Origin of the sequence: uncultured Roseovarius sp. (assembly GCF_947489715.1) — a bacterium.
In the GTDB taxonomy this organism is placed as follows: Bacteria; Pseudomonadota; Alphaproteobacteria; order Rhodobacterales; family Rhodobacteraceae; genus Roseovarius.
Map to the genome: position 1 here is coordinate 57672 of NZ_CANLER010000010.1, position 57671 is coordinate 115342.

The window sequence follows — 57671 nt, forward strand, 5'->3', positions numbered from 1 at the left end:
CCTTTTAGCTTCATTGGCACGTAACGCATGCCCGCATAGATATTTGCTTCAAGCTTTTGCAACAAAAGCGCCGGTAGAGATAAATAACCGCTTTCGAGCGTTCTGGGTAGCGCTGTTCCGAAATCGTTCAGTTTCGCGTTGCGGCGGATTTCAAGCAACGTATCCAGATTGGCGTAGGCGACATTGCGCGTTGGGTTAACCGGAATGTCCCATTGGCGCTGTCGCTCGGGTTTGAAATTGTACATGAGCTGAAGGAAAACGATCTCGGGCGCGCCGCGGTGCTCCAGGTAGTTTTCGACGGGCGGACGCAGTTGCGTAATCCTAGGAAAGGTCATCGCAACGCGTTCGATCACGAGATCCTTCCCGGTCTCTTTCTTGATCTGTTGCCGCATATAACCGGGGTCAAAGCCACGACCATAACGGCTTGAGCCAATAAAAAGCACGTCAGCGGCCGGAGCATCGAGCTCAGCCAATTCGTAAGCACATCTGACCAGATCTGGACCATTGAAAGCTTTGCCCCGAGGGCCAAAAAAAGCAAGTGATGCTAACAGCAGGATTAGCGCAAATGGCGCGAAATTTAATCTGGCCATGACATCGCTTTCAGGGCTTTTCGATCAATTTTTCCGTTCATATTAGTTGGCATAGCATCAAGACACAAAAACCTGACTGGGTGCATATATTTTGGCAACGCATCATGCAGGCTTTCCATGTCAGAAAAAGGTTTTTCGGCCTCGTAAGCAATGGCGATCTGCCGATCGTCACCCTCGCCAAGCAGGACTGCGGCTGCAACCTTACATCCGAACACTTTTCGAAACGCTGCTTCGATGTCCCCCAGTTCAATTCGGTATCCGCGCAGCTTTATCTGGCCATCGTTTCGACCAAGGTATACAAGCTCACCCTCTCGTATGCAGACCAGATCGCCGCTGCGATAATAACGATCGCTATCACTTTCAATAAAAGGGCTCGAGCCGGTTTCAGGTTGATACCCTTCAAAAACTTGCGGCCCGGCTAGCAGCAATTCGCCTTCGTCGCCTTCTTTCGGGCTGGTCGTAACGCCGCCCTCTGTCTCAATTGCAATGCGATTGGAACCAAATGGCGCCCCAAGAGGTACGTTGGCAAGGATCGCGTCGTCCTGGGAAAATCGCTTGTATGTAAACGCGATTGTTGCCTCTGTGGGACCATAAAGATTGTAGAGCGGCGCGCCATCTACGAGGAAATTTTGGAATGCGGATGCACTGTCGGATGGAAGCGCTTCACCACAAAAAAGGGCCATTTCCAAGCTGTGGCCGACAGGTTTGTCTCCCTGTCCTTTCGCGACCTGCGACGCCAACATGGGTACGGAAAACCAGATATCTATTTTGTTTTTTGCCAGATACGAATGAGGCATCAGCAAATCCATTGGTCGGGCAGGGCAAATCGTACCTCCTGAATACAGCGCTAAGAAAATGTCATGCATTGCCAAGTCAAAGCTGAGGTCAAAGAGTTGGCTGAATCGTCGCCCGCTAGGGATGCCAAGCGCGTCAGTGACCTGCGTTATGTAATGTTCTAGGCATGCATAGTTGACTGGCACCCCCTTGGGATCTCCAGTCGAGCCTGAGGTGAACATGTGATAGGCGATTGCGTTTTCGTCAGGTATCGTCTGCATCTCAGGCAATCCTTCTGGCGGTAATGGTGCCAGGAAATCACCTAGATCAATTGATTGAACAGACAGGCTTGCGGCCAACTCCTTGGTGTCAGTGTCGTTGACAATAAGGTCGACGCTCGCGGATGTTAGAATTTTTTCGTGCCTGCTTATCGGTAAGGCAGGATTTAGCGGTACAAAACGGATGCTTGAGAAGAACGCAGCCAGCACTGCCACATAGGTCTCGATGCGCCTTGTGCTGAGAATTCCCAAAACGCCAACATTGCGATTTCCCAACTCGGCTTGCAGCGCACGGATACATCCACCAAAAGCTTGGTACGACAGTCCGCTGGCACGCTTGCCCTCAATCGCCAAGCTATCCTTGTTGGCTTCAAATTGCGCCAGGATGGATCGATGAAGCGTAGCCATTCGTTTAGAATATCATCTAGAAAGTCAAAGATAGCTCGGGTCGACTGGAAGTAGATCGCGTCATCATCTTCAAGATCTACATCAAAGCTTTCGCCGACAGCCATGAAAACTGAAACAAAACTCAGGGAATCCCATTCCCGCGGGTTTCCCATCGTAGATTCCATTGTCACCGGTTGTGACAATGTCTGAGATGATGAGGCCGATTTGAGCGCGGTTTCCACCACGTTGCAAACTGCTGCTTCATTGAAATCACCAGTCATATTTAAGTCCTCTATCGACAACGCGCTGCGCATTTATCAAAGCATCCTGCTCTTGCGGTGCCCATTCTTTCGAATTTGGAATTTGATAGCCAGATGGCTTCTGATTTTGTTTTGATTTATCAGCAGCTTTGGGCATTTTATCTGTGCTTGGAAGCTCAAGAAAACCCGCCATTTCAGACCAAAACTGGTCTGGCATAGCTTTGATTGTCTCGAACCGGCATATCCGAACGCGATCGGGAAACTCTGACTGAGCATCGGCTAGTAGCAAATTTGTTTCGCGCCACAACCAGATGTTCTTCTCAATAGCGCTCCAATCATCCCAGGCTGCTTTCTCATCAGATCCACGGCGCGGGCGTATCCTGCCCATAGCGATGAATTTCTCTCTGTCTGAAAGTTCTTTGGATGCGTCGGGCCACCCAACAGGCAGAGGATCTTCCCCCAGTATTGTGGTCGATGATCTGACGAACGCGCCACATTCGCGGACGATACCGATCATCCTGCTTTGTGGATTTTGATTCAGGATCTCGCTCGCGATCGTAGAATTATAGTAGGCCACATCGATTAGACGATTTACGTTTGGCAAAATGGCGAGTTCTGCAAATATTTTAGCATTGCGCTTCTGGGCAACAATATTTGCTGCCATTTTGGGTTTCCCATAGGCTTGCGCATTTTCAAGATTGATCAATGGCAGCAGAGGCTTTGCACCCTTTTCCGCGCCGATATACCCTTCGTGGCATGCTGCTATGCCGTCAACAGAATTAAGTGTCGCCGCGAGGAATGTCGTCGCGGTTCGCCCGGTACTAGCGATGAAATCAAATTGCATGACGACTAAAACAACCAACCTCGAGATGTCGCCCTTATACATTTAGAATTCTGTCAAAAACCAGAAGCATTTTAGCCATTTTTGGGAATATCAATCAGGCTATTTGCCCGGCTATCAAAGTATTGGACCATATGGTTGAATCTATCATCCGCTTGATAGCCTTCCACACCGCTAGACCAAGCGTAATCAAAGTAAAGCCCGGTCTTGCTCAGACCACCTCGCTCAAGAATGTCTAACCGGTACTTTCGATCGAAAATTACCCTTCGATTAGCTAGCAGCATTTGGTTTAGGGTAATCCCGAATTTGAAACGCGTTTGCCAAAGCCTTTTCTGGCAACTCCGGACGCCCATAGAAAAACCCTTGGGCCCGACGTGCCCCCAGGTCAAAGACAATTTCCGCCTGCAACTGCGTTTCAATACCTTCAACGACGATTTCAAGTTCGAGATTTTTTGCGATCTCGAAGACCGATGCCAACATGAGCTTCGCTTTCGAAGAAGTCTCTAGCTCTTCAACAAGAGAGCGATCCACCTTCAATTCGTCTGCGACCATCGCGCGCAGATAAGCCAAGGAGGAAAACCCTGTTCCAAAATCGTCGATCGAGATCTTGCAACCCAGCCTTTTGAGGCCAAGAATAATGATCTTGGCGTGCTCCCAGTCCCGCATTTCGGTGCTTTCGGTGATCTCGAGTGTCAGGAGATCGGGGCGAAGATCCGATCTCCACAAGGCGTGTTCTACGGTTTTGATAATTTTCCGCGAACTGAAATGAAGCGCCGATAAATTTACGCTGACTGCGAAGTCAGTGTTGTGCTGTTCATTCCAATCTGCAATTAGCCTCGCAGCTTGATTCAACACGAATGTGTCGACCCCAATGACAAGGCCGCTTTCTTCGGCCAACAAGATAAAGTCGCCAGGATTGACCAACTTTCCATTGCGTCGCCAGCGAACGAGGGCTTCGAAGCCGTAAGGTTCTCCGTTCGGTAAGAGCACTTTTGGTTGAAGATGCACTTCCAGATCGCCTGTTGAGATCGCTTTGGGTAGTTCTTCCAACATGGCGCGTCGCTCAAGAAAACGCTGTTCGAGTTCCAAGTCGTAAACCGTGAAGCAGTTTCGTCCGTTCGCCTTCGATGCGTAGAGGGCAAAATCCGTTACGCGTGAAAGATCATCCACAGATGCGGACATGGCCCCTTTGACTTGGGTTGTCGTGGCAAGCCCGATGCTGATGCTGAATTCGATTGTTTCGCCGTCAAAGATAAGTGGGGAAGCCACCTCTGAAATCAAGTGTTCGCAAAGAGTTTTGAGAACGCCGATGTCATCCGTCGGTGTAACGATGGCAAATTCATCGCCTCCAAGCCGTGCAGCAAATCCGCCGTTGTCGCGGGCTGATTTCCTCAATACATGCCCAACACGTTGCAAGACGGCATCTCCGGCTGCATGACCAAATGTGTCGTTAACAGTTTTGAACTCGTCTAGATCGATGGAAAGTAATGCGACTGGTGTACGATTCTTTTCAAGCATACGTTGAAGGCGTTCCTGAAACTGGACGCGGTTCGGGAGCTCCGTTAAGGGATCGAAAAAAGCCAGAAATTCGACACGTTTCTCGGCCCGTTCGCGCGCACGACGCCCCAGAACCTCAAGGCGCAGTAACACCAGCGCAATGCCGCCAACCATGGTCAGCCCAGCCAGAGATCCAAGCATGATTACTTGCTGTTTCTTGACAACCTTGGTTTGGATGTACATTACGTCGTCCGCATGTCGGCGCATTTCATCGAGCATTTGAACCAATTTGCTACGGGCGTTTTCAGACGCAAAAAGCAAATCGACAAAGAAGCCCGCAAGATCGGCATAGTCATTCGCAATCGCACCATCGGCGAGCTCAACTATCTCCTCTAGAGCCTCAAGAGATGCAGTGCCGTTTTCAAAGGCACGATCCTTTTTTAGAATACGCCTGAGATGGTCTGTGCGGACGTAGATGACATCTGCGGCCTCACGAAATGCCATGTCTAACTCTGGCGTCACATTATTCGCATTCAAGGCTCTTTGCGTGGCAAGTATCAGCCTTTGAATGTCACTGATAGCGACATAGCCGTTGCGAATCTGACGATCTTCGAAGACGGCGTGGGTCCTGCCGAGCTGAGTAACGACAGACTGCGTGTAGAGTCCGGCTCCCACACAAAGAACCATAAGAAATCCAATAGAGGCAAAAAAGCCGATGCTCGAAGACAGTGCATCGAGGATCTTTTGATGCCGGATATTTTTCCCAGCAAAGCTTGGCATTGGTGTATTAGTTGCCTGCTTCGATACGGGCCGCCATCCAAACAAAGTTCGATTCAGATGTCAGAGAAGATGTGGCGAATGTTTCCGCATCAATGACGAATTGTATAGGGCCACGGGCGCGTCGGCTGTGTGCCCGACCATCGACTCGGGTGGCAACAAGAATATCAACTGAATTGATGAGCTCTTGAGACATCGTCGTCTTGTAGTCGTTTTCTGCAGTTACGAGAATGGAGGCGGCGCGGTCCAGCCCGTGCGCGGACAGGATTTCAGACAATAGAACACCCTCAAACTTAGCGGGTTCCTCTCGCCAAGGAGTTTTTGTCGTGAGGCTGTAAGTGGCGAATTTTTCAAGCTCTGAAGGAGTGTAACTAGTTTCGCTACCATCGTGACTGACAATAATCAGTGTCGCCTTGGTATGATTGATTGGGTCGAGTTCCGCGGGGACGGGCGTGCCGGCCAGAGCAGGTTGCATCAGCATTGAAAGTGTCGCTATTGCTGCAATTATAGTTGAGCGCATGAGTAATTTCCTCATTGATGTCCAGGACAGTACTCAACGATACGAAACTGCTGTTAATCGTTGGTTTTAAGCGGGCAGATCTGATTCAGAAAAAACGCACAATTCGTCTAAACTGTGATGCGGCGCCGCAATGCAAAATGAGGTAACTTCAAATATACCGTTTTTCCGATCATGCTAACGCTTTTAGTGAGCTGTGTCTGACGTCTGCACGTGTTGGAGGAAATTGTGGGTTTAGCTGTCCGTCATCAAACGCTCGGATGTTGTCAGACAAATTCGAACTAATCTGACGGTGCCCGTTTTCCCTGTGGCGCCAAAGATGATGCAACCTTTGGGGGAAATTAAACGAAAAAGGAGCTCGCAAAGCTTACCCCACGCTTACCCACACAAAAAGGGCTGCGCAGCAGAAATCACCTAACTTATTGATTTCAGTGGTGAGCCGTGCAGGATTCGAACCTGCGACCCACTGATTAAAAGTACGTGTGGGAAGCGACTAACCGCTTGTTGGCCAAGCGTTAATCGCGGTGGCGCATTTGCGTTACAAGGATGTAACAAGGTTCGCTGGATGTGACGATGTTTGGTTGAACTGAGTAGTCGCCGGTTTGACCGACTTGGCATCGAATGCGCGCTTTCGTGCTGCGTTGCAGAGGTACGCTTGGAGTCCATAGCATCAGATGGCAAGCCCCAATGTGCCGTTTACGGACACTTGAGCGCAGATGTAAATGATTTCATTATCTAATGAATTGCGCGACCGTGCAGCCAGTGGCGCAGCTGTATTTTATTTGAGGTGAAAATGAATGTTAGTCTATAAATTCTACCCACCAGAATATGCACTGCAGTCCTTGTTAAAGCTTCGTTTCAAAGTGTCTCCAATAGATGAGTTAAATGACCCGTTTGAGTATCTATCATTGGACATGGGAGATAAAAGCGTGCGAGCTTGGGCGAAGAATTTCAGAAATATCGCTTCAAAAGGTAATGGAATAATTTCGTTTTCGAAAAGTTGGCGCGAACCCTTAATGTGGGCTCATTATGCAAAGTCTCATACTGGAATCGCCTTAGGTTTCGAGGTTCCAGATAGGTTACTCACTCATATAAATTACATAACCGAAAAAATAATTCCTCCTCTAGATGTTGATACCAATAAGGAGAGCATGAGCGAACTTGTGGATTTGCTGCTCAAATCGAAACACAAAAATTGGGAATACGAAGAAGAGGTGCGTCTCGTAAGGACGCTCCAAAATTGTGATGAGGAGGATGGACTTTACTTCGCTAAATGGAACCATGTTACTATGCTTAAGGAGGTAATTCTTGGAGATCGCTACCAGTCAAAAGACGATACAGGTATTCAAGGTGTTTTAGAAGATTCAGGAGTGAAATTTATTACCGCACGGCCCGAATTCAAAGGTTTCAAAATGACCCCGCAAAAGTACCAAAAGCTACATAAAAAATTATGAGCCGTGCATCCCCCAAAGCCGACTTTGAACTGACATTCATAGCGGGCTCTGCAATCGACCGCTTCGTCCCGCAACGCCGTCATTGGACCCATGGAAATGCTGCACAGTCCATGGATGACCACAATGCTTAAACTGCGCCGCAGCGGATTCTGAGTGAGTGGGTGTCTCATATACGCAGACACGAAAACTCGTTACAAAGATTTTACTAAGATCGCCGAATGTGGTGCCACAATAACGCCAAAGTTGTTGGGCAAAATGAGCATATGGCAGAGATGACATTAGAACCTCGTTTGAAGCGGACCGACCCAGAGGCATGGGAAGAGGTATTGCGCGTATGCAGGATCATCTCGTCGGTCGGCCATTCCCCAGCTGTTGCCGCAAGGCACTTGCGCCACCTCGGTGTCACCCACGCCAGCATGGTCAAATGGATTGATGCAGGGTTGATACCCGGCTACCCGCTGCGGTCACGCACCCCGGACCTCTCGCACCTGCTGTAAAGTGGTGCCGCACAAGGGACTCTAAACCCCGACACATTGCCTACGAAGCAATTGCTCTACCACCTGAGCTAGTGCGGGATGCAGGAGTGGTGATTTCTTAAACGACCAAGGTGGTTGATGCAAAAATAGCGTTTGGCCAACATCGGCATGCAACAACCGCATGGTAGCAGAACGGTCCAGAGCTGAACTTGATCCCAACACCTATCATCAGCAACTTCAAGCCAGAAGCAGACAATGTATCATAAATCCTATATGAAGCTGGCGATTGTTGACTTCCGCTCAAAACGTTCTCTGATATGAGTAATTGACGCTGGAGATTGCGCCTTATGCGTGCAAGGTTAACCAAAACAGTTTTTGAATTTGGGGCCAGTTTTGAGCAAAAATCTCGTGGAAATTGTCGCTGACTTTGGAGCGACCACCAAATCCAAGCTGAAGAACGCTGGCGTGACGGGAGCGCCGGAGGATCAACTTCGCGCGCCGCTCGAAACCCTTATTACGCAAATGTCTGAGTTGGCGGGTTTACCCGCTGGCTCTATTGTGCCGGTTGGCGAGACGTCCTTGGCAGAACTCAAAACCCGCCCTGATTATGCGGTTACGTTCAAATCTATGCTTGTCGGCTTCATCGAGGTTAAAGCACCAGGCAAGGGCGCTGACCCTCGCAGATTCACAGACAAGCACGATCAAGGACAGTGGGAAAAGCTCAGGACTCTACCAAACCTGATCTATACCGATGGCAACGCCTTTAGCCTTTGGCAAGACGGCGAGTTGGTGGGAAAAATTGTCCAACTCGAAGGCGATGTTGAGACGGCGGGCAACAAGTTGACAGCCCCCCCTGAACTTCTCACTCGGTTTTCTGACTTCTTCCAGTGGAACCCTCAGCCCCCAAGGACAGCGCTCGCGCTGGCCGAGATGACTGCACGCCTGTGCAGGTTGCTGCGCGAAGAGGTGACAGAACAGCTTGGCGAAGGATCTGGCCCCTTGACCAATCTGGCAACAGACTGGCGCAAGCTGTTGTTCCCCAATGCGACCGATGCTGCCTTTGCGGATGGCTACGCTCAGGCGGTAACGTTCGGCATGCTGATGGCGCGCGCGCGGAAAATACCGCTCAAGGATGGCCTTGATCGGGTGGCAAAGGAACTACGCCAGACCAATACACTGATCGGCACGGCACTTCGGTTGCTGACCGACGACGCGGAAAACCAGGCAACCCTGAAAACGTCACTGGCGACCCTGACCCGTGTTCTCGATGCCGTTGAATGGGACGTGATTAGCAAAGGCGACCCTGAGGCCTGGCTATATTTCTACGAGAAGTTTCTGAAGGCCTACGACGACGAACTGCGTCGCAAGACGGGATCTTACTACACGCCGCCTGAAGTCGTCATGTCTATGGTGCGCCTGGTGGACGAGGCGTTGCGATCAAGCGCCTATTTTGGGCTGACAGACGGCCTGGGAAACCAGAATGTGACAGTAGCGGACCCGGCCACCGGGACAGGAACGTATCTTCTGGGCATTTTGCGCAGGATCGCAGAGGCGACAGAAGAGGATCAAGGACCTGGCGCAGTGCCCGGTGTGATCCAAGCGGCGATCCCGCGTCTGATCGGGTTTGAGCTTCAGTTCGGCCCTTTCGCCGTTGCGCAACTACGCCTGTTGGCAGAACTGCGCGATCTGGCGGGCGAGGACTTTGCCGGTCAGGCCGACCCCATGCGTCTCTATGTGACAGACACATTGGGCAACCCTTACTTGGAAGACGAATATATCCCGCAAATCTTGATGCCTCTCGGGGAATCCCGCAGGCAGGCAAACGAGATCAAGAAACAAGAAAAGATCACGGTTGTCATTGGGAACCCCCCCTACAAGAACCAGGCGGCAGGGCTTGGGGGATGGGTGGAATCTGGCAGTGCGAACCGGCCAGGGCCGTTGATGGACTGGATGCCGCCAGCAGAGTGGAATGTCGGGACGCACACCAAGCATTTGCGAAATCTATATGTGTATTTCTGGCGATGGGCGACGTGGAAGGTTTTTGGCGACGGTGATCCTGCCGAGTTCGAAGGACAGCGGGAGCGCGACCAGACAGGGGTAATCAGCTTTATCACTGTGGCCGGATTCTTAAATGGCCCTGGATTTCAGAAAATGCGCGCTGATCTACGCGCACAAGCGGATGAAATCTGGGTGATCGACTGCACCCCAGAGGGCCATCAACCGCCTGTATCCAGCCGCATTTTTCAGGACGTACAGCAGCCTGTCTGTATCGTCATGGCGTTGCGCAAGACTAAAGCTTCAAAGGAACAACCCGCACGTGTGCGATATCGTGTCATTTGCTCAGGTGACAGAACGGACAAATTTGAGGATTTGAAGGCCATTTCGCTTGAGGGGCCAGCGTGGATGCAATGTTCGACGCAGCCTCGGGCGTCTTTCCTGCCAAGAAGCGACGGGGTCTGGGCCGATTTTGCTCCGCTTGAAGAACTGTTCACCTATGACGGATCGGGGGTTATGCCAGGTCGTGTTTGGGTAATCGCACCTGATAGAGAGACACTGGAACAGCGCTGGAATGCGCTTGTTTCCCAAAAAGATCCGAAACAGAAAGCCAACGATTTTCACCCGCATATGCGGAAAGGAAAGCCAGGGGACAAACACGTAGACAAGCCCCTCAAAAGTGGGCTGTTCGGCCATCCATTCCGGCCAAGTCCGGTTGCTGTTGATCAGAATACCTGCATCCCGCCCACACGTTACAGCTTTCGTTCATTTGATCGGCAATGGATCATCCCAGATGGCAGGCTGATTAATCAATCGAACCCAACTCTTTGGGAAAACTACTCAGATGACCAAGTTTTTCTAACAGCACTGCATCGATCTGCACCTATTAATGGTCCCGCGCTGACTTTTGCTGGATCGGTTTGTGACCTTGACCACTATAAAGGATCTTTTGGCGGACGAATTTTTCCCCTTTGGGCACACGCAAAGGCGGTGGAGCCGAATATCAAGCCAATGTTTATGCATGCAGTACAGGAAGCGACAGGTGAAATTGTGACTGGACCAGCTATCATGTCTTACCTTGCGGCAGTTGCTGCGCATCCAGCCTACACCGCGCGCTTCAAGGATGACCTTGTTCAACCTGGGTTGCGCATTCCGATCACATCTGATGGGGATATGTTCCTCGAGGCCGTCGAGATTGGCGAAGAAGTCATCTGGCTCCATACCTTTGGAGAGCGTTTTGCTGATCCTTCTAAAGACCGCTGCTCCAGCCCGCCGCGCCTTCCCAAGGGGCACGGGCCGATGATTCCCAAGGATGGGGCGATCCCGACCCATCCCGATCAAATGCCGAACGAAATTTCACACGACCCTGTCAAGCTGCGGCTGCATGTCGGTGACGGCTTCATCGACAACGTGCCTAGGGCGGTTTGGGAATACGAGGTTTCGGGAAAGCAGGTGCTTGTCCATTGGTTTAGCTATCGCAAGAAAGACCGCACCCGCACGACCATTGGTGAGCGTCGCCAACCATCCCCGCTTGAAAGCATCCACCCAGACCGCTGGCTGGCCGAATACACGTCTGAGCTCTTAAACGTGTTGCATGTCCTGGGCCGGTTGGTTGCACTGGAGGCTCAGCAGGCCGATCTGCTTCAGCGCATCTGCGATGGCCCTATGATTACAGTTGATGCCCTACAGGCTGCTGGGGCTTTTGATGTTAAGGGGTCAGGTAAGGGCGGTAAGGCAGACGACCGACAGGATTCCCTGATTTAAGTTCTGATCTATCCACTGTGCGGTACCGATAGAAACTGCGGCATGGTCAACTGAAATAACGAACACGCCTTTCGTACAAGCTGCAACGAAAGTTCGTCCGCCCAAGCCATCGTGGGCAGCAAATAGCCGGGAACCATCATGCCCGAAATCCCAAAACACCGATCACCGCCGCGTAAAACCGGGTCGCTCGTCAAACTCAATCGCCGACTGTTGGCGAGCTAAACGCCCGTGTCGGGCTGGACGCATGGGTCGTATCGGTGAAGATGCGCCGGGTGCCGTACCATGCGCGTCAGAGACAGGCGATTGCCGCTGAATAGGCATCAACACCGGGCATGTGGGCGGTGATGACGCCTGCTTGCCCGCTGCCACACCACAAGAGCCTTCAAGGCAATTGAGGTGGCAATCTGAATTATCGGTTGGGTCGCGAGTGAGCACTGCATATCAATCATTGTAGGAACGGAGACTGCAATGGAAGATGAAGACCTTTTTTCTGGCCCCGACCGTGAGAACCCAGATCGCATCTGGGAAGCCATGATGCGAGTTCGCGGAGGAAGCGCGGCGCGCGCCAACTTCGTCCTTCATTGGATTGAAGAAGTCGGCGCAGCCGCTGCATTTTGGCCTATCGTGAGCCGCGCTTGGTCAGGTTTCGACCGCATTCCGCATGAAGAGTTTGCCTACTGGTTTCACGTCTACCGCCGCTCGGTTCCAAAGGTAGAAGGGCTGCCGAGACGCATGACGGTCTATCGCGGGCAAGACGCCAGCGCACCGCTTGGGTTGTCGTGGACCCGTAGTCGCACGGTGGCAGAGGCATTTGCCCGAGGGCATCGCATATATTTCAACCCGAACCCCATCGTACATGAACGAGTAATCACACCAGGAAAAGTTGCGTTCACCTGTGACGACTGCGAAGAGTCAGAAATCGTCCTCATAGCAATCCCAGATTGAGCGCGTCTCTGACGCGTTCGCCTATGGTTAGTCGGTCTTTACTCGCCAACCCAAGAGCTGATCAAAAAATGCGGGTCGCTCGTCGATCTCAAGGCACTTCGACCCGGGTGATTGTAGCGAGCACAATGAGAGCGCAGGTTAAAATGGGGCTTTGCTAGTATCTTCGCGTGGTGTCGGTGGGTTCGGTTCGGGTATGGTCGACAACCCGTAATGCTGCGCCAAGTCCTCCGGGATGTATTCGTGCAGGCCGAGCGCGAAGGCTTTCATGATCGTGTTTTGATCTTTCTTGAACTGCGTTGCCTGCTTGGTCTTCGATTTGGTGGGTGCCACTGTGCTGCCAATACCCGAGAACAAATCCACCTGCTGCCCACCGGTCGAGAATTTCTTTTGAATCTGCTTGATGCGATTGATCGCCGCGATTTTGCGTCGGCGGTCTTCTTCAGCATCACCTGTCAAGCCAGACGTGGGCCATTGTCTTCTGTCTTGTTCCATCCCGCCTGTATCGCAAACGACTGAGGCAGGAGTATGGCGTCACGCCCAGCCGCGCAGCCGGTGTTCTCCGCCCTGATACGTGTCCAGATGGGTGGCGCTGAGGTAGGCCAAGGCTGTGGCAATCGCACGGTCGGCGTGATGCCCCTTGCCGCCGCCTTGCAGGACAAGGTTTCCAGCCGACGTTGACGCCAGTTCGAAACTCGCGATCTCGTTGAGCAGGTCTTGTTTGCCGTCGAGATCATGCGCGACCGTGAGAACGCCTGTTTCGAGGCCGACCGCCATGTTCTCGAGCAGGAGCGTTTTTGCGCATGTTACGTCTTTGCCTTTGCGAGACAGAGACGTGCCAGCGGTCATGACGACAGCGAAATGTTCGATCCCTGCATTGTCCAAGGTCGATGAGAACGGCGCGCCAAGTCCCGATGCATCGATGGCGAGTGACCAATTCGGGATTTGACCGAGGCGGCGCACGAGGAAGTCGGCAAGGTCAGTGTAGGAATAAAGTTGAACTGTTTCTTGGAATACGACGGTGCATTTGCGCTCTCCCAATTCCTGTTCGAACCCGCGCCCGGTGAACTGCGGAAAGCATTCGTCGCGAATGACAACGATAGCGGATGGATCATTACGCCCGAGGTCCATGCCGACGTGGTGACGGACCCAGCCGTGGACGACGGTTCCGAATGCTGCGGGGTCAGCGTTTGAAGGCAACACAACGCGACCGTCTGGGAGATGTTGATACTCGGTCATGTGAGCTCCAATGCTTTGACGTTCTGGTTGGAGGACCGTTCCAATGTCTCCCACGAGATCAGAGGCGTGCCGCTGCCGACAAATTCGCAAAGGTGTTCGCGCCGGAATGTAGTGTCAGACATCGTGGCCTTGTCGAACGCAACCTGTGATGCCCGCCGTGGTATGTCGATGGATCGGGCCGTGATGCGTTTTACCTGTTTGTTGCTCGTCCACGTCTCGTAAAAATATCCCTGACGCAGGTTCGGTGTGGACAGCAGGAATATGCGTCCCGTCTCCTTCCGCATGGGGAAGAAAGCGGTCAGCGCATCGTCGTCGAGGAAGCACGCCTCGTCGGCAATGATCGTGTCGGCGGTCATACCGCGCGCCTGATCGGTTGCCGGGACAACGATGATCCGTCCGCCGTGACTGGGGTGTGCCTCAAGCTCTGTTTGCGTCTGCCGCACGATAGGCGGGCAGAATGGATCGGTGTTTTTGAATTCCAGAATGCGCCGGAATAACTCAGTTGATTGCCGGAGGCTAGGCGCGGTCAGGATCACCGTCTTGCCGACAGAGAAATCGTCATACCCAAGACCGCCCGCAGACGTCGACTTTCCGGACTGCCGCCCGCACAGCGCAAGGACCATTCGGTCTGCCTCGTTTAAACGGGGGTCCGTTTGCAGGAGTGTCCTTTGCCACGGATCAGGCTCACCAATGGCCAGACGAAACCGTTCGACCGGGTCAAGGCTGACAGTCAGCCCTTGCAGGAAGGATCGCAGGTGCGGGTCGTGCATCATGCCCGCGCGTCAATCACCTGAAGGACTTTCATCTCCTCAAGGAAGTCAACTTTGGCGTCTGGGTGTCGATCCAAAACGGTCAGGATGATCTGGCGCAGTTTAATGAATTGCGGGCTCTCATTCAAGTTCAGATGGATGTCCATCTTCTTGTTCAATTTGCCGTGCAGGTCGGCCAGCGCCATCAGCGACTGGCGCAGCTCTTTCAATGCGCCCAACTGCATCATGCGGTCCTCGTCACCTTTCGCGCCTTCGAGCAGGCTCTTGAGCTCGCGCAAAACCCATTTGAGGTCTTTGTCTGTGTCCTCACCAAACTCGTCGACGATAGCTGCATGCTGCATCGCCGTTTTGACTTTGGCGTCGTGCATGGCGGTGGCTAGGACGGCCAATTTTTCGTCTTCCGGGATCGACGAAATATACCGCGCCACTGACGTGTCGGACATGTCGAGGTCTTTGCCCGCCTGAAACATCGAAATGCGCCCAAGCAGGATTTCCCGCGTGTAATGCTCCCGTTTCACATCCGGGAGCATTGCCATTTTGTGGGGGCGTTTTTTCGGGGTCATTGATCGGCGACAATCTCGAGCGGCACGCCTTCTTTCTCAGCCAAGGCTTTAGCGTCACGGTATGCCGCGACATTGCGCGCGTCCGACTTCTTGAGCTTGATGGAGTCGCCTTTCTGACGACCTTGGTACACGCCGGAACCATCGAGGCGCGATTGAAGTTGCGAATCCGCGGCCTCAAGCAGTGCTTTGGTCTTCTTTACGAGTTCATTCGTCGCATTGCCGTGCTCGGCAATTTCCGCGTCTTTCTTCATGTTCGCGAGCTTGTCCAAAAGCTCATCGTTCTTTGAGACGACGCCTTTGATCTGCGTTTCGACTTGTTGGGTCAGTTGGGGAATGATCGCCTCTGCGATCTTAGGTGCCAAGGCTGCAATGAGAGCTTGGGCTTGGGTATCATTTTCGGCCATTTCGGAGTCCTTGTGATTGGGAGCGGATCATGCCCAACCCGCCCCCGTTTTCATTCACAAGGAAACAAGATGAGCCTAACCCACTGTTTATGGATTGATAATCGGGCCTATCCGGTTGCCGCTGCAACCGCAGTTTGAGGTACTGAGGCAAGGACATAAGTAGCGCTTTCCGGCTTGATTACGTCGCCCTTTTCAATGCCGATGCGCAGGACATCCCGGATCGTGGAGTCGGACACGTCACCGTTGGTCGCCGTTATCAGGTCTTTGAATGCGCGAGGCCGATCCAGAAGTTTAAAGATAATCGGGCGCACCTCCGAATACTTGGTGATGGTGTTTCGTGGGGGCTTTGTGCTGGTCGAGGTCGAGACGTTTCGGCGGTAGCGTTTCGCTTCTATGGTTGCCTCGCGGGCGCGTTCAATTGCGCCTTTCTCGTGTACCCAAAGCGCACGCGCCTCGGCAACATGGGTCAGCGCACCGCGCGTCTCATAGGTTTCGAGGGCCAATGTGTCACCCTCCAAGACGCGGACGACGCGGGCGCGCATATCGTCACCGTCAATGCCGATGGCGTCACAAAGCTCATTGCGCCGTTTCGCCCAACCACCGGTCCTTTGGGTCAAGAATATGAGCGCCTCTTGTCTTGCCGTTTTCGCTTCGTCCGCATCGGCCGTCAGGCCGACGCTGCCGAATAGATCGAGGATTGCTCGGGACAGGATGGAAAAGACCAACAATTCTTCCGGCGGTGTTCGGGCGGCGTGCTGGCCATAGTCGGGATCGGTAAGCATTAAGCACCGCCGCCCCTGATTAATGTCAGGCCGATATCGCCACCGTCTTGTTCGATCATGTCCCGCTCGTCATCCAGAGCGCGATTGGCATCTACCATTTCGCCTTTTTTGAGGTTCATCAGGAGCGTGTCATGCGAGATTGCACCAGACTGCCACGCCTTGATCAATGCGGTCAGGACGGCGGGGTCCATCTGGGCTGTTACGAAGTCGCGATGCAGGACAAGTTTAACATCATCAGCGGAGTTCACGGCTGTCCATTCAGCGGCAAGGCGCAGGAGTTTGAGGAGTCCCGCCTCCGCCATATTCACGCTGCTGTGGAGCAGAGACAATTCGGAACGATGGCGCAGTTTGGCCGTGTCGGTTGTCTCATTGCGCCCCTTGCCGTCATAGACCATGCGCGCGCCCAATGTTGCCATCTGGGCGGTCAGATCGTCGAGGGCGGTCTTCTGTGCGGCGATGCCTGCGCCGGTAAATTCTAGCATACCTGCGATCGCCCCCTGCGGCAAAACCCAGAACGCGCCGCTGCCGATTTGCGTTGGTTTATTCTTCTCGTTGATTGACCCCGAAACCCAAGGTGTGGGCTGGCTGGTCAGATAGAGCGACCAGAAATAATCGGCGCTGTTGCGCCAGTGCGCGAGGTTGACGTTGACGAGATCAAGAAACGGGGGTTTCTCAACGTCCGCTTTCAAATTGTACGGGGACACGACGACCGCCGGAATATCAAACAGAGGCGCGCCGTTGATGGTGGGCAGAATAGGTTCGCCGATCATGACTTCTTCAACCGACTGTGTGACCGGGCCGTTGCGCTTCGTCGAGACGTGGAAACGTTTCACCGTATAGGCGGGTTCAAGTGTCAGGACGAGGTGTTGCTCGACGCCGGTGTCTACCAAATCGTCATTGTCTTCGTGCAGGCGCAGGTAAGTCAGTTTCTGGCGACCGCCAACCAGCTCTTCTTTCCAATCCAGAATAGACTCTGCGTTGAATGTGGAAATGAACGGGGCCGTCGCAGGCGCTGCACCATCTGTCGGGTAGTCGAGCAACATTGCGATGCGCCCAATGGACAGAACTTCGCGCAATGTGTCCTCTAGGAGAACGTCAAAACTGTTACCCTCAAACGTCGCCGCCTGCCGCATAGCTTCAATGCGCGGAGGCAATTCCAAGATCGGTGTGTTGCGCGTTACTGAGCCGACCATGCCGCGCAAGGTACGTTCCGCAACGGCATAGAAGGACGCGCCGGTCAGGTAGCGATTGTATTGAGCGGTTGTCATGCCTTCAGGCTGCGGCAGGTAGATTGAGCCTTGCGCCTTCAGCCGGTCTTCGCCCGCAATCACGTCGCGGATTTTATCATAGGCTTGGCGTTGCTCTTGGTAGGTGCGGTGATTGATCCGGGTCATTTGCGTTGAATGCCCCGCGCGATAACTGGCCAAGGAATGTCGAAGTGGGATGTCTTGGCGACGACATGGACGCGCACGCCATTGGGGGTGCGATCAGCGAGGACACCACCGAGTTCAGCGCGCAGGTGTGTGTCTTCGGTTTTCGTCGCGGCGATAATCAAAGTGTAGAGGTCGTCGGGCGGGATCGGGATGTCCAGGTGATGTGCGGTGTGGATGTCTTCGCCGATCAGGCGGGAGCCATGTGTGGTCGATTGGATGGTGACAGATTGCAGGGGCATTCGATTTCTTTCTTTGTTTGCTGGCGGGCTCTGGTCGGGCAAGAAAGGTAAAAATCCCGGTGCGGCGAACCCGCCAACAATATGGATGCGCGCACAGATGAAACATAACGAGAACACACGATGGGCGTTACCGGAGAATAAGGTGGCGGTTGGGTGAATGCGGGATGCGTCTGTCTTGCGCAGAGACGGGCGTTTGGGATGGTCGGGGGTGAGTGGGCGGCGGATGTGGGAACACGCAGCGTTGACCCGATACGCTGAGGCTCGCTGCATGTTTGCAGGGGCATGGGGCGTGGTGAGTATTCGTGGAATTGTAATCTTCTGAATTGGCCCGGGGGCGGGGGTGATCGCTCTCAGAAAGGGGGTGGTCGGGCGCAAATCCGCGTTAACCTTGTGATATGTGGTGCGTTACAAGGATCGTGGTCGGTATTGTGCTGCAAGATCAAAGCGTTGATGCGCTTGCCCAAGTGATATCGTATCAGTTGGTGTGGGAGAACGCAGTCGGAGGACGGATTTCCGCCGGGAGACAGGGACGACACCCTGCACGAAATGCAAAAACATCTTTACGCGTACGCACGCACGCGAAGCAAAAACATCAAAATCCACTGATCTTACCAGAAAGAAGCGGCAACCCTGAAAACCGTGCAGGGTAAAAGTTCACTGATAACCCATTGATATTACACAACTTGGAATTCATCCTGCAAATCGCAGAAATCCAGATGCAGGGTAAAAGTTAGGTGTTAACCACCTGATAATAAAGATACTTCCTACTGCACCCTGCATACCCTGCACCCTGCATGGGGGTCCCTCACACCACCGCACGTCAATTCTCTTACGCGTATATGTGGTGCAGGGTGTGCATGGCCCAAGTCACTTACCTACTGCCCGTTTCACAACCATCCGTGTTGCTCCCGGCATAACACACCTCAACTCACCGTCCTGCGCTGTCAGCCGCGCGGCTTTGGAACACGCTTCCCGGACGTTATCGAACTTGATAACCCGATTGGTCTCAACAACCCGATACTGCGAACCCACCAGTCTGAGATAGTGCAGCCGACCGGTCTCCTCGATCACATCTGCCAGCGCGTTGAACCGCTGCCTCCACAAATGTTGTCTCGGCGATACTTCAGGCGGCGTGGGCCGAACACACTCGACGCAGCGCTCATTGTGGGCAAACCGACGCGCAATGTGACCAAACTCACATGCTCTGCCTGTAAACACATATGTCTTCTTGGCACGACGTGCCTCCGCGACCGTCTCAGGCAGCGCCACCCATTCTGGATGCCCAGCCTCGACGGCAGCAAGGCCGCGCTTCCCTTGGGCAATTCGCCTTGCCTCTTCGCGACGTCTTTTAAGTTCGTCCTCAGTCGCCATTGATCTTCACACAATCGGCCTGCGTGCCATCATCTGGCTGTGACGGGTCGCGAACAGGGATCGCCCACCATCCATCATCTTTCAGGATCGGTACATGTGCGACACCAGTTCTAAGAGTCACGTCGAAAGCCTTCAGATACGCGGCACGCATCCGTTCAACGTACACCTTATCTCTCGGCATAGTCTGACATTCGACGCACTGCCTACTGACCGTCCAGCGGGGAGCGTTATGCCCATTCTTGCAGGGCGTGACAGTTTGGTAGGTGTCATGCCCCAGCTTCTTCGCTTCACCCTTGGTGCGCGCAATCAATTCACCCATCACTGATGCTCCTTCATCCACTCAACAAGGTCCGCGTGCAGGTATCGCACTACCCGAGAATTTGGCTGAGAATATGACGGCCCGACGCCATCCTTGCGCCACCGGAACATCGTTTCGTCCGTGACAGACAGAAATTGTGCCGCCTCGCGGCTTGTCATGACTTGGGGAGGATTCGACCGTATCAGGTCGTTGTGCAGAGTTTTTAGCTGCTCTGACAGCTGTTCAATAGTCATATCGGTATCCTTGTGATGGATGCCAAATGACTGCCGCGTTTCCTGCTCCTGACGTTGCCGTCGCTCACGCGGTCAGCCTCATGTCTCGGTCAGGTCATTAAGCCCGGGCATGGAGGCGTATGTCAGTGAATCTAAGCGTACTGACGTTTCAGTTCAATAACGGATGAAGGTGGCGCGCCCAACTGCACGTTAATCGCCGATGCAATCGCATTGGCCGACCGTTTTTGTTCCTCATGGCTGGGCTGGCCGTAATGCCCGAGCATGCGCAAGTCGTCGTCAGTCATTGTCTGCTGCGCCAACCACCTGTGGACGTGACGCGGTGCAACTTCGCGCGCCGTTGACATCCACAGATGCCGCAGATCGCCTGCGCGTGTCAGGGGCAGCCGGTCCAAAACGTCCAAATGCCCGCGATTGCCTTTGACCACACGCCTGCTCGGGAACACCCAGTCGCAATCGTCAAACCTGATCTCCCAGAGCCGTTCGAACAACCTGACCACATCGTCAGCGATCACAATCTCCCGCGCATCTTCCTGCTTCTTCAATCTGCCGAATGTGACAGTGCCAGCGTCCAGATCGACTTGATCCCATGTCAAAGGCCGCAAGCTGTCCTCATGGCGAAAGCCGGTGTACCAAGTCACCATCCACGCCAGCCGCTTGTGTTCGTTCTTGACCGCTTGAATTTCGTCCCAACGATCCGACCATGGCACCGACATGTCGAGTTTGCCTGTCTGGACGCGCGACCGAATTTTGGTGTTATCGAGCAGTGACGGAATCGGAAGAGCGAGGGCGCATAGCTTGTTGATGAACCGCACGACGGCCCCTGCGACAGAGCTTGCATGGTTAGCCGCGTGCGCCTTCTCAAGCTGCAAATTGTTCAGGTGTTGATTGATTTCGAGAATTGGCAATTCATCCACTGGCACATCGGCCCAGCGCGCCAGATGATTGGAGAATGAGTTGCGGTAATCGTAGGCCGTACCTGGCTTCATCTGTGCCTTCCCAGATGCACGTGGCTGCGTGCGGTGTTCTATGTATTGTTCCAGTGCATCGCCAAACGTGGGGATGCCCATTGCAGCCTGTTCTGCGCTGTGCTCATCGCGCGTCTGCACATTGCCTGTGGTTATGTCATGCGCGACTTTTCCAAGCTGATCCTTCGCCCAGCGGCAATGTGTGACTTTGGTCGCCCATTGGGCCAATTTGACCGACCGTGTCTTCTGCGACGTCGGGTCCCACTTGTTGACGTACCAAGTTTTGACACCGCCTTTCGTCACGCAGAGGCGTAATCCTTTGACCGTTGGGTCCGTGAACCACGTTGTTTTGGTGGCTGACAACTTCTTGAGTGTCGAGTCTGTGAATTTGATATGGGGCATATCGGTGATCCTTGTAATGACCGTCTCGTTACAAGGTTCATGTTACGTTCTAACACCAGTCAAACCCAACCACAGATTGCGCAAGCACCTGATTTAGTTGAATATAACTGACTTGATGTCTTTGAAAACTAAGCGTTTCAGTGGTGAGCCGTGCAGGATTCGAACCTGCGACCCACTGATTAAAAGTCAGTTGCTCTACCAACTGAGCTAACGGCCCACTAGGCGGCCTATCTAGAAAGACGCGACCCGGGGGTCAAGCCCGAAAATCCATGTAAATCAAATGCAGTGCTGGATTCATCAATTCGGCGGGTTTATACGCGCCGATATGAGCGCCCAAGACGATATCACGTTGCCCTTTATGAAAATGCACGGGCTTGGAAACGACTTTGTCGTGCTGGATGCGCGCGTAAGCCCGATCGTGGTAACCTCGGCGCTGGCTGTAGCAGTCGGTGACAGGCGATTTGGAGTGGGGTTTGATCAACTGGCGGTGATCACACAGGGTACTGCGGACGCGCATCTGACTTTTTACAACTCGGATGGCAGCGTATCAGGTGCCTGTGGGAACGCGACGCGCTGCATCGCGCGGTTTTTGATGAATGAAACCGGGTGTGATGGTTTGCACCTGACCACTGCGCGTGGCGATATTTTTGTGCGCGATGCTGGTCGTGGCCTGACATCCGTAAATATGGGTCAGCCGCAGCTTGAGTGGTCGGACATACCGCTAGCTGATGCGATGGAGACATTGGAATTGCCCATCGAGGGTGGTCCGACAGCGACTGGCATGGGCAATCCGCACTGCACGTTTTTTGTGGATAATGCAGAAACCGTCGATCTGGAGCGATTTGGGCCGCAATATGAACATCATACGCTCTATCCCGAACGCACGAATGTTCAGGTTGCCAGCATCATTGGCCCCGACCATATTCGCATGCGCGTTTGGGAGCGGGGGGTTGGGGTCACGCTGGCGTCGGGCTCATCCTCCTGTGCTACAGCCGTTGCGGCCGCACGTCGGGGGCTGACCGGGCGGAGTGTTCGGATCGACCTTGACGGCGGAAGTCTCGATGTTGACTGGCGGGACGAAGGTGTCTGGATGACTGGCCCCACAATGCATGTTTGCGATGGTGTTTTGACGGCTGAGTTCCTGAGTTCTGTGAGATGACCCAACCCACGACCTTCACCACACTTGGATGTCGCCTGAACGCCTACGAGACTGAGGCGATGAAGGAGCTGTCGGCGGCGGCTGGGCTGGACAATGCGATCGTGGTAAATACCTGTGCGGTCACTTCTGAAGCGGTGCGTAAAGCGCGGCAGGAAATTCGCAAGCTGCGCCGCGACAATCCGGATGCCCGTCTGATCGTGACAGGCTGTGCGGCGCAGACCGAACCTGAAACTTTCGTGGCAATGGCCGAAGTTGACGTTGTGATCGGCAACACTGAAAAGATGCAGCCTAACACCTGGAAGGGCTTGGCCGCTGATTTCATTGGGAAAACTGAGGCGGTTCAGGTGGATGACATCATGTCCGTTACGGAAACTGCGGGACATCTGATTGATGGTTTCGGTACGCGGTCGCGGGCCTACGTTCAGGTGCAGAACGGTTGCGATCATCGCTGTACGTTCTGCATCATCCCCTATGGGCGCGGCAACTCTCGATCGGTGCCGGCTGGTGTTGTGGTTGATCAGATCAAACGCCTTGTGGACCGTGGTTATAACGAGGTCGTTCTGACCGGTGTCGACCTGACCAGTTGGGGCGCGGGCTTGCCTGCTGAGCCAAAATTGGGCGATCTGGTGATGCGGATCCTGAAACTGGTTCCCGATTTACCGCGCCTGCGTATCTCGTCGATTGATTCGATTGAGGTGGATGAGAACCTGATGCAGGCGATCGCTTCGGAGCCCCGGCTAATGCCGCATCTGCACCTTAGTTTGCAACACGGGGATGATCTGATCCTCAAGCGAATGAAGCGGCGGCATCTACGGGATGATGCAATCCGGTTTGCCGAAGAGGCACGGAAGCTGCGGCCTGAAATGACTTTTGGCGCGGATATCATTGCAGGCTTTCCGACCGAGACAGAGGCGCATTTCGAAAATTCGCTACGCCTGGTTGAGGAGTGCGATCTGACCTGGCTGCATGTGTTCCCCTATTCCCCCAGACCCGGTACGCCAGCGGCGCGGATGCCACAGGTAAATGGACGTGCAATCAAGGAGCGCGCGGCCCGATTGCGGTCAGTTGGAGAGCGGCAGGTTGTGCGACATCTTGAGGGGCAGGTCGGTCATAAGCATAAGATATTGATGGAAAATCCCCGGATGGGACGGACCGAGCAATTCACCGAGGTGGATTTCACGTCTGATCAGGTTGAGGGTCAGATCGTAGCCGCCACGATCCGTGAGCATAACGGGCAGCGGTTGGTGGCCTGAAACGATGGCCCTGCCGATCCTGTGGTCCTTTCGCCGATGCCCCTACGCGATGCGGGCACGATTGGCGATCGCGTCGGCGGGGGCACGGGTTGAGTTGCGGGAGGTGGTGTTGCGCGACAAGACGGAGGCTTTTCTGGGCACCTCACTCAGTGCGACGGTGCCGTGCCTTGATACCGGCTCCGGGGTGTTCGACGAAAGCCTTGATGTCATGATAGCGATGTTGCGCGCGAATGACCCGGAGGGCTGGTTAGAGAAGGAAGATCAATCACTTAGCCTGATAGAAGAAAACGACGGATGGTTTAAGACAGCGCTGGATCGCTATAAATATGCCTCGCGTCATGTTGATGTGGACAGCGAGGATGAACGGCGCAAGGCGGGCCTGTTTCTATACCATCTGAACCAGAGATTGGCGCATCGGGATTGGCTGTGCGGGACTGCCCCGGCCCTTGCTGATATGGCAATTTTGCCCTTTGTCCGGCAATTCGCGCATGTCGATCTGGTGTGGTTCAACGCGCAGCCCTGGCCACATGTGATCCGCTGGCTGGAGGTGTTCAAAACGTCGGACCGTTTTGCCGCGATCATGAAAAAATACCCGCAATGGAAGCCGGGCGACGCGCCCATTCTGTTCCCCTGAAGCATCGGCAAAGAGGGCTGAAAACCCATGTCGGTATAACGTCGGTATTTTGTCGGTATTACGTCGGTAAAAAAACCGACGTTGCAAAATGCCGGTAAGGGCGACTTGCAAACATCGCTTCAATCTCCATGATGCGCCAATCCATCAAGAAGGCCCGCAAGATGCACCCCAATCCCGCCTTTCGAAAAGAGACCCGCGCGCAGCATATTACCTTTGCGCGTGAGCAGGGTTTCGGGATGTTGGCGGTCGCGTCGTCCGGTGCGCCCCTGATCAGCCATATTCCGTTCCTTCTGTCCGAGGATGGCACGCTGGCCGAATTTCATCTGGTGAGGTCGAATCCGATTGTGCGGGCGCTGGCGTCACCGCTTGCGGCGCGTCTGGCGGTGCAGGGCGGGCATTCCTATGTGTCGCCAGACTGGTACGATGTCGACGATCAGGTGCCGACATGGAATTACATGGCCGCGCATCTGGTGGGCGAGGTCGAGAAACGCCCGGCGGAGGAGTTGCGCGACCTGCTTGACCGTCAATCGGCTGTCTATGAAACGCGCCTGATGCCCAAGGCCCCCTGGACCACGGGCAAGATGACGCCAGACGTTCTGGAAAAAATGATGCGGCAGATCGTGCCCTGTCGGATGCGAGTGGATCAGATCGACGGCACATGGAAGCTGAGCCAGAACAAGCCCGACGCCGTGCGCCTTAATGCAGCGAATCACATGGACGCTTATGGGTTCGGCAATGAAGTCCGGGTGCTGGCCGCGTTGATGCGCGGTGTCGCGCCCGGCGATTGACGACCGCTATCGCCAACCGGTCGCGAAGGGCCTATCGTAACCGAGCCAAACTCAGGAGCATGCGCCATGAAACTCGTATCCGCCGATGCCTCGCCCTTTGCCCGAAAAATCCGTGTTTTGCTGCATGAGGCCGATCTGACGGCTGACGTCTCGGTATTGTCTGCCGCGACCACCCCGCTGAATACCGATCCGACCGTGGCGGCCGCCAATCCGATGGGCAAGATCCCGACACTGATTCGCGATGATGGCCCGGCGATTTATGACAGCCGGGTGATCAGCCGTTTTCTGAATGATCACGCCGATGCGGGCCTCTACCCCGACAGCCGGTTGTGGGAAACCTTGACGCTTGAGGCAACAGCAGACGGGATCATGGATGCTGCCGTGCTGATGACCTATGAAAAACGCCTGCGCCCGCCCGAGCACCAATCCGAGGATTGGCTGGAGGCGCAGTGGAAGAAGGTGGCGGGCGCGGTCGGCGTGCTGGAGAACCGCTGGATGAGCCATCTGACAGGCCCGTTTGACATGAGCCATATCGCGGTGGGCTGCGCGCTGGCCTATCTGGATTTTCGTCACGGCGACCGGAACTGGCGCAAGGGCAATGACGCATTGGATGATTGGTTTGCCGTCTTCGCCGAGCGTGACAGCATGAAAGCCACCGTGCCCGCGTAGAGACCCCGCGCAAAGAAAAATCCGAAAGCCGGGTGTTGGCTTTCGGATTCTATCTTTCTTTGACCTGACGGTCTGAAATTTGGGTCAGAAGCTGTAGCTGACGCCGAAATTCACCGCATGGGTCAGGATTTCCGTGTTGATTTTACCGGGCAGTTGGCCGGGGACAAGCGGATCCGCGTCAATCGTGATGTCATTGTCGGACCAAGTGAACTGATATTCGCTGAACAATGCCCAGCGTTCGTTCAGATCATATTTGATGCCGGCAATCCCACGCAGGGCGGGGCCGGTGGTTTCATAGCCAAAGGTGCGGTTTGACGCGCCAAGCACGGTGACGTCCACATGCGGGATCGCGACACCGGCACCCGCACCCACATAGGGTGTGAAGCTTTTGTTGGCAAAAATACCGGGCCAGCGTTTCATGATATTGGCGGTGATGATGTTGTGACCGTCCGACAGTTCAAAGCTGCTGGCGCCGATGGCGGCCAGATCTGCTGCCGAGGCATATGCCTTGGTGTGCGTGCCTTCGATCCCGAAACCCAGGTTGCTTTGGGTCCACCACATCGCCCGGCCACCGTAGTAATACGGGTTCTCAAGCGGTTTTCCTTCCCAATCGAAGCTGCGGCTGACGGGAACACCGCCGGGGAACGTGCCCGATCCGGTGCTTTCCTGAACGCTTTGGACGCCCAGATAAAGGCTAAGTTCCATTTCGGCGGCGACAGGCGTGGCGGCGAACGCAATGGCGACCGAAGCCCATTTCAGCTGTTTCATCATGTCGGGAGACCCTTCGGATTAAAAGTCGGATTCCGGGTCTGCTTACACCCGAAAAACGCCCCGCTCAAGCGCGACACAAGCGCACCCTGATCAATTCCGCGGCATTGTGCTCTGGACTGGCCCGAAAAGCACAGTTAAACATCGCGATGGAAAGGTTGCAGGATTCCCGCGACCCCAGATTGCATGAGCCGCATTCGGCACCAGAATGGAGTATACCTCGTGTCCCACGCAGACGATCACGAAGGCACCCGCAGGGATTTCCTTTATTACGCTACCGCAGGCACTGGCGCTGTCGCCACCGCCGCCGCTGTTTGGCCGCTGGTCGATCAGATGAACCCCTCCGCTGACGTACAGGCGCTCAGCTCGATCCGCGTTGATGTCGCGGATGTGGCACCGGGGACACAGCTGACGGTGAAATGGCTGGGCAAGCCGGTCTTTATTCGCCGCCGGACCCCGGAAGAGATCGAAGAGGCGCGCGCCGTGGATCTGGCTGATCTGCCGGATGGCGATGCCCGTAACGAAAATATCGACGAAGGGTCGCCGGCCACGGATGAGAACCGGTCGATGGACGAAACCGGTGAATGGCTGGTTCAGATGGGTGTGTGCACCCACCTGGGCTGTGTTCCGCTGGGCGATGCCGGTGATTTCGGAGGCTGGTTCTGCCCCTGTCACGGATCGCATTACGATACCTCTGGCCGTATCCGCAAAGGACCGGCACCCGAAAACCTGCCGGTGCCGGTAGCAGAATTCGTCGATGAAACGACGATCAAACTGGGATAAGGAAGCGCGCATATGTCCGGAATTCCGCACGATCATTACGAACCAAAGACCGGCGCTGAAAAGTGGCTTCACAGCCGCCTTCCTGTTGTTGGTCTGATGTATGACACCATCATGATCCCCACGCCCAAGAACCTGAACTGGATGTGGATCTGGGGCATCGTCCTGACATTCTGTCTGGTGCTGCAAATCGTCACCGGTATCATTCTGGTGATGCATTACACGCCGCATGTCGATCTGGCCTTTGCGTCGATCGAGCACATCATGCGCAACGTGAATGGTGGCCATTTTATCCGCTATCTGCACATGAATGGCGCGTCGCTGTTCTTCTTTGCGGTCTATCTGCACATCTTCCGCGGTCTTTATTACGGCTCCTACAAGGCCCCGCGTGAGATTACGTGGATCATCGGCATGCTGATCTATCTTTGCATGATGGGAACCGCGTTCATGGGCTATGTTCTGCCCTGGGGGCAGATGTCGTTCTGGGGGGCTACGGTGATTACCGGCCTCTTTGGTGCGATCCCGTTCATCGGTGAAGGCATCCAGACCTGGCTGCTGGGCGGACCGGCGGTGGATAATGCCACGCTGAACCGCTTCTTCTCGCTTCATTACCTGCTGCCCTTCGTGATCGCCGCGCTGGTGGCGGTGCATATCTGGGCGTTCCACACCACGGGGAACAATAACCCCACCGGTGTCGATGTCCGTCGCGCATCGAAAGCCGAGGCCGAGAAAGACACCCTGCCATTCTGGCCCTATTTCGTGATCAAAGACCTGTTCGCGCTGGCCGTGATCATGGTGATCTTCTTCGCTGTTGTGGGCTTCATGCCGAACTACCTGGGCCACCCCGATAACTATATCGAGGCTAACGCCCTGGCCACGCCTGCGCATATCGTGCCGGAATGGTACTTCCTGCCCTTCTACGCCATCCTGCGCGCCTTTACCGGCGAGGTCTGGGTTGTGCAGCTGGCAAGCTGGATCACCGGCGGCATCGTTGACGCCAAGTTCTTTGGCGTGTTGGCAATGTTCGGTGCGATCGCCGTCATGGCGCTGGTACCGTGGCTGGACACATCCAGTGTTCGTTCGGGCCGCTATCGCCCGATGTTCAAGTGGTGGTTCGCGCTGCTTTGCATCGACTTCGTCGTGCTGATGTGGCTGGGGGCCCGCCCCGCGGAAGAGCCTTATGCAACATACTCGCTGATCGCTTCGGCCTACTGGTTCGCCTACTTCCTGGTGATCCTGCCGCTTCTGGGCGTGATCGAAAAGCCGACGGCGCAACCTGAAACCATCGAAGATGATTTCAAGGCGCATTACGGCAAAGCCGAAACACCGGCTGAATAAGAGAGGACTGGGGACAATGATGAAGAAACTCAGCATCGCCGCTGTAACCGCCCTGACCCTTTCGGCAGGGGGTGCGCTGGCCGCCGGGGCAGAGGGTCACGTGCATGACGTGGACTTCTCGTTCGAGGGGCCGTTTGGCAAGTTCGATCAGAACCAGCTGCAACGCGGGCTGCAAATCTACACCGAGGTCTGCTCGGCCTGTCACGGGCTGCGCTACGTGCCATTGCGCACCTTGTCGGACGAGGGTGGACCGCATCTGCCGGACGACCAGATGCGCGCCTATGCCGAACAGAATTTCGAGGTGTTTGACCCCGAGCTGGACGATACCCGCCCGGCACGACCCACGGACCATTTTCCGATGTCGAACCTTGAGAACGCGCCCGACCTGAGCCTGATGGCGAAGGCAAGGGCCGGCTTTCACGGACCCGAAGGCACTGGCCTGAACCAGCTTTTCAAAGGTATGGGCGGCCCGGAATACATCGTCTCGCTTCTGACCGGCTATACCGGAGAAGAGAAGGAAGAGGCGGGTGTCACGTTATATGAAAACACTGCCTTCCCGGGGGGCTGGATTTCGATGGCGCCGCCGCTGGTGGGTGAAGATGTCGAATTTGCCGATGGTCACAGCAACGAGCTGCACCACGAATCCGAAGATGTCGCAGCCTTCCTGATGTGGACGGCAGAACCCAAGTTGATGGCGCGCAAACACGCGGGTCTGACCGGTGTTCTGTTCCTGACCCTGTTGTCTGTGCTACTGTATCTGACCAACAAGCGGATCTGGGCCCCGGTCAAGGGCAAAGGTCACAAGGCCGGCTAAATCAGGCCAGCGTAACCATTCAAAGCCCCGCCCTTTGGTTGGCGGGGCTTTTTTTGTGGGGCTTTGCGCTGGTTGGCGCAATCCTGCGTTTTTCGTGGCAGCGTAAGGATTTCCTGACTTTCGGCGCATGGACGAGGCTGATACCCTGTAACAACTTGCAATACAGATCCCGTCGCATATGCGGGTTATCATATGCACCTCCCTGTTGGACTGACCCCGGCATCGTCCGGGGTCTTTTTTTACCCGAAGGTGAGCCGCCAACGCGCAACGTTAGCCATGCCGTCCAAAATGGCCAGCGCGGCATCTTGCACGTGGGTCATTGCCGTCAATTCGGGGGAGTCGTCATGAGCGGGAATTGGGGATCGGAGGCCAGTGAAAGACATTGCAGATCCACCTGCCATTCCGGCGCCTAGGCCCGCGTGGAACGCGGGGTGTATCCTTGGCCAGAGACGGCTGGCATCGACAGACTGCGTTGACCCGCAATGAAGGATGCCGCGATTGATTTGGGATCGAACTCCATGCGCGCCAGTAAATCTCGTATTTGACTGACGAGGTCTTCGTTGGTTTGATTTGCGGGCAAGCTCGAGGCGTTTGCCTTTGGGGGGAGCTTTGCCGCATTGCCGGAGAAGCCCAGTGCGCGCAAGAGATGCGTTGCGCCCGTTTCCGTTGTGACCTCTTCCAGAGAGGCTTCTACAAAATTGAGGATGCCCTTGTATTTTTCCAGGTAATAGGCTTGCCGGGTCTCCATTTCCAACGCGTACCAGAGCGCCCGCCCGACCTGGCCAAGTTTGAGAAACTCGTCCGGATGCACCATGGCGTTGGGATAGGTCGGGCTGAGATACCATTGCCAGTCGATGGTGACATTCTGGAAATCGCCGCGCGTGATGTAGCTTGCACATTGCCGCGCAAGATCGCGGCGCAAGACGATTATCGTCGTGCGGTCGGCAAGGTGACTTTGGGCAATCGATTCAATCAACCCGCATTTGGCCAACGTGTGGTTCGTCTCGGCGTAGGGGGCAGTCAGACCCGCCAGTTTGCGGGACCAGAAATCACGAACATTCCGGTCCAGCCCGAAGGTATTGAAACTTCGCATGATCCGAATATCCGGCATTTCGACGCCGAACTGATCAATGCCAAGGGGTTCGTGGATGGCATTGATTTCCAGGTTTTGCCCAAGAAGTTTTGCCAGCCAGGCCGATCCGGTGCGCCCTGCGGTAAGGGTAAAGAGGAAATCTGTTGGGATGGGGGCTTTCCTTGGGGTTTCGGCGGGCACGGATTGAATCGGTCGCCGATAGCCAAAATGGGCGATTTCTCCCGCGCATTCTTTGGCCACAACATCGGCTGCCGCAGGATATTTCGCATAAACGGACCCCGCTGTCTGAGATTTGGGCCGAAATCCGGATTTGCTGGTGATGGTGTTGAAACGCTGCCAAAGCCCGTGGATGCCCAACGCGTTGATATCTTCCTCGAAATGCGCATACCGCAGGAAATGATCCATTTTCAGAGGGCCGGTAAATGGTGCAATCTCTTCGTTTTCGGTGGCAAATGCGCGGTACCGAGTCACAAAATGTTCAAAATTCTGACCAAGCTGTTCTCCGCCTTCCCAATAGTAACGAGACACCATGACATCGAAAGGATCGCGGGTAATTGCCACTTTCCTGTAGGTCGGCCAAATGTTTTCGGGGATACGGCGCGCGGCCTCTGCTGCGGTCATATGGTTATAAAAGACGTGATCCGTGGTGCTGCCATCGGGCCAGGTCTGGTAGGCGAAATTCTGGGCGCCGCGCCCGGTCCGTTTCTGGCGGGTTTCTTCGTCAACGGGTGTGATGGGCGTGATCACGCAGTCCGGGCCGCATTCCGCAGCAAGTGCTGTCTCAAAGGACGTGCCCGCCACTTTTTTTGACTTGAAGAAGATAAGCTTGTGAGGATGGCAGATGATCAAGATGAATTCTCCGCTGGGTCGCCCATCGACTGGTCAGGACGCATTGACGTAAATATCACTGAGGGGTTCACCGGCCTGACAGGCCTCAACCACGGCGCGGAAACCGGTCTCAAGATCGCGGGTGTACCGGGTCGTATCAAAGAGAGGCGTGGTTTTCCGGTTTCTTTCCGTTTTCTCGTGCAGGGCACACCGCGCCGAACTATCCTTGGCCAGCGTCAGGATCAGGTCCTCATAGGCGGCCGCATCATGCGTGATCAGTTCCGGCAGGTGCATCGCATTCAGCAGGCTTGCCGCCACACGTGCTGCAAATTGCCGTCCGGCAAGGGTGACGACGGGCACCCCGACCCATAGCGCGTCGCTGGCGGTGGTGTGGGCATTGCAGTTGAACGTGTCGACGAAAAGATCGGCGTGGCGGTATCTGGCCAGATGCTCGGCCAGCGGCAGGTTGGCGCCAAATACGAGCCTGCCTGGGTCAACGCCGCGGCTTTCTGCCTCGGACCGCAGGTTGGCTTGCCCCTCTTCCCCCGGATCAAGCAGCCAGAGCACCGCATCATCCGTCTGCTTCAGAACGCGCATCCAGATATCGAACTCTGCGGGCGCAAGCTTGTAGCAACTGTTGAAACAGCACAGAACAATTGCTTTCTCGGGCAAGCCATGATCCGCGCGCGTGTCATTCGTCTGTGCGATCTCACGATGCTCGTCAGTTGGTTGATAGCTGTGGGGCATATGGATGATCTGTTCGGAATAATGCTCTCGTTCCTTTTCGGGAACCACCACCGGATCGGCGATCAGATAGTCCATGCACGGGCTGCCCATCGTGCCCGGATAACCCAGATAGTTTATCTGGATCGGCGCCAGGCCATCAAAGAACAGGCCCGTACGCGCCCCTCTGGTGTATCCTTTCAGATCAACCGCGATGTCGAGCTTGTCGTTCCGGGCGATCTCTACAATCTCCTGATCGGTCAGGTCGTGGACATCGCGAAACACAGTTGCACAAGCTTTGGCACGGTCCGCGACGGCGCTTTCGCGGGGGATGTTCAGACTATAGAGGTAAATGTCGAATTCGGAGGTGTCGTGCTGTTCCAGAACGCCGGTTATCAGGTGCATCGTCGCGTGATCGTAAAAATCAGACGTAAAATATCCGACCCGAATGCGGGCGTTTTGCATGATGGGAAAGTCCCTGGGCCGGGCCTGCCAGTACCGTGCGTAGTTTCTTGATCGCAAGTGCTGGCGCGCGGGATCGTCTTCGAATTTGAGCACGCCCCAGGGCATGACAGGCTCACCGGTTATACCGAGCTGAGATGCGATACCGTCGAACGCCTCATAGGCCGTCCAGTCGCACAGCTTGGTTTGTAAATGCAACTTCTGGGCATGCGCCGCGTGCTTCGTTTCATCGAGAGCGACAGCCTTGCCGAACGCCGCGATCGCCTGGCTGTTTTGCTCCAGAGTGCAGCATTGGTTGCCAAGATTGAGATGGGCCACCGAATTTTCGGGATCAAGAGACGTGGCCTTTTCAGATACTTTTACTGCCGCCTCCAATTCGCCTGCGTGTTCATATGCCGTGCTGAGATTGGACTGATACGCGCTGTTCATGGGTGCCAGTTGCGCGGCCCTTTTGTACGCATCAACCGCCTTGGCCGGCTGGCCCGCCCGCATCCAGGCGCCGCCAAGCAATGTCCACATCTTCTCGTCGGAGTGAACTTTGGCGAGATATTTTTCAAGTGTCACCGTGGCCGCTAAGAAATCCGCGGCATTGAATTCTGCAACTCCGCATCGCTTGAGGTAATCCAAATTGCCGGGGTCAGCCAGGCATGCCTGACGCGACCATCGGACGGCTTCGGCGGGTTGACCCGCAGCCTCATAAGCCAAGGCCAGGTTCAGGCAGTTGAGGCCGGATTTATAGATTTCCGCGGCCCGCAGAAAAGCGGGCAAAGCCACGTCCGGGTGCCCCATCTTCTGCGCCGCAAGACCGGCAAACTGCCAGAGTTTTTCCGATGAGGGATATTGGGAAACCAGTTGGTGGCAGCGCGTTAACGTCCCTGCCCAATCCCCAGATGCAAAAAACGCGGATACGGCGCCTAATTCCTTGTCTGAAGGGTTCCGCACTTTCGCGTCGAGTTTGGCCCTGGCGCGTTGCGCCCGACGGTTCTGCGGAAAATTCGACAGTATTTCGTCATATGCGGTCAGTGCCGCCAGCATATCACCCCGCCGTTCAAGGCTGCTTGCCGATTGCAGAGCTTTTTGCACGCTGAAAGCCATTCTGTGCCCTCGCATTATTTACTGGCCTGGCACGCTGTTCCCGCACCGCTGCCGTGGCACTAGCACGGTCGGCCTTAACATGCGGTGAAAAGGCGTTGTTCAGCGGTTCTCGTGACGAACCAAAGCTCAAATCTTGGGTCCACCCTTAGCAATGCCAGCCTGTTTGGCCCTATTCCCTGAGCACGAAAATCTTAGCGAAAATGCCCCGCACCGTGGTCCGAACTCATCGGATACAGCGACTGCTCACGATTTGCAGACGGTATTGCAGGGGGCAGAAAAACGGCATGAACGGGTTTTCACCGGGGTGTTCGATCGCGCGAAAGCTTAGCCACACGGCGATGGCCGCAAAAAGGATGCCGCCAACAGCCTGACCGACCAATACGCCCGGAGCACCCATCCACCCTGCGAACAGGATCACGAACGGCCAGGTGCCCAGCGTGTGACGCCCCCAATTGATCCAGCTGGAATAGGCCGGATGGCCCAGATTGTTGAAGGAGGCGTTGGAGACATAGATCGCGCCGTTGAAGAAGTTGGCCAGTGCCAGTGGTCCGCAGAACCAGAAGAGCAGCACCCGCGCATCGCCTTGTGCATCAAACATATCCGCCAGTGGAACGCGCACGAAATACAAAAGAAGGGCCGCAAGGCACACATAGGCGGTCAGGAACTTCAGCCCGTCGATATAACTTTCGCGTACCCGGTCCAGTCGGGACGCGCCGAAATTCTGTCCGATGATTGGGCCGATCGCGCCGGACAGCGCCAGAACGACAGAAAAGACCACGGGCACCAGACGACCGATTACAGCCATGCCAGCCACGGCCTCGGTGCCATATTTGGCCATCTCCCGCGTCACAATGGCGCTGCCCAAGGGGGTTGCGACATTTGTCAGGACTGCCGGTATCGCGATCCCCGTGACCTTGGGCAGATCACGCCAGACTGTTTTGGGGTTGAAGGACGCAAAGGCGTTGTATTCCCTGATCGCCGGATAGAGCGCAAATCCCATTGTAGCGATCCGTGCCAGCACTGTCGCCCAAGCCGCACCTTCAAGACCCAGCCCCAGTGTGAAGATGAAGATGGGATCAAGGACAGCGTTCACGCCACCTCCCAGAAGAGACGGGTACATCGCGCGTCTGGCGTCGCCATAGGCCCGCAACACGGCGACGGTGACCATTGCCATGCCGGAAAACATCGTCGTGGGCAGAATGATGTTGAGATATGATTTGGCTTTTTCCGCGATTTCTCCGGTCGCGCCGACAAGGCCCAACAGGAAATCCGCGTACATAAGCATGACGATGGGAACGAGAATGCCGACCGCGATTGTAAACACAGCAACGCTGGTGGCATATCCCCTGGCTTCGTCGTTTTGATGCGCCCCGATTGCACGCGAAACCAGCGCCGCCGCGGCAATCGACAGCCCGATATTAACGGCGCTGGCAAAGAACATCAGCGTACTGGCGTAGCCTGCCGACGCGGCAAGCTCATCAACGCCCAGCAACGAGATGAAAAAGATGTCGATCAGATCGACGGCAAAGATCGCCATGAGGCCGATGCTGGCCGTCAGGGACATCGTTGATACATGACGCATCAGGTTGCCTTGGGTGAATTTCGCATCTGCTGTGTGGGCCATGGCCGTCTCTTTTCCGGTCGTTGAGCCAAGCTTAAACTACGCCACCCGGATGATCACGCGGCTTATGAATTCATTCAGGTCTGCAAGAAGCGCATGCAAAATCAGACGGGGGTGCAGATTGCGCGGCATTTTCATTCGAGAATGTGCCGGTCAACCGGGTGACGTCGTGTCTAGGAAGCTTTGCGTGTTCTGGAGGCCCTGTTGCATGTGATCCTCAAGATGACGAAGCATTTCGTCCAGATTATCCCCTTTTGCAAGACGGATATATTCGTCGTGGGATTCTCGGAGCGGGCCTGCACGGTCATGTGCCTTCTGGTGCATGGCGAAATAGAACTGAAGGTTGGGCTTGAGCCGCTCCCAGCTTTGCAACAGTAAACTGTGGCCGGACAGTTCATAGCACCAATCATGTAGGTGCAATTCTGCCATGATGGCGCCAAACGCATCGTTATCGGAAATCGTTTGGCACAACCGCTCGTTTCTCATCTGCAGGTCGGCAAGGCTGATCAGATCTCGTTTGTCCCAGCCGAACTGAAACGCCATCTTTTCCAGCCCGGTGCGAAAGGAATAGATTTCCTGCAAATCCACGCGATCAAGTTTGCGAATGTAAGTGCCGCGAAACGGAAGGTTCACCAGCAGCCCTATCTCGCTCAGGCGGATCATGGCTTCGCGCAATGTTGCACGGCTGACGTCAAGTCTTGCGGCAACCTGGGTTTCGAGAAGCTTGGAGCCCGGGACAAGATCACCCGTCAGGATGAGTTCCTGCAATCTTTCATGCGTGCGATCTTTCAGCGTATCGGTTGAGGGTGTTTGGTTTTGCGACTTCATCTCAATCTCTTAATAGCGGCAACGCGACCGGATTGCATAGCTTCCAAAGAATGCGGCGATATTCCCTGCCAGGTTTCACGGCTTTGGAAGGACCACGGCCGGTCCGTTTTCATATTGCGGTATGAGATCAATATTGTCGACAATATTATTAATTGTCGACAATTAAGTGAGTTTTTAGTACTGTCACTTTCATTGAGATTCGATAATTCCGCACTGTTCGGCCATGCGCCTAAATCTGTTCCGGCTGAAGCCAATTACCCTTCAACCGGATTCAGATCGGTGCGGTACCAAAAACGAAAAGGGAGACAGTTATGCGCGCGTCTATCAAATTTGGAATGCGGCTGCGCTCAGGCGTTGCCGTGCTTGCGGCAGCGGCCCTGATGGGTGGCGGAACCATCGCCAAGGCAGAAGAGTTCCTGACGATCGGAACCGGTGGCGTGACCGGTATTTACTATGCTGTCGGCGGGGGAATTTGTAGGCTGGTCAATCAGGGGCGTAAGGAACATGGCATCCGCTGTTCGGTCGAAAGCACAGGTGGTTCAGTCTATAATCTGCGTACCATGCGCCAGGGGGAACTGGAGATGGGAATCGTCCAGTCCGACTGGCAATACCATGCGCTGAACGGTACCAGCCTGTTCGAAGAAAACGGCCCGGACGAGGAGCTGCGCAGCCTGTTCTCGCTTCACCCGGACACGGTCATCATCGCGGCGCGCACCGACGCTGGCATCACGTCGCTGGATGACCTTGGTGGCAAATCCATCAATTTGGGCAACCCGGGGTCGGGCACGCGCGGCACGGCCGAAGTGCTTGTCGATGCCCTGGGTTGGGACATGGATCATTTTGGACTGGTGACGGAATTGAAATCGGCCGAGCAGTCCTCGGCGCTTTGCGACAATACCATTGACGCCTTCCTGATGGTTGCGGGCAACCCAGTTGCGAACGTGCTGGAGGCTGCCACGACCTGCGACATCAACATTATCGCGGTTGAGGGTAAGAAGGTCGATCAGCTGATTGATAGCAAGCCCTATTATGGGAAAGTAACCATTCCGGGTGGGCTCTATCGAGGTGTGGACGAAGAGGTGCCGTCTTTTGGTCTGCCCTCGACATTTGTCACCTCGACAAAGGTGCCCGAAGAGACCGTGTATGTGATGGTCAAGGCGGTTTTTGACAATTTCGACACGTTCAAGACCTTCCATCCCGCCTTTGCCAATCTGAAGAAAGAGGAAATGGTCGTGAACGGGCTCTCTGCCCCGATGCACCCTGGTGCCGAACGGTATTTCCGCGAGGTTGGCCTGCTGCAATGAGGCGCCTTCCCGAGAGGCGGTGGGATTGCCTGCCGTCTCTTCCTTTTTGACATACACATTAATCAGGAACGCAGACCTATGACCAACAAGACCGATGGCCATTCAACCCATGATGCCGAGGAGGACCTGCGTAATCAGGACATCAAGATCTTCCTGAACGGCAAGATCGTACCACGTGCCGAAGCAGTCGTTTCAGTCTACGATTCCGGCTTCATGCTGGGGGATGGCATGTGGGAGGGGCTGCGGCTTTATGACGGGCAGTGGGCGTTTTTTGACGAACACATGGACCGGTTGTTCAATTCCTGCAAATCTGTGTCGTTGGATATCGGGATGACCAAGGAAGAAATCCTGGCGGCACTCAACGCCACGGCTGTGGCCAATGGTATGACGTCGGACGCGCATTGCCGACTGATGATTACCCGCGGCCCAAAGGTCAAGCCGTTCCAGCATCCCGGTCTCAGCCGGTCAGGGCCAACGGTAGTGGCTATCCTGGAGCATTCAAAACCTGTCGACAGCCTACAAAAGAAAGGTATCCGCCTGGCCACGGTGCCGCAGGTGCGCGGCCTGCCGATGAGCCAGGATGCGAAATATAACAGCCACTCAAAGCTCAATTGCGTGATTGCCTGTCTTCAGGCCGAGCAGGCGGGAGCGGATGAGGCGCTGATGCTGGATCCGCACGGGTTTGTGAACACAACCAACGCCTGCAACTTCTTCATCGTCCGCCGGGGGGAGGTTTGGACCTCGACCGGTGACTATTGCATGAACGGGGTCACGCGGCAGAAGGTGATCGATCTGTGCCGGGCCAATGGCATTCCGGTCCTTGAGAAGAACTATTCGCTTTACGAGGCGATTGGTGCCGATGAGGCGTTTCTAACCGGTACATTCGGTGCGCAAACCCCGGTGGCCGAGATCGACGGAAAGCGCATTGGTGAGCATGATGGCGCGGGCCCTATGACCCGGCGCATCCGCGCGTTTTACAAGGAACTGGTGGCGCAGAATGTCGCTGAACAGCGGATCGCGAGAGGTTGACCAAATGGGGTCAGGCAACGCCGTGTTGGACAGGTTTCTTGATGTCCTTTTGCGACCAAGCGCCAAGGACCGCGACGAAAGGTGCTGCCATCTATCAGGCAGGTGATCAGCGCATAGCGCTTTCTCTAAAATCTCAAAAAAGACATCGGCCGACAATCCAGTTCGGTGATGTCCAAATCGGGCACAGTCAGATTGTGGCTTGTGGGTGGTACCTGCCAAGCGTCGCTACCGCCGTTTCAACGTTTGCCCAAAACTGACGGTTGGCTCCAACACGATCCGTTTCGGGCCGGTCTGCCCGCCTACGCGGTCAACGATGACCTGCGCGGCTTGTCTGCCAATTTCGAGGCGGCAGGCGTCCATTGTCGCAAGTTCCTTTGGCAGTCCCTTCAACAGATTCACCCCGTTGAATCCCGCAAGCCCAATCTGACCGGGCACATCGATGCCCTGATCCAGAAGATAGAGCAAACCACCCGCGCCGATGATGTCGTTTGAATAATAGAGAAAATCGATGTCTTCATTGCGTTCAAGGATTTCCTGGGTCATCTCGCGGCCTTTCACAAGCGCAGAGCCGCCGGTGTAGAATTCCTTGTCGACGATCTCGACACCGGCCTTGGCCAGTGTTTCGGTGAACCCTTCAAAGCGTTTGCGGGCGCGGTGATCCAGCGACATCTTTGTACCCAGAAATCCGATCTGGCTATATCCGGCCTTGAGGATCGCCTTGGCCATCTTTTGCCCGGCAAGACGATGCGAAATACCTACGACCGAATCCACCGGTGTGCCGTCGACATCCATGATCTCGACCACCGGAATGCCCGAGGCGGCCAGCATCGCGCGCGCGGCTTCGGAATGTTCCAGCCCGGCGATGATCACGCCCGAAGGGCGCCATGACAGCATTTCGTAGAGGACTTTCTCCTCCTTCTCACGCTGGTAGCCCGTGATGCCCACAACTGGTTGCAGGTCGGTGTCATCAAGGATCTGGCTGATGCCCGTCATCACTTCGGGAAAGACCATGTTTGACATCGACGGAATGACAACCGCCACCAGGTTGACGCGCTGGCTGGCAAGCGCGCCAGCGATCTTGTTTGGGACGTATCCAAGGTCCTTGGCGGCCGCCAGCACCCGCTTTCGGGTGGCGTCCGACACATCGCCCCGGTTGCGCAGAACCCGGCTGACCGTCATCTCCGAGACACCCGAGGCATCGGACACGTCACGAAGGGTCAGCGGGCGATTGTCGTTATCTGTCACTGGGGCATCTTCCTGTTTGATGTTTCGAGGATGTTACCGCGAACAGTCTTGCCGGATCAAGCGGCTAGCGCGACCCGAGGGGTGTCGTTTTCTGTAAATCAAGCGATGACAAACCGATATCTGCCGGATATGAAAATGGCTGGACGGCCCCGTGGCTCAACTGGATAGAGCAGCCCCCTCCTAAGGGGCAGGTTGCAGGTTCGAATCCTGCCGGGGTCGCCATCTTCGCTTAATACCGGTCGCGTCTAGTGGGGATGTGGGTTCAGCGCTTTGTTGTAGGGTTTCCAGTTTGAAATCTCGGGATAGTACATTTGCCGCCAGCGGCGCACCCGAGGGTTCATCACCCGGCGCCAGAGTGGGGGCACCATCGCCGCCATCGTCATCATCGGATAGCCGAACGGCAGTTGCGGTGCGTCACCACTGGCATAGGTTTGAAGCAGTGGAAAGCGTCTGTCTGGTTTATAGTGATGATCGGAATGGCGTTGCAGGTTAATCAGCAGCCAGTTCGACGCCTTCTGGCTGGCGTTCCAGCTGTGTTGTGGTTTGACATGTTCGTATTTTCCGCCGCCCAGATGTTTGCGCGTCAGCCCGTAATGTTCGATGTAGTTGACCAGCTCTAACTGCCAGATTGCAATGAACGCCTGCCAGATGAACAGCATCACTCCGATCCAACCGCCCAGAAGAAACGCAAGCAAGAGCATCGTTCCTTGCAGTCCCCAATAGCGGAAGAACGGGTTGGTGAGATGAAACCAGGGCAGGCTTTTGCGTGCAAGCATATCTTTTTCGGCGCGGAATGCTGACTTGAGTGAGCTTTGAAGGACCCGGGGAAAGAACCGGTAAAACCCCTCGTTATAGCGGGCGGTTACCGGGTCACGAGGCGTGCCGACATGGCGGTGATGCACCAGCAGGTGTTCCGACCGGAAATGCGAATAAAGCACCATTGCCAGCAGAAGGTCGCCCAAAAAACGTTCTTTTCTGTTCTTTTGGTGCATGAGTTCGTGGCTGTAATTGATGCCAACGGTCCCGGTGACGACACCGACACCAAAGAAGAGCGCGATTGTTTCAATCGGGGACAGATGCGCATCACCGGGGCCGTTGGCGTACCAGATCATCCAGAACAGCAGCGCGAACTGAAGCGGTGCCCAGATCAGGGTGATGGCGCGATACCATTTCAGGTGCTCGTCCGAGGTTTCGGGATCTACATTGTCGAGTTCAAGGCCGAAAAACGCATCCAGAATCGAAAAAAGAATCCACGTGACTGCCGGCAAAAGTGCGATGGTCCAGCCGCCTTGCGTTGCGCTGATCAGGGCGATCGGTATCAGCACAAGGGATACCCAGAAAGGCACAGCGCGTTGAATGCGGGCAACCTGATTGCTGGTGATCATTTAGGGCGCTCCGTCGGCGGGAATGGCATCACCTAATACTTAGTCTATTTTGTCGAATGCGCCATGTGCCAGATCGAATACTTTGCGCATGACGGTGGGTAATTCTGAGGGTTTGAAGCGATGATGCGGCACGAAATCGCCAGTTTCCGGGTTGATGGTGCAGTCGACCTGGGCCACGGCAACTTGCAGGCGCAGATGAAAATGCGTGAAAGTGTGGCGTGCCTCTTCTGGTAAAGTGATCCAGTTTGCAGCCAACGGTGGCGCGGGTTGCGGCGCCTCGGACCAGTCGCTGCCGGGCCAGCCCAGCATGCCGCCCAGAAGGCCTTTGTCGGGTCGACGCTCCAGCAACCATGCGCCATCCTGGCGCTGAACCACATAGGCGATGCCATGCCGTGTCGGTTTTGCCTGCTTTGGCAGTTTGCGTGGCAAATCTGCCTGCGTTCCGGCGATGCGGGCGCGGCAAGGATTTCGCCAGGGGCAAATGCCGCAAGCAGGCGACTTTGGCGTGCAGATAGTAGCCCCCAGGTCCATGACTGCCTGCGCGTAGTCACCGGGGCGTTTCCTGGGTGTCAGCGTGGCGGCGGCCTGGGTCAATTCGGGCTTTGCGGTGGGCAGAGGGGTGTGGATGTCGTGTAATCTGGCCATGACCCGTTCGACATTGCCATCAACAACGGTTTCGATCCGGTCGAAGGCGATGGCTGATATGGCGGCGGCGGTGTAAGGGCCGATGCCGGGTAGTTCCAGCAATGCCGCGCGCGTGTTGGGGAACGCGCCGTTGTGCTGATCCGCTACCACGCGGGCGCATTTCAGCAGATTGCGGGCACGTGCATAATACCCCAGACCTGCCCATTCTCCCATTACGTCGCCATCTTGGGCAGCGGCCAGCGCGGTGACATCCGGCCAGCGGCTGATGAAGCGCTCGAAATATGATTTGACGGTGGCAACTGTGGTCTGTTGCAGCATCACTTCGGACAGCCAAACACGGTAGGGATCAGGCCATATGCCTGCCGCGCGCTGGTCAGGCCCCACACGCCAGGGCATCGACCGGGCATGTCTGTCATACCATTGCAACAGGTCATCAGGTCTGGCAGCTTCACACATTCGTTATCCCGGCGCGATTTTAGGGGCTGGTATGCCCCGACACATGCCTTAAATTAGAGGATGAGTACAGGAGGTTACCGATGACACAGCGCAAGGCCACGGCGCGCGGGTTCACCCGCACCTCGTCGTTGCTTCAAAAGCGCATCAGGCGTGCGTCGGAAAGCCGTGGCTTCTCCGAGTCTCGCTTGCTGACCCATTGGGCCGAGATCGTGGGGGCCGACATTGCCGGTATCGCCCGCCCTGTGAATGTCAGTTATGGGCGGCAAGGGCTAGGTGCGTCGCTGACCGTGTTGACCACAGGTGCACAGGCACCCATCCTTGAAATGCAAAAGGAAAAGCTACGTGAAAAGGTGAATGCAGTTTACGGCTATAATGCCATATCTCGTGTTCGGATTACGCAGACTGCGCCAACGGGCTTTGCCGAAGGTCAGGTCAGCTTTGATCATCGTCCAAAGAAAGATGTCCCCACCGCACCTGATCCGGCGGCCCGCGCAAAGGCGGAACAATTGGCCGCACCGGTTGGCGACAATTCACTGCGGTCCGCCCTTGAAGCTTTGGGCCAGAACGTTCTATCCAAAACGAAACTTTGATCACCGGAGGTGAGCTTGATGAAACGATTGACCGTATTCGGGGCCGTGGGCCTTGCCATTGCTGCAGGCGCAAGCTTTTGGCTGAGCGCACCGCAAGGCACCGGTTTCAGTAATCTGCCAGTGGGTGCTGTAAATGCCCAGGAAGCGGCTGATATAGATACATCTTCGATCATCGAGATGACAATGGGTGCTGAAGACGCCAAGGTCACCGTCGTCGAATACGCATCCTTTACCTGTCCGCATTGTGCCAGTTTCCACAAGGGCCCCTTCAAGCAGTTGAAGGCGGATTATGTCGATAATGACAAGATCAAGTTCATCTACCGGGATGTCTATTTTGATCGCTTCGGTCTCTGGGCGTCGATGGTCGCTCGCTGCGGTGGCCAAGAACGGTTCTTTGGCATTTCTGATATGCTTTACAATCAGCAAAAGGATTGGATCGGCAGCGGTGATCCGTCCGAGATTTCAGCAAATCTGCGCAAGATCGGCAAAGTGGCGGGCTTGGGCGAAGATCAGATCGAAGCCTGTCTGAGTGATAGTGACAAGGCCAAGACGCTTGTGGCCTGGTTCCAGGAGCACGCGGAGGCCGATCAGGTACAGGCAACGCCGACACTGATCATCAATGGCGAGAAATATTCGAACATGAACTACGGCGACCTGAAAGCCATCATCGACGAGAAACTGGCCGAGTAATGACTGCACCACTGGCCGGGCTGAAGGTCGTAGAACTGGCACGCATTCTGGCTGGTCCCTGGACCGGTCAGACGCTGGCCGATCTGGGGGCCGAGGTGATCAAGGTCGAGGCACCCGCAGGCGACGATACCCGTAAATGGGGCCCGCCGTTCATTGAACGTGAGGGCGATACCACGGCGGCCTATTTCCATTCCTGCAATCGCGGCAAGGCCAGTATCACGGTTGATTTCCGCACACGGGAAGGTCAGGCGACGGTGCGTGATCTGGTGCGTGATGCCGATATCCTGATTGAGAACTTCAAAGTTGGTGGATTGGCGAAATACGGGCTGGATTACGCCAGTCTGGCAGAGGTCAATCCAGGGCTGATATATTGCTCGATCACCGGCTTCGGACAGGACGGGCCTTATGCAAATCGTGCCGGATATGATTACATCATTCAGGGCATGTCCGGGCTGATGTCGATCACTGGCGACCCCGAAGGGCAGCCGCAGAAAGTAGGCGTCGCGTTGACCGATGTTTTCACGGGCGTCTATGCCTCGACCGCCATTCTTGCGGCGCTGCACCAGCGTCACGCCACCGGCAAGGGGCAGCATATCGACATGGCGCTGCTGGATGTGGCTGTTTCGGTGACGGCCAATCAGGCGATGAATTATCTTTCCACCGGCGTTGCACCCAAACGTATGGGTAATTACCACCCCAACCTCTCTCCCTATCAGGTGTTCGAATGCAGCGATGGATTCATCATCATCGCCACCGGCAATGACCCGCAATACCAGCGGCTTTGTGGTATTCTTGGCCTCCCGGATCTGGCCGAGGCACCGGAATACCTGACCAACGCTGACCGGATCGCCAATCGTGAAGCATTGACGGATGCGCTAACCGAACGTACGCGCGATTTTATCAAATCCGATCTCCTGGCAGCCTGCGAGGCCAAGGGTGTTCCGGCGGGACCGATCAATGAGATGGATGAGGTGTTCGACGACCCACAGGTCAAGGCGCGGGGTATGCAGGTCACGCTGGACGGGGTGCCGGGTGTGCGATCTCCCTTCAGCTTTTCAGATGCCGAGCTGTCCCTCAACCGACCGTCTCCCAAACTGGGCGAGGATAACTGAGCAATTCACTACGTCTGACGGGTGGTTATTCCGGTGCTTTCCAAGGCAGCGTCCAGCGCAGACCAATCCTCGAGCTGCAACCGTACCGGCAGGGTGATCACCTTGGATCGAAAATCGGGCGGCAGGCGCACGGCGTCTTTTTCGGTTGTTACCAGCTGCGCGCCCAGGCTTTTCGCTTCTTTTTCCAGCCGCACCATCAGGGCAGGGGTCAGGGGCTGGTGATCATCCAAAGCTTCGGTTCCCGCCAGAGTTGCGCCTAAGCCTCTGAGTGTCGCAAAAAACTTCTCAGGGTGGCCGATACCGGCAAAGGCCAAGAACGGGGTGTCCTGCCAATCCATTCCTGTCTGAAGTGGTTCCAACCGTCCGTTCAGCCGCGGCAGAGAAATCCTATGGCCCCAGGTGTCGTCAAACAGCGTCTGAGATGTTTTTGGGCCAATCGACAGGATCAGATCTGCGCGCGACAATCCAACAGCCACAGGTTCTCGGAGGGGGCCGGCGGGGATGCAGTAGCCATTGCCAAACCCTCTCTGCGCATCAACGACAATGATCGAGAGGTCCTTGACCAGGCTTGGGTTTTGAAATCCATCATCCAGCACGATCACGTCGGCGCCGTTTGCCTGGGCTTCTCGGGCTCCGGCAGCGCGATCCCTGGCGACCCAGACGGGCGCAAATGCCGCGACCAAAAGCGGCTCGTCGCCGACATCTTCCGGGCCATGCGTTTTCGGGTCTACGCTGACAGGTCCGGTCAGGTTGCCGCCGTGGCCACGAGAGATGACATGGGGTGTTTTGCCCATTTCATGCAGGCGCGTGACCAGGGCGATGACTGTAGGTGTCTTGCCCGTCCCACCCGCATTCAGATTGCCGATACAGATGACGGGGCAATCGGCGCGATCACCTTTCGTCCCCGCAAGTCGTCGTGCCGTGGCCCGGCCGTAAAGCGCCCCAAGCGGCGCCAGCAGTCGCGCAGCCAGCGAGGGTTGATCAGGCGGCGAATGCCAAAACAATGGAGGTTTCATGACTTTGCTTCCAGAACATCCAGCGTGTCCTGAACCAGATCCAGTATCCGATCCGTTACAGCGGCCCCTTGCGACGCCACATCCCACGCCGCATGCGCCATGACCGCAGAGGCATCCGGCGCGATCAGGCGTTGAACTGCTGTGGCCAACGTGTCCGCATCGCGGATCAGGTAGGCGGCACCCGCCTCGGCATAACGCGAATATCCGGCCAGATAGCGGCTTACATTGGGTCCATAAAGGATCGCGGATCCATGTGCCGCAGGTTCGTTCGGGTCGCGGCCCGTCTGTCCGGGAAACAGTGAGCTGCCCATGAACGTCACCGATGCCAGCAGATACCAAAGCCCGAGCTCTCCCGTCGTGTCAGCAAGCAACACCTGGGTTGCTTCTTCGGGCAAATCCCCATTGGACCAGACCGCAAAGCGCCACCCACCCGTAGTGAGTTGCGTTTGAAAAGACGGTGATTGCGTGACGTCATCCGGCACAATCACCAATAGCGCACGATGCGCCAGCTTGCTGACTGCGCGGTGTGCTTCAAGGATGGCGGGCAGCTCATCAGGCTGAGCCATTGCCGCAAGCCAGACATGACGACCACGCAAGAGGGAGGACAGCTCGTCATGGTCCGACTGGTTGTATGGCAGAGGGACTGTACCCTCAAGAAACGGACCGGTTACCGTCATTTCAGTGTCGCCCGTACCGATGCGTCTCAGTTCACGTGCTGCGCTGGCAGAGCGTGCCATTATCACTGAAAACTGCGCATAAAGTGCTTTGGGCAGGTCGGGAAACCAGCGCCAGCTTGGGCGGATCAGAAGGTTCTCGTCCGCATCGATCAGGTAGAGGGGAATGTCGCGCGTATCTGCTGCGCTGATCAGGGCTGGCAGCAGATTGCCACCGGCCCATAGGCAAAGATCGGGTGACCAGTGCTTCATGAATGCCTCAGCGGCGGCGACAGAGTCTTCAGGTATTTTCTGCCAGATTACGGCGTCACAAACCTGTTGGTCTTGTTGCAGGCCTTCCGGGCTTGTGAGCAGAATTTTGACACCCGGTCGCTGTTGTGCCAGCCGTTCCGCAAGTTGCAGTAAAGCATCAGCGCGGCTTGCATCCACCGCATGAACCCAGACAAGCTCTCCTGCAGGGCGTGGGGCTGCGGGCGGTATGATGGCACGAGGCGTTCCACGGGCATAGGCCAGATAGGCTGCCAAGCTCAATGAACGCCTCATGGATCAGATCACCCCAGCTCTCTGCCAAAGACCGGACGCAGACATTGAGCCATTGCAATTTCCCCACGAGTGTTGATGTGCCGCGCAGGGTATTCGATTGCAGGACAGGGTCAAGCGCGTGGGCTGGGAATTCGGTGACATCTTGACGGCAGGTCCAGAAAGGGGCAACCAGTTGCCTGATTTCGCGGGAAGGCGGAAAGACCAAAATGGCCAAACCTTTTCTGATCCTTCAATTGCGCCCAGAAACTGAGGCGGCAGATGATGAATACGCAGCCTTTTTGCGCAAGGGCGGCCTGACGGCGGACCAAACGGTGCGCATTCGGCTGGATCAGGAGGCACTGCCAGAGAATTTGCGTCTGGATGATTTTGCGGGCGTTATTGTCGGAGGTGGGCCGGGTTGTGTCAGCGATGCCCCTGACAAGAAGACCGAGGCAGAGGCGCGGATAGAACAAGCTGTTCTGTCGCTGATGCCGGAGGTTACCGAGCGCGACACACCGTTTCTGGGCTGCTGTTACGGGATCGGAATTCTGGGAAAGCATCTGGACGGGGACGTCAGCAAAGATGCCTATTCCGAACCCGTTGGCGTATCGGATTGCAAAATTACGGCTGATGGGGTGAATGATCCGTTGCTAGACGGCCTGCCTGAAAATTTTCAGGCATTTGTTGGTCATAAAGAGGCATTGCAAGCACTTCCAGAGGAATGCGTGCATCTTGTCAGCTCACCCACCTGTCCGTTTCAAATGGTGCGCTACGGGCAAAATGTTTACGCCACGCAATTCCACCCTGAAGCTGATGGCGATGGTTTCAGAACCAGAATTCAGATTTATAAACATCGTGGGTACTTTCCCCCGGAAGCCGCCGCTGAACTGACCGAAATGTGCGCTGCTGCTGATGTACATGCGCCGGAGCGTATCTTGCGAAACTTTGTCGAACGCTACCGCTGACAGGCAGGATGTTTTTAACCGGAGCGAGCGATCGCTCACGCATTGCAGTTTTGCCTTTGAGGCAGAGGCAGCCCTCGGGAAACGTTCCCTAATTCCCCCGTGCCTGACCTTGTATTAGATTTGCAACGGTGCGGTAATCGGCCTGAGGACGATGCCGGAGGCGGAGGACGAGATATCAAGCGTGCGCGATAGCGCACTCAATTTGATAACAGATCTGTTTCCATGACGGCTGAGACCCATTCCAGCTGTCGTGGCAGACAAATTGAGCGCAGATCATAGCGCTCCCGGGCAAATTTACGAGCGTTCTGCCCAAGACGTTTCCGTGTTTCCTCGTTATCAAGCAGCTGGCAAACCTCGGAAACGAGAGCGGCGCTGTCAAAAAAATCCACCAGCCGGCCAGTGTCATCATGGCGGATGACCTCACGCACCGGGCTTGTATCGCTGGCCACAATGGCCGCTTCGCAGCTCATCGCTTCCAGCAGGCTCCAGCTCAGGACAAATGGGTAGGTCAGGTAGACATGTACTCGGCTGACCTGCAAAAGTTGTAGGAATTGGTCATAGGGGATGCGACCCAGGAAATGCACACTTGCCCAGTCTGCATCCGGAATCTGACCTCGCACTTCGTCAATGAACATCTGTTTCCAGGTTTGCCCGCCCGGTGGTTTGGCGCCATAGCTTACCTCATCCCCACCAACGATCAGCACTTTGGCGTTCGGGCGTTCCATCAACAGCTGCGGCAGGGCGCGCATGAAAATGTGATAACCTCGATAGGGCTCGAGGTTTCGATTGACGAAGGTGATGACCTCATCTTCGCGTGTAACATCGCAAACGCCGTCGATGCTCAGGCGCGCACCCGGATCGGGCGCGGCGCTGATCGTGTCGATGCCGTCATGGCAGACAGTGATCTTATCGCGAAATTCGCCTGGAAAGGTATCGGCCTGAAACCGGGTCGGGCTGATCCCGGCATGCGCCCAGGGGAAATGCAGGTGATTGTTGAGGTTCTTCAGGCGCATCCGCAGAATTTCCGTCTCCGGGTCGGATTTGTCGAATTCGGGATCGAATTTCAGATGTGGATATTCCGCGTGATGATAGAGTTCGCAGTAAAGCGCCAGACGGGCCTCGGGCCAGGCATCGCGCAGAAACATCGCCTCACCCCAGCCAGGATGGGCAAGGATCAGATCGGGTGAGAACCCTGCTTCCTTCAGTTTAAGCGCCGCGCGATAGCAGGCTTCGGCCCGCGTAACTTTGCTATCGAGATCCAGTAGCCAGGGATGCACATTCTGACCGGTTCGCTGCGGTAATTCATAGGGCTGAACGCGCACATTGTGCCAGGTAATCACCTCTTTCACGCGCAGGGTCAGGGCCACGCATTGATGGCCCTTTGACGCCAGCAAAGGCGCCAGATGCTTGAACTGCCCCGGGAAATTCTGGTGGATGAAGAGGATTTTCATCAATATTGCCGCTCGGTTGCCCCTGAACCGGTTATAGGTGGCCTGTTCGGTGCTGCATAGGCCCGGTTTTTGGCGCATGCCTCTGGACCACGCCCGCCCTTGCGCCTATCACGCTGGGAACCGATTGATCACCAGAGGGTCCGACGCACATGTCGCGCTATTCCGCCGCCGAGATCGAAGCAAAATGGCAAGAGGCCTGGGACAAGGCCGGTATCTTCCGTGCCACCCATACGGACGACAAGCCCAAGTATTATGTGCTTGAGATGTTCCCCTACCCGTCGGGGCGCATCCATATGGGCCATGTGCGCAACTACACGATGGGCGATGTGATCGCACGCTACAAGCTGGCGACGGGCCATAATGTGCTGCACCCGATGGGGTGGGACGCCTTTGGCATGCCTGCCGAAAATGCTGCCATGGCAATCGGCGGTCACCCCAAGGACTGGACCTACCAGAACATCGACGACATGCGCGCGCAGATGAAGCCGCTTGGCCTTTCCATCGACTGGTCGCGCGAGTTCGCCACCTGCGATCCGGAATATTACGGTCAGCAACAGGCGCTCTTCCTCGACATGCTGGAAAAGGGGCTGGTCTATCGCAAGAACGCCGTTGTCAACTGGGACCCGGTCGATATGACCGTGCTGGCCAATGAGCAGGTGATCGACGGCAAAGGCTGGCGGTCGGGCGCCGAGGTCGAGCGGCGCGAGCTGACGCAGTGGTTCTTCAAGATCAGTGACTTTTCCGAAGAGCTGCTCGAAGCGCTGGACGGGCTTGATAACTGGCCCGCCAAGGTGCGGCTGATGCAGGAAAACTGGATCGGCAAGTCGCGTGGCATCGAAATCCCGTTTCACCGGACCAATGGCGGTGACCCGGTGCTGTGCTATTCGACACGGCCCGACACGATGCGCGGCGCCAGCTTTATCGCCATTTCGCCCGAGCATCCGCTGTCACGTGAACTGGCCGGAGGCAATGCCGAACTGGCCGCGTTCATCGCCGAGACCCGCAAGATGGACACCACCGAAGCGGCGATGGAAAAGGCCGAGAAGAAGGGTATCGACACCGGTATCACGGTGCGCCACCCGGTTTATCCGGATATCGAATTGCCGGTCTGGGTCGGGAATTTCGTGCTGATGGATTACGGCACCGGCGCAGTGTTCGGCTGCCCGGCGCATGATCAGCGCGACCTTGATTTCGCCCGCAAATATGGGTTGGACGTACGTAATGCGTTCTACATGCCCGGCGATGAGACCGAGGTTGAGAACGACGCGCTGGTGCCCGCCAAATCCGAAAAGGTTGTCTATATCGACCATTTCGCCGGCATCTCGGAGGTCACAAGCCAGGAGGGCATCGACGCCACCATCGACTATTTCGAAGCCAACGATCTGGGTGTGGGCCAGGTCAAATACCGCCTGCGCGATTGGGGTCTGAGCCGCCAGCGTTACTGGGGCTGCCCGATCCCGGTGGTGCACTGTTACACCTGCGGCGTGGTGCCCGAGGCCAAGGAAAACCTGCCGGTGCGCCTGCCGGATGATGTCACATTCGATGTGCCCGGCAACCCGTTGGATCGTCATCCCACATGGCGCGATTGCACCTGCCCGAAATGTGGCAAACCGGCTAAGCGCGAGACCGATACGATGGACACGTTCGTCGACAGCTCATGGTATTTCGCCCGTTTCACCGCTCCCCGCGCCGAGACGCCGACAGACATGGCCGAGGCCGACTATTGGATGAATGTCGACCAGTATATCGGCGGCATCGAACACGCCATTCTGCACCTGCTTTACAGCCGGTTCTTTGCCCGGGCGATGCACCTGACCGGGCATCTGCCTGCCAAGGCGATCGAACCGTTTGACGCGCTGTTCACGCAGGGCATGGTGACGCATGAAATCTACCAGACTCGCGATGGTAATGGCCGCCCGGTCTATCATCTGCCCGAGGATGTCAGCGACGGTAAAATTGCGGATGGAACCAAGGTTGAGATCATCTCATCGGCCAAGATGTCGAAATCCAAGAAAAACGTCGTCGACCCGGTTAATATCATCAGCGCCTACGGGGCCGATACGGCGCGTTGGTTCGTGCTGAGCGACAGCCCGCCGGAGCGGGATGTGGAGTGGACCGCAAGCGGTGCCGAGGCGGCCTATAAGCATCTGAGCCGCGTCTGGAACCTCTGTGATCGGATCGGTGTGATGGATGCCGACATACCCGGCGACGGCGACGATGACCTGCTGCGCGAGATGCACAAGGCCATCCGCGACGTGACGCTGGGTGTCGAAAGCTTCGGATTTAATGCTGCGATTGCAAAGCTTTACGCCTTCACCAATGTGTTGTCGAAATCACAGGCCAGCATGGCCGCGCAAAAGCAGGCGATCATGACGCTAGCGCAGCTTATGTCGCCCATGACCCCGCATCTGTCCGAAGATATCTGGGCGCATCAGGGCGGTGAAGGTCTGATTGCCAACGCGCCCTGGCCCAAGGCGGATGAGGCGATGCTGGTCGATCAATCCATCACCCTGCCGATCCAGATCAATGGCAAGCGCCGAGCTGAAATCAGCGTACCGCCGGATATGGACAAGGCGCAGGTTGAAAAAACCGCGCTGGCCACCGATGCTGTGCAAAAGGCGCTGGATGGGGCCCAGCCCAAAAAGGTGATCGTTGTCCCCGGCCGGATTGTGAATGTCGTTATCTAACAGGCGCTTATCCTCGCTCAGCGCTGCGCGCGCATGAAGCTTTCGCCCCGCGATGCACCCGGGTATTTCGCCCGCCCCGATCCGCGGCATACCGGCCTGCTGATCTATGGTTCCGACGGGATGCGTGTGGCGCTGAAACGGCAGGAGGTGATTGCCGCCCTGATCGGTCCTCAAGGTGAGGACGAGATGCGTCTGGCCCGCATTCCCGCTGCCGAATTGCGCAAGGATCCGGCGATGTTGCTGGATGCGATCAAGGCGCAGGGGTTCTTTCCCGGCCCGCGGGTGGTGTTTGTCGAGGATGCCGGCGATGCGCTGGCGCCGGTGATCACGGATGCGCTGTCGGAATGGGCCGAGGGGGACGCTCAGGTGACCGTCACGGCGGGGCAACTGAAGGCCACGTCGAAGCTGCGCAAGCTGTTCGAGGGCCATAAAAATGCTTATGCAGCGGGGATTTACGACGATCCGCCGTCACGGGCCGAGATCGAGGCGACACTGGCCAAGGCCGGGCTGACCGGGGTGGGGAATGACGCGATGACCGACCTGACGGCCCTGTCGCGTGATCTTGACCCCGGCGATTTCCGCCAGACGATGGAGAAGCTGGCGCTTTACAAGCTGAACGATGAGACGCCGGTGACCTCGGACGACATCGCCGCCTGTGCACCCAGCTCGACCGAGGCGGCGCTGGATGACGTGTTGAACATCGTCGCCGAGGCGCGATCGGGCGAGATCGGACCGGTGATGAAAAAGCTGAAAGCCCAGGGAGTTCAACCGGTTAGCCTGTGTATTGGCGCCACGCGGCACTTTCGCGCGCTGTATACGGCAGCGTCCGATCCCGGGGGGGCGGCGCAGGGGATTGCCCGGATGCGCCCGCCGATTTTCGGACCCCGGCGGGACCGGATGTTGCGGCAGGCGCAGAAATGGGGGGCTGTCCGGTTGGAACAAGCGCTGACCCTGCTGACGGATACCGATTTGCAGCTGCGATCGGCGGGTCAGCATGCGCCTGCGATGGCGCTGGTCGAACGCACGCTGATCCGGTTGGCGATGATGGCGGGGCGGTGAGTTAGCCGTTTTCGGCGAACATCGCCATCACTTCCGCCTCGGTCATGCCCTGCAGGTCACCATCGAAGCTGTAACCCTTTGGTTTTAAATCGGTAAATATCTCTTGCGTCATGGTTACGCCGCTGGTGTCGTCAAGGGCACCCATGCCGATATGATAGGTGCCTTCATGCGGGCCGGGGGCGGTGACACGGTAGAAAAGCGAGCTGCCACAGGTGCTGCAAAACCCTCGTTCGGCCCAGGCCGATGAGGGGAATTTCGTAATGTTATCATCGCCTTCGAACGTTATGTCATCGGGCGCGACCTGAATGCCGATATAGATGCCGCCCGACCATTTGCGGCACATGCCGCAGTGGCAGGCTCCGGCTTCGGTGATTTCCGAGCTGACGGTGTATTTGACGGCGCCGCAGAGGCATGATCCGGTTTTCGACATGATGATATCCTCGGGGTTTTTCGATATGCTGTAGCTTGGTCATGACACAACTTGGTGACGATTTCTGTCAGGATGCTGAGAGTGGTAACGAGTTACAACAGTGTACACTGTGTACGCGCATTGTGTACACAATGCCTGCCGTGATTTGCCGGTGCGCACGGAGGCTTAGGAGCTTTGTAGCTGGTCGGTTAAGGGGCCGTCCAGGCGGCGGCGTGGCGTCCCGCCCAGTGGCCGGTGGCAAGGCACGCGGTGAGAAGGTAGCCGCCGGTGGGGGCCTCCCACTCCAACATCTCGCCAGCGGCGAATGTGCCGGGCCGCGTGCGGAACATGAGGGTTTCATCAAGCGCGTCGAACCTGAGGCCGCCTGCGGTCGAAATCGCCTGATCCATCGGGCGGGGGCCGCGGTGGCGGATCGGCAGGGATTTGATCATCGGCGTCAGGTCATCCGGCAGGGGTCGGGCGCATTCCATCAACAGGGCGATTTTCACCGTATCGAGTTTGAGGGCCTTGCGCAGGTGATTGGTGAGGCTGGCCTTGCCGCGGTGGCGGGAAAGGCGGGCGCGGACCTGATCTGCGGCTGTGTTTGGCATCAGATCGAGGGTGAGCGGCGCACCGTCACGCAGGGCGCGCGAGACCGCGTAGATGCCGCCGCCCTCGATACCGGTTTCCGAGATTACGAATTCGCCGCGCGACTGGCTGTCACCGGCCTGCAGGGCGACGCCTTTGACAGGCGCGCCGAAATGGCGGCGCATGTGGGCGGACCAATCGATCAGGAAGCCCATATTGGCGGGTTTGAACGGGGTCGTCTGATCCTCTGGCAGGTGGGAAACCCAGGCACCGTCCGAACCCAGCCGCGCCCAGCTTGCGCCGCCGCAAGCCAGCACAGTGAGTTTGGGCGTCAGTTGTTGCGGGCCGTCGGGCGTGTCGAAAAGAATGGCGTCGCCGTTCCAGCCCTGCCAGCGCCAGCGGGTGCGGATGCTGACGCCCTGATCCGTCAACCGGGCGAGCCAGGCACGCAGCAGCGGAGACGCCTTCATCGCGGTGGGAAAGACGCGGCCCGTGGATCCAGAAAACAGGCTCTGTTCCAGCCCGACTGCCCAGCTTTTTACTTGTTCCGGACCGAAGGCCGTAAGCATCGGTTCAAGGGATGCGGCGTCAGCCCCATAGGCGGCAAGGAAGCGGTCAAACGGTTCGTCCTTGGTGAGGTTCAGACCGGATTTGCCGGCCATCAGCAGCTTGCGGCCGACGGAAGGTTTCGCCTCGGCCACCAGAACGCGGTGCCCGGCGCCGGCCAGTTCCTGCGCTGCCATCAACCCTGCTGGCCCGGCCCCGATGACGAGTGCTTCTGTCATGCGCCGGGGGGCAGCCCTTTGTGATGCACGACACGCTGCGGATAGGGAATTTCGATGTCATGCTCTTTCAGCGCATTCCAGATCGCGAATAGCACCTGCGGGGTGAAGCGGTTCTTGCCGTCATCGATGCCGTTGACCCAGAATTCGACGGCAAAGTCGATGCCGCTGTCGCCAAAGGCGCGCAGCTCGCAATCCGGTTTGTCAGGTTCGTTCAGGACGAAATCGAGCTTGGCCACGGCGGTTTCGATGATGTCGGGCACCAGGTTGATGTCGGTGTCGTAACTGACGGAAAACGGCGCTTCGTAGCGGTTGGCGCTGCCCGCGTCGGAATAGTTGACCACGCGGGTGGTGATGAAATCCTCGTTCGGGACGACGATCCAGCGGCCATCGAAGGTTTCGAGGATCATCGCGCGGGCAGTGGTCTTGACGATGGTTCCGGCCTCACCGCCGTCGAGTTCTACATAATCGCCGACGGTCGCCTGCCCTTCCAAGAGCAGGATCACGCCCGAGATGAAGTTGGCAGCGATTTTCTGCAGGCCGAACCCCAGACCGACGCCGATGGCACCACCGAGTACCGCCAGCGATGTCAGCGAGATGCCGAGGATGTTCATCAGCACAAGGAAGGCGGCGCCGAAAATCGCGATCTCGGCCGCCTTGACTGCCAGTTGGCGCGTGGCGGGGCGCATCTCTTTTTGTTGTTCGATGAAGCTGGAGGATTGTTCGTTGGACCAGCGTCCGACCCAGAAGATCAGGCTGCCCACGATGATCGCCTTGACCAGCCACAAAAGATCGAAGGACATGTTGCCCAACGGCACGATAGTAGACTCTAACCATGCCGAAAGTTCATCCAGAAGGCCAAGCGTGTAGACTGCGGCGACAGGGATCAGGATGTATTTGCCCAGCAGTTTCAGGAACGGATCCCGGATGATCCGGTGGACAAGAATGCGCACCGCCAGGAACAGGAAGATGCGTTTGCCAAAGGCGATCACCTCGCCCGAGCCGAAGATCGACCGGGTGATGCTTTCGCCCATGCCGGTGAAGGCATAGGCCAGCAGCGGCAGGATCAGCGGGACGAAAAGCATCACGAAGCGGCGGGCGCTGGCGATGATGTTGTCCTGATCCTCGGGCGGGGTCAGAAGGGTGCGCAGGATCGGTTTGAGTTTGCGCGAGAAGACCAGCGCGGCAAGATAGGCGACGACAAGCAGGGCGAATTGCGACCAGGCGGCGGGGCTGAGCAGCCATTCGCGGGCCAGATCCCAGCCCTGCAGCGCATAGCCATAAGCCTGTTGGACGATTTCAGGCTGGGTTTCCCAATCCATCTCGTACCCCTTGTCATTTGCACCGTTCCCGTCATTCTCATGCCCCGCGAGGAGGAAAGGATCAAGCCATAGTGTCGGAAACGCCCATATGTCCGCTATGTGAACGGCCCATTCCTGCCGAGGCGCGGCAGAGCCTGCATCATCTTGTGCCCAAGCTGAAAGGCGGCAAGGGTGGGCCGACGGTATTGCTGCACCAGATCTGCCACAACGAGATCCACGCAACGCTGACCGAGGCGGAGCTGGCGCGGGATTATGCGACGATCGAGGCGTTGAGGGCGCATCCGCGTCTGGCTGGGTTCATCAGGTGGGTGGCGAAGCGCCCGCCGGGGTTTCATTCGAAAACACCGGGTGGGCGGCGCAAGCGGTAAGTCTTGACCGAACTGGTTTTGCTGCCAGTTTAGAGACTGATAAAGGGGAGAAACATGCGGATCAAACGACGCGAATTTCTGGCAGGAGTGGCCGCAGCCCCGGTGGCGATGGGTGGCGTGTCCGCGCGGGCGGGCGATGCGGTGACGCTTGAGGCCGCGCCGGCACGGGTGCAGATCGCCCCGGCGGAGTATGGTCAGACCCAGGTCTGGGCGTATAACGGCCGGGTGCCGGGCACGCCCCTGCGCTACCGTCAGGGTGATGAGCTGTCCGCGCAACTGGTGAACGGGTTGGAGCAGGGGACAACGGTGCATTGGCACGGGCTGCGCCTGCCCAATGCGATGGACGGGGTGCCGGGGATGACACAGCCGCTGGTGGTGCCGGGCGACGGGTTTGACTATCGCTTCACCCTGCGCGACGCGGGCACCTATTGGTATCATCCGCATGCGAATTCGCTGGAGCAGATTTCACGCGGGCTGGCGGGGGTGCTGGTGGTCGACGAGAACACACCACCCGAGGTGGATGATGACCAGACGCTGGTGCTGGATGACTGGCGGATGACTGACGCGGCGGCGATTCACCCCGGGTTCGACAACCGCCATGACATGTCACATGCTGGCCGGCTGGGGAATTACATTACCGTCAATGGCCTGCCCGAGCTGACCAGAGAGCTGCACCCCGGTGCGCGGCTGCGGTTGCGGCTGGTCAATACCGCGACGGCGCGGGTGTTCCGGTTGCGGTTTGACGGGCTGAAAGCGTGGCTACTGGCGCTGGACGGCATGCCGCTGGAGGACGTGGCCGAAACGCCGGAGGTGGTGATCGCCCCGGCGCAGCGGGTTGATCTGCTGGTCGATGTCACCGCCGCGACGGGGGAAGAGGCGCTGATCGCCTCGGTCGAGCGGGATGGTGCCTATGCGATGGCGATTTACCGCGTGGCCGGGCAGGGTGCGGTGCCGCGCGATGTGCCTGCGCCTTTGCCGCCCAATGACATGCCGGTGCTGGCGCTGGATGGCGCACGGTCTGTGCCGGTGGTGATTGAGGGTGGTGCGATGCGGGGATTGCCCGAGGGAGCCACGTGGCAGGGTACGAAGATGGATATGCGGCAATTGGCCGAGGCAGGGCAATTCTGGGCCTTTAACGGAATTTCTGGTGTGCCCGAGGCGCCGTTGATCGAGGCGGCATTGGGTGAAACCGTTCGCGTGCCGATGGCAAACCGCACGGCGTTTGCCCATGCGATGCATCTGCATGG

The 57671-nt window shown here is 56.5% G+C and carries 53 protein-coding genes and 2 tRNA genes (2 of these 55 cut by a window edge); 23 read left to right on the top strand and 32 right to left on the bottom strand.

The features are described from left to right. The 5 genes from Q1B27_RS20430 to Q1B27_RS20450 all read right to left on the bottom strand — a co-directional run. Positions 1-590, bottom strand: the 5' portion of a protein-coding gene (locus Q1B27_RS20430; protein WP_299850564.1) for a hypothetical protein. Its footprint begins 472 nt before the window's first position; 590 of the gene's 1062 nt are visible here — the first part of the coding sequence; it begins with the start codon at positions 588-590; the stop codon falls past the left edge of the window. Continuing rightward, positions 578-2050 (bottom strand): AMP-binding protein, encoded by a 1473-nt coding sequence (locus Q1B27_RS20435; protein WP_299850566.1) that lies wholly within the window; start codon positions 2048-2050, stop codon positions 578-580. The genes Q1B27_RS20430 and Q1B27_RS20435 overlap by 13 nt, the downstream gene beginning before the upstream one ends. Positions 2051-2299: 249 nt before the next feature. After that, positions 2300-3175 carry a hypothetical protein gene (locus tag Q1B27_RS20440; RefSeq protein ID WP_299850568.1) on the bottom strand — a complete coding sequence of 292 codons (876 nt, stop codon included), beginning with the start codon at positions 3173-3175 and terminating at the stop codon, positions 2300-2302. Positions 3176-3400: 225 nt separating this feature from the next. Beyond that, a complete protein-coding gene (locus Q1B27_RS20445; protein ID WP_299850570.1) occupies positions 3401-5407 on the bottom strand; it encodes an EAL domain-containing protein in 2007 nt (668 codons plus the stop codon). A 7-nt stretch (positions 5408-5414) separates the two neighbouring features. Continuing rightward, a complete protein-coding gene (locus Q1B27_RS20450) occupies positions 5415-5924 on the bottom strand; it encodes a hypothetical protein (RefSeq protein ID WP_299850572.1) in 510 nt (169 codons plus the stop codon). A 794-nt stretch (positions 5925-6718) separates the two neighbouring features. Between Q1B27_RS20450 and Q1B27_RS20455 the strand changes: the two genes are divergently transcribed. The 4 genes from Q1B27_RS20455 to Q1B27_RS20470 all read left to right on the top strand — a co-directional run bounded on the left by Q1B27_RS20455 (position 6719) and on the right by Q1B27_RS20470 (position 12555). Then, on the top strand, positions 6719-7375 hold the full coding sequence (locus tag Q1B27_RS20455) for a DUF2971 domain-containing protein (RefSeq protein WP_299850573.1): 657 nt from the start codon (positions 6719-6721) through the stop codon (positions 7373-7375). A gap of 272 nt (positions 7376-7647) precedes the next feature. Further along, positions 7648-7872, top strand: a complete 225-nt coding sequence (locus Q1B27_RS20460) for a hypothetical protein (RefSeq protein WP_299850575.1) — start codon at positions 7648-7650, stop codon at positions 7870-7872. 372 nt (positions 7873-8244) lie between these two features. Continuing rightward, positions 8245-11610: a type ISP restriction/modification enzyme gene (locus Q1B27_RS20465; RefSeq protein ID WP_299850577.1), complete on the top strand. Its 3366-nt coding sequence runs from the start codon at positions 8245-8247 to the stop codon at positions 11608-11610. Between the two features lie 468 nt (positions 11611-12078). Then, positions 12079-12555, top strand: a complete 477-nt coding sequence (locus Q1B27_RS20470; RefSeq protein WP_299850579.1) for a hypothetical protein — start codon at positions 12079-12081, stop codon at positions 12553-12555. 138 nt (positions 12556-12693) lie between these two features. On the opposite strand, the gene Q1B27_RS20475 is transcribed toward Q1B27_RS20470, so the two are convergent. The 13 genes from Q1B27_RS20475 to Q1B27_RS20530 all read right to left on the bottom strand — a co-directional run bounded on the left by Q1B27_RS20475 (position 12694) and on the right by Q1B27_RS20530 (position 21489). Continuing rightward, positions 12694-13047, bottom strand: coding sequence for a hypothetical protein (locus Q1B27_RS20475; RefSeq protein ID WP_299850581.1), 354 nt, complete (start codon positions 13045-13047; stop codon positions 12694-12696). 39 nt (positions 13048-13086) lie between these two features. After that, positions 13087-13791, bottom strand: coding sequence for a hypothetical protein (locus tag Q1B27_RS20480; RefSeq protein ID WP_299850583.1), 705 nt, complete (start codon positions 13789-13791; stop codon positions 13087-13089). Continuing rightward, positions 13788-14564: a terminase family protein gene (locus Q1B27_RS20485; RefSeq protein ID WP_299850585.1), complete on the bottom strand. Its 777-nt coding sequence runs from the start codon at positions 14562-14564 to the stop codon at positions 13788-13790. Before Q1B27_RS20485 ends, Q1B27_RS20480 begins: the two co-directional genes overlap by 4 nt. Further along, positions 14561-15031, bottom strand: coding sequence for a hypothetical protein (locus tag Q1B27_RS20490; protein ID WP_299850588.1), 471 nt, complete (start codon positions 15029-15031; stop codon positions 14561-14563). The genes Q1B27_RS20485 and Q1B27_RS20490 overlap by 4 nt, the downstream gene beginning before the upstream one ends. An 89-nt stretch (positions 15032-15120) precedes the next feature. Next, on the bottom strand, positions 15121-15528 hold the full coding sequence (locus Q1B27_RS20495; protein ID WP_299850591.1) for a hypothetical protein: 408 nt from the start codon (positions 15526-15528) through the stop codon (positions 15121-15123). A gap of 107 nt (positions 15529-15635) precedes the next feature. Then, positions 15636-16310 (bottom strand): hypothetical protein, encoded by a 675-nt coding sequence (locus Q1B27_RS20500; protein WP_299850595.1) that lies wholly within the window; start codon positions 16308-16310, stop codon positions 15636-15638. Then, positions 16310-17704 carry a DUF4055 domain-containing protein gene (locus Q1B27_RS20505; protein WP_299850598.1) on the bottom strand — a complete coding sequence of 465 codons (1395 nt, stop codon included), beginning with the start codon at positions 17702-17704 and terminating at the stop codon, positions 16310-16312. The genes Q1B27_RS20500 and Q1B27_RS20505 overlap by 1 nt, the downstream gene beginning before the upstream one ends. After that, positions 17701-17982 (bottom strand): hypothetical protein, encoded by a 282-nt coding sequence (locus tag Q1B27_RS20510; protein ID WP_299850600.1) that lies wholly within the window; start codon positions 17980-17982, stop codon positions 17701-17703. Before Q1B27_RS20510 ends, Q1B27_RS20505 begins: the two co-directional genes overlap by 4 nt. An 867-nt stretch (positions 17983-18849) precedes the next feature. Then, complete coding sequence (locus Q1B27_RS20515) at positions 18850-19353, bottom strand: hypothetical protein (protein ID WP_299850602.1); 504 nt, start codon at positions 19351-19353, stop codon at positions 18850-18852. After that, a complete protein-coding gene (locus Q1B27_RS20520; protein WP_299850604.1) occupies positions 19343-19672 on the bottom strand; it encodes a hypothetical protein in 330 nt (109 codons plus the stop codon). Before Q1B27_RS20520 ends, Q1B27_RS20515 begins: the two co-directional genes overlap by 11 nt. Further along, complete coding sequence (locus Q1B27_RS24555) at positions 19672-19905, bottom strand: helix-turn-helix transcriptional regulator (RefSeq protein WP_367181374.1); 234 nt, start codon at positions 19903-19905, stop codon at positions 19672-19674. Before Q1B27_RS24555 ends, Q1B27_RS20520 begins: the two co-directional genes overlap by 1 nt. Before the next feature lie 131 nt (positions 19906-20036). After that, the gene (locus Q1B27_RS20525; protein WP_299850606.1) at positions 20037-21272 is read right to left on the bottom strand and encodes a tyrosine-type recombinase/integrase; all 1236 of its coding nucleotides are present in this window, start codon (positions 21270-21272) and stop codon (positions 20037-20039) included. Positions 21273-21413: 141 nt separating this feature from the next. Then, positions 21414-21489: transfer RNA gene (locus Q1B27_RS20530), tRNA-Lys, on the bottom strand. A gap of 108 nt (positions 21490-21597) precedes the next feature. Here Q1B27_RS20530 and dapF point away from each other — a divergent pair. From dapF to Q1B27_RS20555, 5 genes are all read left to right on the top strand, one after another. Further along, the gene (gene dapF / locus Q1B27_RS20535; RefSeq protein ID WP_299850608.1) at positions 21598-22431 is read left to right on the top strand and encodes a diaminopimelate epimerase; all 834 of its coding nucleotides are present in this window, start codon (positions 21598-21600) and stop codon (positions 22429-22431) included. Continuing rightward, a complete protein-coding gene (mtaB, locus tag Q1B27_RS20540) occupies positions 22428-23684 on the top strand; it encodes a tRNA (N(6)-L-threonylcarbamoyladenosine(37)-C(2))-methylthiotransferase MtaB (protein WP_299850610.1) in 1257 nt (418 codons plus the stop codon). Before dapF ends, mtaB begins: the two co-directional genes overlap by 4 nt. 4 nt (positions 23685-23688) lie before the next feature. Then, on the top strand, positions 23689-24318 hold the full coding sequence (locus tag Q1B27_RS20545; protein WP_299850612.1) for a glutathione S-transferase: 630 nt from the start codon (positions 23689-23691) through the stop codon (positions 24316-24318). A gap of 161 nt (positions 24319-24479) precedes the next feature. After that, entirely contained in the window at positions 24480-25106 is a 627-nt protein-coding gene (locus Q1B27_RS20550) for an FMN-binding negative transcriptional regulator (protein ID WP_299850770.1), read from the top strand. A gap of 66 nt (positions 25107-25172) precedes the next feature. Beyond that, complete coding sequence (locus tag Q1B27_RS20555; protein ID WP_299850614.1) at positions 25173-25775, top strand: glutathione S-transferase family protein; 603 nt, start codon at positions 25173-25175, stop codon at positions 25773-25775. Between the two features lie 84 nt (positions 25776-25859). On the opposite strand, the gene Q1B27_RS20560 is transcribed toward Q1B27_RS20555, so the two are convergent. After that, positions 25860-26546 carry an outer membrane beta-barrel protein gene (locus tag Q1B27_RS20560; RefSeq protein WP_299850616.1) on the bottom strand — a complete coding sequence of 229 codons (687 nt, stop codon included), beginning with the start codon at positions 26544-26546 and terminating at the stop codon, positions 25860-25862. Positions 26547-26765: 219 nt separating this feature from the next. On the opposite strand from Q1B27_RS20560, the gene petA reads away from it, so the two are divergent. From petA to Q1B27_RS20575, 3 genes are read left to right on the top strand one after another with little or no spacing between them, the layout of a single operon-like run. Then, positions 26766-27326, top strand: a complete 561-nt coding sequence (petA, locus tag Q1B27_RS20565; RefSeq protein ID WP_299850618.1) for a ubiquinol-cytochrome c reductase iron-sulfur subunit — start codon at positions 26766-26768, stop codon at positions 27324-27326. Between the two features lie 12 nt (positions 27327-27338). Beyond that, on the top strand, positions 27339-28661 hold the full coding sequence (gene petB / locus Q1B27_RS20570; RefSeq protein WP_299850620.1) for a cytochrome b: 1323 nt from the start codon (positions 27339-27341) through the stop codon (positions 28659-28661). Positions 28662-28677: 16 nt separating this feature from the next. Beyond that, a complete protein-coding gene (locus tag Q1B27_RS20575) occupies positions 28678-29475 on the top strand; it encodes a cytochrome c1 (RefSeq protein ID WP_299850623.1) in 798 nt (265 codons plus the stop codon). Positions 29476-29884: 409 nt separating this feature from the next. Here Q1B27_RS20575 and Q1B27_RS20580 read toward each other — a convergent pair whose 3' ends face one another. The 4 genes from Q1B27_RS20580 to Q1B27_RS20595 form a co-directional block, all read right to left on the bottom strand. After that, a complete protein-coding gene (locus tag Q1B27_RS20580) occupies positions 29885-31417 on the bottom strand; it encodes a hypothetical protein (protein WP_299850625.1) in 1533 nt (510 codons plus the stop codon). Between the two features lie 33 nt (positions 31418-31450). After that, complete coding sequence (locus Q1B27_RS20585) at positions 31451-33676, bottom strand: tetratricopeptide repeat protein (protein WP_299850627.1); 2226 nt, start codon at positions 33674-33676, stop codon at positions 31451-31453. Between the two features lie 223 nt (positions 33677-33899). Beyond that, positions 33900-35300 carry an MATE family efflux transporter gene (locus tag Q1B27_RS20590; protein WP_299850629.1) on the bottom strand — a complete coding sequence of 467 codons (1401 nt, stop codon included), beginning with the start codon at positions 35298-35300 and terminating at the stop codon, positions 33900-33902. Between the two features lie 150 nt (positions 35301-35450). After that, positions 35451-36125 carry a GntR family transcriptional regulator gene (locus Q1B27_RS20595; protein ID WP_299850631.1) on the bottom strand — a complete coding sequence of 225 codons (675 nt, stop codon included), beginning with the start codon at positions 36123-36125 and terminating at the stop codon, positions 35451-35453. A 311-nt stretch (positions 36126-36436) separates the two neighbouring features. Here Q1B27_RS20595 and Q1B27_RS20600 point away from each other — a divergent pair, with 311 nt between their 5' ends. Then, the gene (locus Q1B27_RS20600; protein ID WP_299850633.1) at positions 36437-37429 is read left to right on the top strand and encodes a TAXI family TRAP transporter solute-binding subunit; all 993 of its coding nucleotides are present in this window, start codon (positions 36437-36439) and stop codon (positions 37427-37429) included. A 78-nt stretch (positions 37430-37507) separates the two neighbouring features. Then, the gene (locus tag Q1B27_RS20605) at positions 37508-38458 is read left to right on the top strand and encodes an aminotransferase class IV (RefSeq protein ID WP_299850635.1); all 951 of its coding nucleotides are present in this window, start codon (positions 37508-37510) and stop codon (positions 38456-38458) included. 225 nt (positions 38459-38683) lie between these two features. On the opposite strand, the gene Q1B27_RS20610 is transcribed toward Q1B27_RS20605, so the two are convergent. Continuing rightward, positions 38684-39703 carry a LacI family DNA-binding transcriptional regulator gene (locus Q1B27_RS20610; protein ID WP_299850637.1) on the bottom strand — a complete coding sequence of 340 codons (1020 nt, stop codon included), beginning with the start codon at positions 39701-39703 and terminating at the stop codon, positions 38684-38686. 145 nt (positions 39704-39848) lie between these two features. Between Q1B27_RS20610 and Q1B27_RS20615 the strand changes: the two genes are divergently transcribed. Further along, a tRNA-Arg gene (locus Q1B27_RS20615) sits at positions 39849-39925 on the top strand. A gap of 23 nt (positions 39926-39948) precedes the next feature. Here Q1B27_RS20615 and Q1B27_RS20620 read toward each other — a convergent pair. Together Q1B27_RS20620 and mutY are read right to left on the bottom strand one after the other, a co-directional pair. Beyond that, positions 39949-41088, bottom strand: coding sequence for an alkane 1-monooxygenase (locus tag Q1B27_RS20620; protein WP_299850639.1), 1140 nt, complete (start codon positions 41086-41088; stop codon positions 39949-39951). A gap of 39 nt (positions 41089-41127) precedes the next feature. Next, positions 41128-42189 (bottom strand): A/G-specific adenine glycosylase, encoded by a 1062-nt coding sequence (gene mutY / locus Q1B27_RS20625; RefSeq protein ID WP_299850641.1) that lies wholly within the window; start codon positions 42187-42189, stop codon positions 41128-41130. A gap of 80 nt (positions 42190-42269) precedes the next feature. Here mutY and Q1B27_RS20630 point away from each other — a divergent pair, with 80 nt between their 5' ends. Genes Q1B27_RS20630 through Q1B27_RS20640 form a run of 3 tightly spaced genes read left to right on the top strand, consistent with a single transcriptional unit; the run spans position 42270 to position 44581 of the window. Next, complete coding sequence (locus Q1B27_RS20630; RefSeq protein WP_299850643.1) at positions 42270-42779, top strand: DUF721 domain-containing protein; 510 nt, start codon at positions 42270-42272, stop codon at positions 42777-42779. An 18-nt stretch (positions 42780-42797) separates the two neighbouring features. Continuing rightward, positions 42798-43469: a DsbA family protein gene (locus Q1B27_RS20635; protein ID WP_299850645.1), complete on the top strand. Its 672-nt coding sequence runs from the start codon at positions 42798-42800 to the stop codon at positions 43467-43469. Continuing rightward, positions 43469-44581 carry a CaiB/BaiF CoA-transferase family protein gene (locus Q1B27_RS20640; protein WP_299850647.1) on the top strand — a complete coding sequence of 371 codons (1113 nt, stop codon included), beginning with the start codon at positions 43469-43471 and terminating at the stop codon, positions 44579-44581. The genes Q1B27_RS20635 and Q1B27_RS20640 overlap by 1 nt, the downstream gene beginning before the upstream one ends. Positions 44582-44589: 8 nt before the next feature. Here the strand turns inward: Q1B27_RS20640 and lpxK are convergent, their stop codons facing one another. Together lpxK and Q1B27_RS20650 are read right to left on the bottom strand one after the other, a co-directional pair. Continuing rightward, positions 44590-45597: a tetraacyldisaccharide 4'-kinase gene (lpxK, locus tag Q1B27_RS20645; protein WP_299850649.1), complete on the bottom strand. Its 1008-nt coding sequence runs from the start codon at positions 45595-45597 to the stop codon at positions 44590-44592. Next, on the bottom strand, positions 45594-46814 hold the full coding sequence (locus Q1B27_RS20650; RefSeq protein ID WP_299850652.1) for a glycosyltransferase N-terminal domain-containing protein: 1221 nt from the start codon (positions 46812-46814) through the stop codon (positions 45594-45596). Before Q1B27_RS20650 ends, lpxK begins: the two co-directional genes overlap by 4 nt. 206 nt (positions 46815-47020) lie before the next feature. Between Q1B27_RS20650 and Q1B27_RS20655 the strand changes: the two genes are divergently transcribed. Beyond that, complete coding sequence (locus Q1B27_RS20655) at positions 47021-47758, top strand: glutamine amidotransferase (protein WP_299850654.1); 738 nt, start codon at positions 47021-47023, stop codon at positions 47756-47758. Between the two features lie 197 nt (positions 47759-47955). Here Q1B27_RS20655 and Q1B27_RS20660 read toward each other — a convergent pair whose 3' ends face one another. Then, entirely contained in the window at positions 47956-49209 is a 1254-nt protein-coding gene (locus Q1B27_RS20660; RefSeq protein ID WP_299850772.1) for a glycosyltransferase family 4 protein, read from the bottom strand. 149 nt (positions 49210-49358) lie between these two features. Here Q1B27_RS20660 and leuS point away from each other — a divergent pair, with 149 nt between their 5' ends. Further along, the gene (leuS, locus tag Q1B27_RS20665) at positions 49359-51896 is read left to right on the top strand and encodes a leucine--tRNA ligase (RefSeq protein ID WP_299850657.1); all 2538 of its coding nucleotides are present in this window, start codon (positions 49359-49361) and stop codon (positions 51894-51896) included. 33 nt (positions 51897-51929) lie between these two features. Further along, complete coding sequence (gene holA / locus Q1B27_RS20670) at positions 51930-52955, top strand: DNA polymerase III subunit delta (protein WP_299850658.1); 1026 nt, start codon at positions 51930-51932, stop codon at positions 52953-52955. Position 52956: 1 nt separating this feature from the next. Here the strand turns inward: holA and Q1B27_RS20675 are convergent, their stop codons facing one another. From Q1B27_RS20675 to Q1B27_RS20685, 3 genes are all read right to left on the bottom strand, one after another. Next, the gene (locus tag Q1B27_RS20675) at positions 52957-53385 is read right to left on the bottom strand and encodes a GFA family protein (RefSeq protein ID WP_299850659.1); all 429 of its coding nucleotides are present in this window, start codon (positions 53383-53385) and stop codon (positions 52957-52959) included. A 188-nt stretch (positions 53386-53573) separates the two neighbouring features. After that, positions 53574-54737, bottom strand: a complete 1164-nt coding sequence (locus tag Q1B27_RS20680) for a TIGR03862 family flavoprotein (RefSeq protein WP_299850661.1) — start codon at positions 54735-54737, stop codon at positions 53574-53576. Then, complete coding sequence (locus Q1B27_RS20685; protein WP_299850663.1) at positions 54734-56056, bottom strand: mechanosensitive ion channel domain-containing protein; 1323 nt, start codon at positions 56054-56056, stop codon at positions 54734-54736. Before Q1B27_RS20685 ends, Q1B27_RS20680 begins: the two co-directional genes overlap by 4 nt. A gap of 68 nt (positions 56057-56124) precedes the next feature. Here Q1B27_RS20685 and Q1B27_RS20690 point away from each other — a divergent pair, with 68 nt between their 5' ends. Together Q1B27_RS20690 and Q1B27_RS20695 are read left to right on the top strand one after the other, a co-directional pair. Further along, positions 56125-56424 carry an HNH endonuclease gene (locus Q1B27_RS20690; RefSeq protein ID WP_299850774.1) on the top strand — a complete coding sequence of 100 codons (300 nt, stop codon included), beginning with the start codon at positions 56125-56127 and terminating at the stop codon, positions 56422-56424. 54 nt (positions 56425-56478) lie between these two features. After that, positions 56479-57671: the 5' portion of a multicopper oxidase family protein gene (locus Q1B27_RS20695; protein ID WP_299850665.1), read on the top strand. It continues 184 nt past the right edge of the window; 1193 of the gene's 1377 nt are visible here — the first part of the coding sequence; the start codon lies at positions 56479-56481; its stop codon lies beyond the right edge, outside the window.

Bases quoted from the DNA above. Each gene is read 5' to 3' on its own strand.
- Q1B27_RS20505 (WP_299850598.1), bottom strand. From the start codon at position 17,704: ATGACCCGGATCAATCACCGCACCTACCAAGAGCAACGCCAAGCCTAT.
- Q1B27_RS20640 (WP_299850647.1), top strand. From the start codon at position 43,469: ATGACTGCACCACTGGCCGGGCTGAAGGTCGTAGAACTGGCACGCATT.
- Q1B27_RS20480 (WP_299850583.1), bottom strand. From the start codon at position 13,791: ATGACCGAGTATCAACATCTCCCAGACGGTCGCGTTGTGTTGCCTTCA.
- Q1B27_RS20500 (WP_299850595.1), bottom strand. From the start codon at position 16,310: ATGCTTACCGATCCCGACTATGGCCAGCACGCCGCCCGAACACCGCCG.
- leuS (WP_299850657.1), top strand. From the start codon at position 49,359: ATGTCGCGCTATTCCGCCGCCGAGATCGAAGCAAAATGGCAAGAGGCC.
- Q1B27_RS20600 (WP_299850633.1), top strand. From the start codon at position 36,437: ATGCGCGCGTCTATCAAATTTGGAATGCGGCTGCGCTCAGGCGTTGCC.
- Q1B27_RS20605 (WP_299850635.1), top strand. From the start codon at position 37,508: ATGACCAACAAGACCGATGGCCATTCAACCCATGATGCCGAGGAGGAC.
- Q1B27_RS20590 (WP_299850629.1), bottom strand. From the start codon at position 35,300: ATGGCCCACACAGCAGATGCGAAATTCACCCAAGGCAACCTGATGCGT.
- Q1B27_RS20550 (WP_299850770.1), top strand. From the start codon at position 24,480: ATGCACCCCAATCCCGCCTTTCGAAAAGAGACCCGCGCGCAGCATATT.
- Q1B27_RS20450 (WP_299850572.1), bottom strand. From the start codon at position 5,924: ATGCGCTCAACTATAATTGCAGCAATAGCGACACTTTCAATGCTGATG.
- Q1B27_RS20675 (WP_299850659.1), bottom strand. From the start codon at position 53,385: ATGTCGAAAACCGGATCATGCCTCTGCGGCGCCGTCAAATACACCGTC.
- Q1B27_RS20575 (WP_299850623.1), top strand. From the start codon at position 28,678: ATGATGAAGAAACTCAGCATCGCCGCTGTAACCGCCCTGACCCTTTCG.
- Q1B27_RS20520 (WP_299850604.1), bottom strand. From the start codon at position 19,672: ATGGGTGAATTGATTGCGCGCACCAAGGGTGAAGCGAAGAAGCTGGGG.
- Q1B27_RS20660 (WP_299850772.1), bottom strand. From the start codon at position 49,209: ATGAAAATCCTCTTCATCCACCAGAATTTCCCGGGGCAGTTCAAGCAT.
- holA (WP_299850658.1), top strand. From the start codon at position 51,930: ATGAAGCTTTCGCCCCGCGATGCACCCGGGTATTTCGCCCGCCCCGAT.
- Q1B27_RS20435 (WP_299850566.1), bottom strand. From the start codon at position 2,050: ATGGCTACGCTTCATCGATCCATCCTGGCGCAATTTGAAGCCAACAAG.
- Q1B27_RS20470 (WP_299850579.1), top strand. From the start codon at position 12,079: ATGGAAGATGAAGACCTTTTTTCTGGCCCCGACCGTGAGAACCCAGAT.
- lpxK (WP_299850649.1), bottom strand. From the start codon at position 45,597: ATGAAACCTCCATTGTTTTGGCATTCGCCGCCTGATCAACCCTCGCTG.
- Q1B27_RS20620 (WP_299850639.1), bottom strand. From the start codon at position 41,088: ATGATCACCAGCAATCAGGTTGCCCGCATTCAACGCGCTGTGCCTTTC.
- Q1B27_RS20445 (WP_299850570.1), bottom strand. From the start codon at position 5,407: ATGCCAAGCTTTGCTGGGAAAAATATCCGGCATCAAAAGATCCTCGAT.
- Q1B27_RS20595 (WP_299850631.1), bottom strand. From the start codon at position 36,125: ATGAAGTCGCAAAACCAAACACCCTCAACCGATACGCTGAAAGATCGC.
- mtaB (WP_299850610.1), top strand. From the start codon at position 22,428: ATGACCCAACCCACGACCTTCACCACACTTGGATGTCGCCTGAACGCC.
- Q1B27_RS20635 (WP_299850645.1), top strand. From the start codon at position 42,798: ATGAAACGATTGACCGTATTCGGGGCCGTGGGCCTTGCCATTGCTGCA.
- Q1B27_RS20475 (WP_299850581.1), bottom strand. From the start codon at position 13,047: ATGGAACAAGACAGAAGACAATGGCCCACGTCTGGCTTGACAGGTGAT.
- Q1B27_RS20630 (WP_299850643.1), top strand. From the start codon at position 42,270: ATGACACAGCGCAAGGCCACGGCGCGCGGGTTCACCCGCACCTCGTCG.
- Q1B27_RS20515 (WP_299850602.1), bottom strand. From the start codon at position 19,353: ATGGCGACTGAGGACGAACTTAAAAGACGTCGCGAAGAGGCAAGGCGA.
- mutY (WP_299850641.1), bottom strand. From the start codon at position 42,189: ATGTGTGAAGCTGCCAGACCTGATGACCTGTTGCAATGGTATGACAGA.
- Q1B27_RS20440 (WP_299850568.1), bottom strand. From the start codon at position 3,175: ATGTATAAGGGCGACATCTCGAGGTTGGTTGTTTTAGTCGTCATGCAA.
- dapF (WP_299850608.1), top strand. From the start codon at position 21,598: ATGAGCGCCCAAGACGATATCACGTTGCCCTTTATGAAAATGCACGGG.
- Q1B27_RS20655 (WP_299850654.1), top strand. From the start codon at position 47,021: ATGGCCAAACCTTTTCTGATCCTTCAATTGCGCCCAGAAACTGAGGCG.
- Q1B27_RS20585 (WP_299850627.1), bottom strand. From the start codon at position 33,676: ATGGCTTTCAGCGTGCAAAAAGCTCTGCAATCGGCAAGCAGCCTTGAA.
- Q1B27_RS20490 (WP_299850588.1), bottom strand. From the start codon at position 15,031: ATGTTTCAGGCGGGCAAAGACCTCGACATGTCCGACACGTCAGTGGCG.
- Q1B27_RS20555 (WP_299850614.1), top strand. From the start codon at position 25,173: ATGAAACTCGTATCCGCCGATGCCTCGCCCTTTGCCCGAAAAATCCGT.
- Q1B27_RS24555 (WP_367181374.1), bottom strand. From the start codon at position 19,905: ATGACTATTGAACAGCTGTCAGAGCAGCTAAAAACTCTGCACAACGAC.
- Q1B27_RS20455 (WP_299850573.1), top strand. From the start codon at position 6,719: ATGTTAGTCTATAAATTCTACCCACCAGAATATGCACTGCAGTCCTTG.
- Q1B27_RS20485 (WP_299850585.1), bottom strand. From the start codon at position 14,564: ATGATGCACGACCCGCACCTGCGATCCTTCCTGCAAGGGCTGACTGTC.
- Q1B27_RS20510 (WP_299850600.1), bottom strand. From the start codon at position 17,982: ATGCCCCTGCAATCTGTCACCATCCAATCGACCACACATGGCTCCCGC.
- Q1B27_RS20650 (WP_299850652.1), bottom strand. From the start codon at position 46,814: ATGAGGCGTTCATTGAGCTTGGCAGCCTATCTGGCCTATGCCCGTGGA.
- Q1B27_RS20680 (WP_299850661.1), bottom strand. From the start codon at position 54,737: ATGACAGAAGCACTCGTCATCGGGGCCGGGCCAGCAGGGTTGATGGCA.
- Q1B27_RS20495 (WP_299850591.1), bottom strand. From the start codon at position 15,528: ATGGCCGAAAATGATACCCAAGCCCAAGCTCTCATTGCAGCCTTGGCA.
- Q1B27_RS20685 (WP_299850663.1), bottom strand. From the start codon at position 56,056: ATGGATTGGGAAACCCAGCCTGAAATCGTCCAACAGGCTTATGGCTAT.
- Q1B27_RS20545 (WP_299850612.1), top strand. From the start codon at position 23,689: ATGGCCCTGCCGATCCTGTGGTCCTTTCGCCGATGCCCCTACGCGATG.
- petB (WP_299850620.1), top strand. From the start codon at position 27,339: ATGTCCGGAATTCCGCACGATCATTACGAACCAAAGACCGGCGCTGAA.
- Q1B27_RS20560 (WP_299850616.1), bottom strand. From the start codon at position 26,546: ATGATGAAACAGCTGAAATGGGCTTCGGTCGCCATTGCGTTCGCCGCC.
- Q1B27_RS20460 (WP_299850575.1), top strand. From the start codon at position 7,648: ATGACATTAGAACCTCGTTTGAAGCGGACCGACCCAGAGGCATGGGAA.
- Q1B27_RS20525 (WP_299850606.1), bottom strand. From the start codon at position 21,272: ATGCCCCATATCAAATTCACAGACTCGACACTCAAGAAGTTGTCAGCC.